Annotated in this window: 52 protein-coding genes and 2 tRNA genes (1 of these 54 running past the window's edge); 28 read left to right on the top strand and 26 right to left on the bottom strand. The window is 57.6% G+C overall.

Annotated elements, in window-relative coordinates:
* From clpS to BMY49_RS17980, 3 genes are all read right to left on the bottom strand, one after another.
* Positions 1–166, bottom strand: the 5' portion of a protein-coding gene (clpS, locus tag BMY49_RS05990) for an ATP-dependent Clp protease adapter ClpS (protein ID WP_089675197.1). Its footprint begins 143 nt before the window's first position; only the first 166 of its 309 coding nucleotides appear in the window; the start codon lies at positions 164–166; its stop codon lies beyond the left edge, outside the window.
* Between the two features lie 296 nt (positions 167–462).
* Positions 463–2697: an NADP-dependent isocitrate dehydrogenase gene (locus BMY49_RS05985; RefSeq protein WP_089675193.1), complete on the bottom strand. Its 2235-nt coding sequence runs from the start codon at positions 2695–2697 to the stop codon at positions 463–465.
* A gap of 153 nt (positions 2698–2850) precedes the next feature.
* Positions 2851–2973 (bottom strand): hypothetical protein, encoded by a 123-nt coding sequence (locus BMY49_RS17980; RefSeq protein ID WP_266100062.1) that lies wholly within the window; start codon positions 2971–2973, stop codon positions 2851–2853.
* 38 nt (positions 2974–3011) lie between these two features.
* Between BMY49_RS17980 and BMY49_RS05980 the strand changes: the two genes are divergently transcribed.
* The 9 genes from BMY49_RS05980 (at position 3012) to BMY49_RS05940 (ending at position 11865) form a co-directional block, all read left to right on the top strand.
* Positions 3012–3719, top strand: coding sequence for a pseudouridine synthase (locus BMY49_RS05980; protein WP_082051380.1), 708 nt, complete (start codon positions 3012–3014; stop codon positions 3717–3719).
* On the top strand, positions 3716–4180 hold the full coding sequence (locus BMY49_RS05975; RefSeq protein ID WP_044627801.1) for an NUDIX hydrolase: 465 nt from the start codon (positions 3716–3718) through the stop codon (positions 4178–4180). The genes BMY49_RS05980 and BMY49_RS05975 overlap by 4 nt, the downstream gene beginning before the upstream one ends.
* A 73-nt stretch (positions 4181–4253) precedes the next feature.
* Positions 4254–5411: a tRNA 2-thiouridine(34) synthase MnmA gene (gene mnmA / locus BMY49_RS05970; RefSeq protein ID WP_044627802.1), complete on the top strand. Its 1158-nt coding sequence runs from the start codon at positions 4254–4256 to the stop codon at positions 5409–5411.
* On the top strand, positions 5408–6046 hold the full coding sequence (hflD, locus tag BMY49_RS05965) for a high frequency lysogenization protein HflD (protein ID WP_044627803.1): 639 nt from the start codon (positions 5408–5410) through the stop codon (positions 6044–6046). Before mnmA ends, hflD begins: the two co-directional genes overlap by 4 nt.
* A gap of 55 nt (positions 6047–6101) precedes the next feature.
* Positions 6102–7487: an adenylosuccinate lyase gene (gene purB, locus BMY49_RS05960; RefSeq protein WP_044627804.1), complete on the top strand. Its 1386-nt coding sequence runs from the start codon at positions 6102–6104 to the stop codon at positions 7485–7487.
* Between the two features lie 50 nt (positions 7488–7537).
* Complete coding sequence (locus BMY49_RS05955; protein ID WP_062359291.1) at positions 7538–8719, top strand: cupin domain-containing protein; 1182 nt, start codon at positions 7538–7540, stop codon at positions 8717–8719.
* Between the two features lie 3 nt (positions 8720–8722).
* Positions 8723–9145: a GNAT family N-acetyltransferase gene (locus BMY49_RS05950; protein WP_054641191.1), complete on the top strand. Its 423-nt coding sequence runs from the start codon at positions 8723–8725 to the stop codon at positions 9143–9145.
* A gap of 381 nt (positions 9146–9526) precedes the next feature.
* Positions 9527–11125: an isocitrate lyase gene (locus tag BMY49_RS05945; RefSeq protein ID WP_044627807.1), complete on the top strand. Its 1599-nt coding sequence runs from the start codon at positions 9527–9529 to the stop codon at positions 11123–11125.
* Between the two features lie 272 nt (positions 11126–11397).
* Entirely contained in the window at positions 11398–11865 is a 468-nt protein-coding gene (locus BMY49_RS05940) for an outer membrane lipoprotein (RefSeq protein ID WP_054641192.1), read from the top strand.
* 137 nt (positions 11866–12002) lie between these two features.
* On the opposite strand, the gene BMY49_RS05935 is transcribed toward BMY49_RS05940, so the two are convergent.
* Entirely contained in the window at positions 12003–12281 is a 279-nt protein-coding gene (locus BMY49_RS05935) for a hypothetical protein (RefSeq protein ID WP_054641193.1), read from the bottom strand.
* A gap of 177 nt (positions 12282–12458) precedes the next feature.
* Here BMY49_RS05935 and BMY49_RS05930 point away from each other — a divergent pair, with 177 nt between their 5' ends.
* Positions 12459–12941, top strand: a complete 483-nt coding sequence (locus BMY49_RS05930) for an FKBP-type peptidyl-prolyl cis-trans isomerase (RefSeq protein ID WP_044627810.1) — start codon at positions 12459–12461, stop codon at positions 12939–12941.
* Between the two features lie 46 nt (positions 12942–12987).
* Here BMY49_RS05930 and nikR read toward each other — a convergent pair whose 3' ends face one another.
* Positions 12988–13410: a nickel-responsive transcriptional regulator NikR gene (nikR, locus tag BMY49_RS05925; RefSeq protein ID WP_044627811.1), complete on the bottom strand. Its 423-nt coding sequence runs from the start codon at positions 13408–13410 to the stop codon at positions 12988–12990.
* Positions 13411–13516: 106 nt separating this feature from the next.
* On the opposite strand from nikR, the gene BMY49_RS05920 reads away from it, so the two are divergent.
* From BMY49_RS05920 to BMY49_RS05900, 5 genes are read left to right on the top strand one after another with little or no spacing between them, the layout of a single operon-like run.
* Positions 13517–15100, top strand: a complete 1584-nt coding sequence (locus BMY49_RS05920) for an ABC transporter substrate-binding protein (RefSeq protein WP_058576918.1) — start codon at positions 13517–13519, stop codon at positions 15098–15100.
* Positions 15091–16077, top strand: coding sequence for an ABC transporter permease (locus BMY49_RS05915; protein ID WP_058576919.1), 987 nt, complete (start codon positions 15091–15093; stop codon positions 16075–16077). The genes BMY49_RS05920 and BMY49_RS05915 overlap by 10 nt, the downstream gene beginning before the upstream one ends.
* Positions 16070–16867, top strand: coding sequence for an ABC transporter permease (locus BMY49_RS05910; RefSeq protein ID WP_058576920.1), 798 nt, complete (start codon positions 16070–16072; stop codon positions 16865–16867). Before BMY49_RS05915 ends, BMY49_RS05910 begins: the two co-directional genes overlap by 8 nt.
* 29 nt (positions 16868–16896) lie before the next feature.
* Entirely contained in the window at positions 16897–17718 is an 822-nt protein-coding gene (locus BMY49_RS05905; protein WP_089675192.1) for an ATP-binding cassette domain-containing protein, read from the top strand.
* Positions 17711–18346 carry an ABC transporter ATP-binding protein gene (locus BMY49_RS05900; RefSeq protein ID WP_089675191.1) on the top strand — a complete coding sequence of 212 codons (636 nt, stop codon included), beginning with the start codon at positions 17711–17713 and terminating at the stop codon, positions 18344–18346. The genes BMY49_RS05905 and BMY49_RS05900 overlap by 8 nt, the downstream gene beginning before the upstream one ends.
* Here the strand turns inward: BMY49_RS05900 and BMY49_RS05895 are convergent.
* From BMY49_RS05895 to BMY49_RS05880, 4 genes are all read right to left on the bottom strand, one after another.
* Complete coding sequence (locus BMY49_RS05895) at positions 18311–19501, bottom strand: MFS transporter (RefSeq protein WP_074210887.1); 1191 nt, start codon at positions 19499–19501, stop codon at positions 18311–18313. The genes BMY49_RS05900 and BMY49_RS05895 overlap by 36 nt on opposite strands.
* 41 nt (positions 19502–19542) lie before the next feature.
* A complete protein-coding gene (locus BMY49_RS05890) occupies positions 19543–20073 on the bottom strand; it encodes a C40 family peptidase (RefSeq protein WP_058576953.1) in 531 nt (176 codons plus the stop codon).
* A gap of 210 nt (positions 20074–20283) precedes the next feature.
* Positions 20284–22749 carry a DUF1266 domain-containing protein gene (locus tag BMY49_RS05885; protein ID WP_089675190.1) on the bottom strand — a complete coding sequence of 822 codons (2466 nt, stop codon included), beginning with the start codon at positions 22747–22749 and terminating at the stop codon, positions 20284–20286.
* 181 nt (positions 22750–22930) lie between these two features.
* Positions 22931–23173 (bottom strand): GlsB/YeaQ/YmgE family stress response membrane protein, encoded by a 243-nt coding sequence (locus tag BMY49_RS05880; RefSeq protein WP_044627819.1) that lies wholly within the window; start codon positions 23171–23173, stop codon positions 22931–22933.
* A gap of 129 nt (positions 23174–23302) precedes the next feature.
* On the opposite strand from BMY49_RS05880, the gene BMY49_RS05875 reads away from it, so the two are divergent.
* From BMY49_RS05875 to BMY49_RS05860, 4 genes are read left to right on the top strand one after another with little or no spacing between them, the layout of a single operon-like run.
* Positions 23303–24172, top strand: coding sequence for a D-hexose-6-phosphate mutarotase (locus tag BMY49_RS05875; protein ID WP_089675189.1), 870 nt, complete (start codon positions 23303–23305; stop codon positions 24170–24172).
* A 60-nt stretch (positions 24173–24232) separates the two neighbouring features.
* Positions 24233–24424 carry a hypothetical protein gene (locus BMY49_RS05870; protein ID WP_044627821.1) on the top strand — a complete coding sequence of 64 codons (192 nt, stop codon included), beginning with the start codon at positions 24233–24235 and terminating at the stop codon, positions 24422–24424.
* A 49-nt stretch (positions 24425–24473) separates the two neighbouring features.
* Complete coding sequence (locus tag BMY49_RS05865; RefSeq protein ID WP_044627822.1) at positions 24474–25862, top strand: YcjX family GTP-binding protein; 1389 nt, start codon at positions 24474–24476, stop codon at positions 25860–25862.
* Positions 25859–26896: a YcjF family protein gene (locus BMY49_RS05860; RefSeq protein WP_044627823.1), complete on the top strand. Its 1038-nt coding sequence runs from the start codon at positions 25859–25861 to the stop codon at positions 26894–26896. Before BMY49_RS05865 ends, BMY49_RS05860 begins: the two co-directional genes overlap by 4 nt.
* A 240-nt stretch (positions 26897–27136) precedes the next feature.
* Here the strand turns inward: BMY49_RS05860 and BMY49_RS05855 are convergent, their stop codons facing one another.
* The gene (locus tag BMY49_RS05855; protein WP_054641199.1) at positions 27137–27934 is read right to left on the bottom strand and encodes a Cof-type HAD-IIB family hydrolase; all 798 of its coding nucleotides are present in this window, start codon (positions 27932–27934) and stop codon (positions 27137–27139) included.
* A 180-nt stretch (positions 27935–28114) separates the two neighbouring features.
* On the opposite strand from BMY49_RS05855, the gene BMY49_RS05850 reads away from it, so the two are divergent.
* The 3 genes from BMY49_RS05850 (at position 28115) to BMY49_RS05840 (ending at position 32302) form a co-directional block, all read left to right on the top strand.
* Positions 28115–30055, top strand: a complete 1941-nt coding sequence (locus BMY49_RS05850; RefSeq protein WP_089675196.1) for an exoribonuclease II — start codon at positions 28115–28117, stop codon at positions 30053–30055.
* 134 nt (positions 30056–30189) lie between these two features.
* Positions 30190–31308 (top strand): glycosyltransferase family 4 protein, encoded by a 1119-nt coding sequence (locus tag BMY49_RS05845; RefSeq protein WP_062373593.1) that lies wholly within the window; start codon positions 30190–30192, stop codon positions 31306–31308.
* On the top strand, positions 31286–32302 hold the full coding sequence (locus BMY49_RS05840; protein ID WP_089675188.1) for a lysylphosphatidylglycerol synthase transmembrane domain-containing protein: 1017 nt from the start codon (positions 31286–31288) through the stop codon (positions 32300–32302). Before BMY49_RS05845 ends, BMY49_RS05840 begins: the two co-directional genes overlap by 23 nt.
* 85 nt (positions 32303–32387) lie before the next feature.
* Here the strand turns inward: BMY49_RS05840 and sucD are convergent, their stop codons facing one another.
* The 9 genes from sucD to sdhC form a co-directional block, all read right to left on the bottom strand.
* Positions 32388–33260: a succinate--CoA ligase subunit alpha gene (sucD, locus tag BMY49_RS05835; RefSeq protein ID WP_044627828.1), complete on the bottom strand. Its 873-nt coding sequence runs from the start codon at positions 33258–33260 to the stop codon at positions 32388–32390.
* Positions 33260–34426, bottom strand: coding sequence for an ADP-forming succinate--CoA ligase subunit beta (gene sucC / locus BMY49_RS05830; RefSeq protein WP_016914526.1), 1167 nt, complete (start codon positions 34424–34426; stop codon positions 33260–33262). The genes sucD and sucC overlap by 1 nt, the downstream gene beginning before the upstream one ends.
* 165 nt (positions 34427–34591) lie before the next feature.
* Positions 34592–36031, bottom strand: coding sequence for a dihydrolipoyl dehydrogenase (lpdA, locus tag BMY49_RS05825; protein WP_089675187.1), 1440 nt, complete (start codon positions 36029–36031; stop codon positions 34592–34594).
* Positions 36032–36143: 112 nt separating this feature from the next.
* Complete coding sequence (gene odhB, locus BMY49_RS05820; protein WP_044627830.1) at positions 36144–37688, bottom strand: 2-oxoglutarate dehydrogenase complex dihydrolipoyllysine-residue succinyltransferase; 1545 nt, start codon at positions 37686–37688, stop codon at positions 36144–36146.
* 38 nt (positions 37689–37726) lie between these two features.
* On the bottom strand, positions 37727–40561 hold the full coding sequence (locus BMY49_RS05815) for a 2-oxoglutarate dehydrogenase E1 component (protein WP_062359350.1): 2835 nt from the start codon (positions 40559–40561) through the stop codon (positions 37727–37729).
* A gap of 332 nt (positions 40562–40893) precedes the next feature.
* Positions 40894–41604 (bottom strand): succinate dehydrogenase iron-sulfur subunit, encoded by a 711-nt coding sequence (locus BMY49_RS05810; protein ID WP_016914530.1) that lies wholly within the window; start codon positions 41602–41604, stop codon positions 40894–40896.
* A 27-nt stretch (positions 41605–41631) separates the two neighbouring features.
* Positions 41632–43407 (bottom strand): succinate dehydrogenase flavoprotein subunit, encoded by a 1776-nt coding sequence (sdhA, locus tag BMY49_RS05805; protein ID WP_089675186.1) that lies wholly within the window; start codon positions 43405–43407, stop codon positions 41632–41634.
* A gap of 3 nt (positions 43408–43410) precedes the next feature.
* Complete coding sequence (sdhD, locus tag BMY49_RS05800; RefSeq protein WP_062373586.1) at positions 43411–43758, bottom strand: succinate dehydrogenase, hydrophobic membrane anchor protein; 348 nt, start codon at positions 43756–43758, stop codon at positions 43411–43413.
* Positions 43752–44129 (bottom strand): succinate dehydrogenase, cytochrome b556 subunit, encoded by a 378-nt coding sequence (gene sdhC, locus BMY49_RS05795; protein ID WP_196781579.1) that lies wholly within the window; start codon positions 44127–44129, stop codon positions 43752–43754. The genes sdhD and sdhC overlap by 7 nt, the downstream gene beginning before the upstream one ends.
* A gap of 487 nt (positions 44130–44616) precedes the next feature.
* On the opposite strand from sdhC, the gene gltA reads away from it, so the two are divergent.
* The gene (gene gltA, locus BMY49_RS05790; protein ID WP_062359304.1) at positions 44617–45903 is read left to right on the top strand and encodes a citrate synthase; all 1287 of its coding nucleotides are present in this window, start codon (positions 44617–44619) and stop codon (positions 45901–45903) included.
* A 92-nt stretch (positions 45904–45995) separates the two neighbouring features.
* Positions 45996–46877 (top strand): NAD(P)-dependent oxidoreductase, encoded by an 882-nt coding sequence (locus BMY49_RS05785; protein ID WP_208596174.1) that lies wholly within the window; start codon positions 45996–45998, stop codon positions 46875–46877.
* A gap of 376 nt (positions 46878–47253) precedes the next feature.
* Here the strand turns inward: BMY49_RS05785 and BMY49_RS05780 are convergent.
* From BMY49_RS05780 to gltX, 3 genes are all read right to left on the bottom strand, one after another.
* Positions 47254–47329: transfer RNA gene (locus BMY49_RS05780), tRNA-Glu, on the bottom strand.
* Between the two features lie 50 nt (positions 47330–47379).
* Positions 47380–47455 (bottom strand) — tRNA-Ala (locus BMY49_RS05775).
* A 131-nt stretch (positions 47456–47586) separates the two neighbouring features.
* Positions 47587–49065 (bottom strand): glutamate--tRNA ligase, encoded by a 1479-nt coding sequence (gene gltX / locus BMY49_RS05770; protein ID WP_062359306.1) that lies wholly within the window; start codon positions 49063–49065, stop codon positions 47587–47589.
* A 287-nt stretch (positions 49066–49352) separates the two neighbouring features.
* On the opposite strand from gltX, the gene BMY49_RS05765 reads away from it, so the two are divergent.
* Positions 49353–49877 (top strand): helix-turn-helix domain-containing protein, encoded by a 525-nt coding sequence (locus BMY49_RS05765; protein WP_044627838.1) that lies wholly within the window; start codon positions 49353–49355, stop codon positions 49875–49877.
* Between the two features lie 19 nt (positions 49878–49896).
* Here the strand turns inward: BMY49_RS05765 and BMY49_RS05760 are convergent, their stop codons facing one another.
* Positions 49897–50475 carry a hypothetical protein gene (locus BMY49_RS05760; RefSeq protein WP_062359307.1) on the bottom strand — a complete coding sequence of 193 codons (579 nt, stop codon included), beginning with the start codon at positions 50473–50475 and terminating at the stop codon, positions 49897–49899.
* Between the two features lie 376 nt (positions 50476–50851).
* Between BMY49_RS05760 and dusA the strand changes: the two genes are divergently transcribed.
* On the top strand, positions 50852–51913 hold the full coding sequence (gene dusA / locus BMY49_RS05755; RefSeq protein ID WP_244154921.1) for a tRNA dihydrouridine(20/20a) synthase DusA: 1062 nt from the start codon (positions 50852–50854) through the stop codon (positions 51911–51913).
* Between the two features lie 67 nt (positions 51914–51980).
* On the opposite strand, the gene BMY49_RS05750 is transcribed toward dusA, so the two are convergent.
* Together BMY49_RS05750 and BMY49_RS05745 are read right to left on the bottom strand one after the other, a co-directional pair.
* Positions 51981–53435, bottom strand: a complete 1455-nt coding sequence (locus tag BMY49_RS05750) for a catalase (protein ID WP_054640939.1) — start codon at positions 53433–53435, stop codon at positions 51981–51983.
* A gap of 182 nt (positions 53436–53617) precedes the next feature.
* Positions 53618–54649, bottom strand: coding sequence for a succinylglutamate desuccinylase/aspartoacylase family protein (locus tag BMY49_RS05745; RefSeq protein WP_089675185.1), 1032 nt, complete (start codon positions 54647–54649; stop codon positions 53618–53620).
* 235 nt (positions 54650–54884) lie between these two features.
* Between BMY49_RS05745 and BMY49_RS05740 the strand changes: the two genes are divergently transcribed.
* Positions 54885–55496, top strand: a complete 612-nt coding sequence (locus BMY49_RS05740; protein ID WP_089675184.1) for a TetR family transcriptional regulator — start codon at positions 54885–54887, stop codon at positions 55494–55496.
* 71 nt (positions 55497–55567) lie between these two features.
* Positions 55568–56491 (top strand): alpha/beta fold hydrolase, encoded by a 924-nt coding sequence (locus BMY49_RS05735; RefSeq protein ID WP_062359310.1) that lies wholly within the window; start codon positions 55568–55570, stop codon positions 56489–56491.
* Between the two features lie 9 nt (positions 56492–56500).
* On the opposite strand, the gene BMY49_RS05730 is transcribed toward BMY49_RS05735, so the two are convergent.
* Positions 56501–57175 (bottom strand): hypothetical protein, encoded by a 675-nt coding sequence (locus BMY49_RS05730; RefSeq protein WP_062359311.1) that lies wholly within the window; start codon positions 57173–57175, stop codon positions 56501–56503.
* Positions 57176–57671: the final 496 nt, after the last annotated feature.

Below are 57671 nucleotides of genomic sequence, written 5' to 3'. Positions count from 1 at the left end.
CCTGCACGGCTTTTTCGCTATCCATATTAAAAAAGCTTTGCAGCACTTCAACGACAAACTCCATGGGGGTGTAGTCGTCGTTATGCAACACCACTTTATATAAAGGCGGCTGTGCCAGCGCGGGCTCGGCCGACTGCACCGCTAAGTCATCATCGTGTTCTGGCATGCCTGGACGCGTCATGCCTGCCTGCAGAGTCGCGATCACGTCCAGAGGGTATGTATTAGGCATAAGTCACGTGCATCATCTTCTTGCTGCTGACAGTCAGGGCCTTGGATCAATTCAAAGACGAGGCTTTTACAGTCCAGGCTTCTACAGACTGTACACCTATGTATAAGACGCCTGCCATCAACAAGGGTTCATGAAAGGTAAAAAATTATCACACAGGAGAGAATAAAAATCCCTCGCCCGCAAGGCGGGCGAGGGATCGATCAGCCGTTGAAGCGCGACGGCTCAGCGGATGATCAGCCTTTGGACACCATGGCCAGCGCGTCGTTGAGGGTCTTGCTCGGGCGCATGGCCTGGCTGGCCAGCTCACGGTTGGGGTGGAAGTATCCCTGGATATCCACCGGCTGCCCCTGCACGCTGTTCAGCTCATCAACGATGGTGCTCTCGTTGGCTTGCAGCGTCTCTGCCAGACGACCAAACAGGGATTTCAGTTCGGCGTCCTGGCCCTGAGCGGCCAGTGCTTCTGCCCAGTACATTGCTAGGTAGAAGTGGCTGCCACGGTTATCCAGCTCGCCGACTTTACGCGATGGCGACTTGTTGCTGTCGAGGAATTTGCCATTGGCTTCATCCAGCGCTTTTGCCAACAGCGTCGCGCGGGCGTTACCGAAGGTGCTGCCCAGGTGCTCAAGCGACGCCGCCAGGGCCAGGAACTCACCCAGCGAATCCCAACGCAGGTGGTTCTCTTCCAGGAACTGCTGAACGTGCTTAGGTGCAGAACCGCCAGCGCCGGTTTCAAACAGGCCACCACCGTTCATCAGCGGTACGATAGAGAGCATCTTGGCGCTGGTGCCCAGTTCCATGATCGGGAACAGGTCGGTGAGGTAATCGCGCAGCACGTTACCAGTGACGGAGATGGTGTCTTCGCCTTTACGGATACGCTCCAAAGAAACCTTCATTGCATCGACCGGCGCGAGAATTCGGATATCCAGGCCAGCGGTGTCGTGATCTTTCAGGTACGTCTCGACCTTCTTGATCAGTTGCGCGTCGTGGGCACGGTTAGCGTCGAGCCAGAACAGTGCCGGGGCACCACTGTCGCGGGCACGGGTAACGGCCAGCTTCACCCAGTCTTGAATCGGCGCGTCTTTGGTCTGGCACATACGCCAGATATCGCCTGCTTCTACCGTGTGGCTAAACACAGTTTGGCCTGAATCGTCGGTGACCACGACAGTCCCGTCGGCAGGCATTTGGAAGGTTTTATCGTGAGAGCCGTACTCTTCGGCTTTCTGCGCCATCAGGCCCACGTTAGGTACGCTGCCCATGGTGGTCGGATCGAACGCGCCGTGCTGCTTGCAGTCTTCGATCACCGCCTGGTAAATGGTGGCGTAGCAGCGGTCAGGGATAACAGCCTTCGCATCTTGCAGCTCGTCATTCGCGTTCCACATCTTGCCGGAATCACGAATCATCGCCGGCATAGAGGCATCGATGATCACGTCGCTGGGCACATGCAGGTTGGTGATGCCTTTATGGGAGTTCACCATCGCCATGGCCGGGCGAGTTTGATAAAGGGCCTCTACATCGCCTTTGATCGCCTCTTGCTGGTCGCTGGGCAGCTTCTCAATAGCGCTGTAAAGGTCGCCGATACCGCTGTTCGGGTTGAAGCCAGCACTCTTCAGCACGTCAGCGTGCTTCTCCAGCACCTCTTTATAGAACTCTTCTACCACGATACCGAACATGATTGGGTCGGAGACCTTCATCATGGTGGCTTTCAAGTGCAGCGAGAACAGCACGCCGCTCTCTTTGGCATCGCTGATTTGGCTGTCAATAAAGCTGCGCAGACGGCGGCTACTCATGCTGGCGGCGTCAATGACTTCGCCTGCTTGTACCGCAAGACCCTCTTTTAGCACCACGTTGGTGCCATCTTTTTGCTGCAGCTCAATCTTCAGCGTGCCGGCTTTTTCCATCACCGCCGACTGTTCGCTGCCGTAGAAGTCGCCTTCGCTCATATGAGCCACATGGGACTTAGAGTCAGCGCTCCACTCACCCATGCGGTGCGGGTATTTGCGAGCGTAGTTTTTGACCGATTTCGGCGCGCGGCGGTCGGAGTTACCTTCGCGCAGCACCGGGTTTACCGCACTGCCCTTGACTTTGTCGTAACGCGCTTTAACGGAGGCTTCTTCGTCGTTTTTCGGCTCTTCCGGGTAGTCAGGCAGCGGGTAACCTTGGCTTTGCAGCTCTTTGATGGTTGCTTTTAGCTGCGGGCCAGAGGCGCTGATATTAGGTAGTTTGATAATATTGGCTTCAGGCGTCTTCGCCAGCTGACCAAGCTCCGCCAAGTCATCGCTCACGCGCTGCTCGTCGCTCAGAATATCCGGGAATTGTGCCAATACGCGGGCAGCAAGAGAAATATCGCGGGTCTCTACTTCGACACCGGCAGAGTCGGTAAAGGCATCAATGATGGGTAACAAAGAGTAGGTAGCGAGCGCAGGAGCTTCATCGGTGAGCGTATAAATGATCTTCGGCGTTTTAGACATTTTTGCGTTAACCTCTTTTTTTCGGTCGCTGTGATTATAAAAAATCCTGAGCTACGCGGCTCATTCAACGATTAGCCATGCCGCGAAGCGGGTGGAGCATCCTGTATGCGCTGCCCCTTTGGTCAGTCGGTGGTACTACTGGTCACTCGGTGGTTATTGCGGTAACGATGACGACAGATGAAAACGGTGGTCATCACGATGCCAACGGTTCATCTCAAACAGCTGCGCCAGATTATACCAGCGCTGCACTTTAACCGCATGAGCGATTGTCGACAAATCCTCCACCTCTAGTTCTTGGGACAGCTTGTGAGACGATGAGCACCTTATATTTACTGCACAAACCCTACCGTATGCTCTCCCAGTTTACCGATAGCCAGGGCAGAGCCACCTTGGCAGAAGTGATTCGCACCCCAGGGGTGTACGCCGCTGGCCGCCTTGATTTTGATTCTGAAGGCCTGCTGCTACTGAGTGATGACGGGGGCCTTATTCACCGCATTGCCCACCCCAAACACAAGCAGCCAAAAACCTATTGGGTGCAGCTTGAAGGCCACATCACCGATGAGGCCATCCGTGCGCTCAAAGTAGGCATTACGTTAAAAGATGGCCCAACCCTACCCGCCAAAGCGCGCCGTATAGCGCCGCCTGCTATTGCTGAACGTGACCCGCCGATCGACCCTAAGCGCCACCCTCTTACCAGTTGGCTGGAACTCACTATTAGCGAAGGCCGCAACCGCCAGGTGCGCCGCATGACTGCCCACGTGGGTTTTCCCACGTTGCGCCTGATTCGTGCGGCCATTGGCCCCTGGCAACTGGGCGACCTGGCACCTGGAGAATGGCGTAAAGAAACCCTGCACGCACCGCGCCCCGACAATGCCAAGCAGCCTCGCGCTGTGCCAAAAAAGGCTAAGCCAAAAAACGCCAAGCCGAAAAGCGCCTTACCAAAAGGCTCAGATACCAATAAAGCGCGTGCCGCAAAAGCAGCTCCCAAACGAAGCGCCAAATCCAGAGGCCCTAAAAAATGAATACGCCTTCTCCTACTGTTCGGCCAACCATTCGCAGCACGGTGGCCTGCGTGATTCAGCAGGGCGAGCATTTTTTAATGGTGGAAGAAGATAAAGGTGGTGCCCACACGCTCTTTAATCAGCCAGCCGGGCATGTGGAACTTGGTGAAGGGCCGGTAGCCGCCATACAGCGCGAGGTGCAAGAGGAAACGGCGTGGCAGGTAACGCTCACCGGCTATTTAGGGCTGTACGTTTTTCACACCCCAGAGGGAGAAACGTTTCATAGCCACGGATTTACCGGCGTCCCTGAACAGCCGCTCACCACGGCGATTGACCCAGCCATTGTGGCTACCCATTGGTTAACACGCGATGAGATCGTCGCACTCGCGGCCGCGCAGCGGTTAAGAAGCCCGCTGGTGCTGAAACGCATTGACGATGCCCTGAACCACCGTCACTTCCCGCTTTCGGTGATCCAAGAGTGAAGCACTCGAAGCATCGAGCCCCCATCGTGTATAATCGCCGCCCAATTGCACACCACTTCAACTGAGGATGCCAATGACATCCACCGATGGCACAGCCACCCAGGACGCGTCAGACACCCACACCGCTGCCACCGGCAAAGTGATTGTCGGCATGTCCGGCGGCGTCGACTCCTCCGTTTCTGCTCTCCTTCTGCTCCAACAGGGGTACGAGGTCGAGGGCCTGTTTATGAAAAACTGGGATGAAGACGACGGCACCGAATACTGCACGGCGAAGGAGGATCTGGCCGATGCGGAAGCCGTGTGCGCCAAACTGGGCATCAAGCTGCACACGGCTAACTTCGCTGCCGAGTATTGGGACAACGTATTCGAGCACTTCTTGGCAGAGTACAAAGCAGGCCGTACGCCTAATCCTGACATCCTTTGTAACCGGGAGATCAAGTTCAAGGTCTTCTTGGAGTATGCCGAGATGCTGGGTGCCGATAAAATCGCCACCGGTCACTACGTGCGCCAAGGCATCCGCGACGGTCACCCGCGCCTGCTGAAAGGCCTGGATGGCAATAAAGACCAAAGCTACTTCCTGCACGCGGTGCCAGAAGCGGCGATTGCCCGCACGCTGTTCCCGGTCGGTGAGCTTGAAAAACCTGAAGTGCGCGCGCTGGCGGAGCAGCACGACCTCGTCACCGCGAAGAAAAAGGACTCCACTGGTATCTGCTTTATCGGTGAGCGTCGTTTCCGCGACTTCCTGCAGCAGTACCTGCCCGCCCAGCCGGGCACCATCGAGACCCCTGAAGGCGATGAAATTGGCCAGCACATGGGCTTGATGTACTACACCCTGGGGCAGCGTCAAGGGTTAGGTATTGGCGGTTTGGCCAACTACTCCGAAGACCCCTGGTACGTGGCGGCAAAAGATCTCGAGCGCAACGTGCTGATCGTGGTGCAAGGCAAGCATCATCCGCTGCTTTACACCAATGCACTCGCCACCGAGGCGATGGACTGGGTCGCCGGAAAGCCGCCGGTTCAGCAAGGCCGCTTTACCGCCAAAACCCGCTACCGCCAAAGCGACTGCCCCTGCGAAATTGTCGCCCAGGCTGATGGCAGCGTTGAAGTAATTTTTAACGACCCGCAGTGGGCGGTCACGCCCGGCCAGTCGCTGGTGCTTTACGATAACGACATCTGCTTAGGCGGCGGCGTTATTCGCGCCACCTGGAATGCCTCGGAGACCGCTGCATGAGCGCAACCCCTATTCACCGCGCGCCCGATACCCCCGCTGCCCGTCAAGCCCTCGCGCTAGCGGGGGTCTTTCAAGCAGCAAGCCTCGTCGATGAACTCGCCCGTACAGGACAAGTTGATACACGCGCGTGGGAAACGCTGATCAACGCGACGGTAGACACCAACCCGGAAAGTTTTGAAGCCATCTACGGCGGCCACCCCAACAACCTGCGCCGCGGGCTGGATACGCTGGAAGCACTCGTTGGCCGTAAGCAGGCCAACCCGGTGGTATTGCGCTACGGATTTTCGCTGCTGCTGCTAATGAATAAGCTGCGCACCGACCGCCAGATGATGGACGTGTTAGGCCAAAAGCTGACCCATGTTCAAGGGCAAGCAGACCACTTTGGAACGACTCACGAAAACGTCATTGCCAGCCTTGGTGAAACTTACCAAGAGACCATTTCGACGTTTAAAACGCGCATTGTGGTGCAGGGCGACCCCTCGCTACTGCAAACCCGCATGATGCCGGAACGAGTACGCGCTTGCTTAATGGCCGGTATTCGCTTTGCGCTGTTGTGGCATCAGCAGGGCGGCCGCCGCTGGAAGCTGGTGTTTCAACGCAAGGCGCTACGCCGAGCGCTGGATAACTTTAGCTAGCCGCCAAGATACCTTACTTTCGACCTCCGACTTTGACCACTCTGGAAACCAAGCCATGCAACTCTCTGCTCTGACCGCCCTTTCTCCCGTTGACGGCCGCTACGGCGCCAAAGCCGCCGCGCTACGTGAACACTTCAGCGAATTCGGCCTGATCCGTGCGCGCGTGATCGTGGAAGTGCGCTGGCTGCAGCGCCTTGCTGAGCACGGCCAGATTGTCGAAGTCCCGCCGCTTTCCGCAGAAGCCACCGCGTTTCTAGAGCAGCTTATTCGTGACTTCTCAGTCGATGACGCGGAGCGTATCAAAGAGATTGAGCGCACCACCAATCACGACGTTAAAGCGGTGGAGTACTTCCTAAAAGAGAAGATTGCAGGCCAAGCCGAGCTAAACGCCGTTACCGAATTTATCCACTTCGCCTGCACCAGTGAAGACATCAACAACCTCTCTTACGGCGTGATGCTGGCAGATGGCCTAAAAGCTATGCTGCCGACAATGCACGAAGTCGCCGATGAGATTGCCAAGCTGGCGATTGCCCATGCAGGCCAGCCGATGCTGTCACGCACCCATGGCCAAACGGCTAGCCCCACCACGCTAGGTAAAGAGATGGCTAACGTGGCGTATCGCCTCAAGCGCCAGCTCAAGCAGATCGAAAGCGTGGAGATTCTGGGCAAAATCAACGGTGCGGTCGGCAACTACAACGCCCACCTGACCACCTACCCAGATATCGACTGGGAAGCCAACGCGCGCACCTTTGTTGAAGGCTTGGGCTTAAGCTTTAACCCCTATACCACGCAAATCGAACCCCACGACTACATTGCCGAACTGTTCGATGCGATCTGCCGCTACAACACGATCCTGATCGACTTTGACCGCGACGTATGGGGCTATATTTCCCTGGGCTACTTCAAGCAGCGCACCGTAGAGGGCGAAATTGGCTCTTCCACCATGCCGCACAAGGTCAACCCGATTGACTTTGAAAACTCAGAAGGCAACCTGGGCCTCGCCAACGCGGTGATGAGCCACCTAGCACAGAAACTACCGATTTCTCGCTGGCAGCGCGACCTGACCGACTCCACCGTACTGCGTAACCTAGGCGTTGGCTTGGCCTATGGCCTGATTGGCTACCACGCTAGCCTTAAGGGCATCAGCAAGCTGGAAGCTAACCCGTCGCGCTTGGCAGAAGACCTGGATAACAGCTGGGAAGTACTGGCCGAGCCGATCCAAACCGTGATGCGTCGCTACGGCATTGAAAAGCCCTACGAGAAGCTCAAAGAACTTACTCGCGGCAAGCGTATTGACCAAGCGGGCTTTGCGGCCTTTATTGATACCCTTGAGCTGCCCGAGACGGTGAAAAATGAGCTGAAGGCGCTCTCGCCCGCCAGCTATATTGGTAATGCGAAGGCCCAGGCCGAAGCACTCAACCAGCGGCTTGCTGCACTCTAAACGACGCCCTGCGACACTAACGTAGCGCTCACTTGAACTAGGATAACGCCATGAGTCATCACGATAAGCCACTCACCCTGCTGGGCGATTTAACGCCCGCAGACTTCTTGGCCAACTACTGGCAACAGAAGCCACTGCTGATTCGTGGCGCTATCCCTGATTTCGTCAGCCCCATCGACCCCGACGAGCTGGCAGGTCTTGCCTGCGAACCGGGCGTCGAAGCGCGGCTGGTCGAAGAGAACGGCCCCGACGGCCCCTGGCAGGTCTCGCACGGGCCGTTCGACGACGCCACTTTCGAGCGGCTGTCGGAAGGTCACTGGAGCCTGCTAGTACAAGCGGTCGACCACTATGTGCCCTCTATCGCTGCGCTGATGGATGAGTTTGATTTCCTACCCCGCTGGCGGCTGGACGACATCATGGTGAGCTATGCACCGCCCGGCGGCAGTGTTGGCCCGCATATCGACCAGTATGATGTGTTTTTACTGCAGGCAAGCGGCCACCGTCGTTGGCAGCTTGGCGGCAAGCAGCCAGGTAATGCTCCCATCATTCAGGGCATTGACTTGCGCATTCTGCAGTCTTTCGAGATTGAAGCAGATTCCGACTGGACCCTGGCACCCGGCGACATGTTGTATTTGCCCCCCGGCTGGGCACACCACGGCGTCAGCCAAACCGACGACTGCATGACGATTTCGGTGGGTTTCCGGGCGCCCTCGGCCGACGAAGCCATCACCTCGTATGCCGATTATGTCGGCGAACAAATGTCGGACTCCCAGCGTTATAGCGATGCGGGCATGGCCCCTGCCGAGGAGGTAGGCGAGCTCGACGATGCCGCCGTCGAACGCATGCGCCAGTTTATTCTCTCCACCCTGGATAATCCTGAACAGGTTGCTCAGTGGTTTGGCCGCGTGATGACCCAGCCCAAATATATCGATCAAGTCGTTCCCCTCGAAGAGCCGATGAGCGAAGCCGACCTTGTTGCTCAACTACAAGACGGTGAGCCACTGTTCCATATGCCGGGTTCTCGCTTTGCATGGCGTAGCGATGCGTCAGGCACCACGCTATTTGTCGATGGCGACGGGCATAGCTGCTCAGAGACTCTGGCAAAACGCCTCGCTGACCCAACGCCGATGTACGAAGAGGTGCTGGAAATTGACGGCGCTAAAGCGCTGATTACACAGCTCATCAACAGCGGCAGCCTTGGTTTTATGGGCGAAGGAGACGACGAGGAGTAAGACGTGGAAGCGGTAACGGTAAAAAGTGGTAGTTGGGCATTACTGGGTGAGCCAGCCTCGCTGATTCGCCGAATCGTCTTTATCGACGAGCAGCAAGTTCCTCAAGAAGAGGAGTGGGATGGTCTCGATACGGAGTGCCTGCACTTTTTAGCCACTCTCAATGGCGAGCCGGTAGGCACCGCGCGACTGCTGCCCGATGGCCACATTGGCCGCGTTGCGGTACTTAGCAGCGCCCGAGGCACGGGCATTGGCTACCAGCTAATGGAGGCGGCCATTAAAGCCGCCCGCGAGGCCGGCCACCCTCATGCAGCGCTTAGCGCCCAGTTACATGCCCTCGCTTTCTATGAACGCCTGGGGTTTGTTGCCCACGGCGACGTGTTTATGGATGCAGGCATTCCCCATCGTGAGATGACGCTGTTTTTGTAGTGATTCAGTGCCAATGTCGCCAAGCGCCACCCCGTGTGGCGCTTTTTTTGTGTTCGTAGTCAAAGCCATGACGAAAAACGACTACACAAACAGGGCGTTTGGCGTAGTCGCTGTCGTCGGACTACAACGCCGCATGCCCCCAAGTGACAATTGTTGGATCTCCTTGCCTAGTCGATAGTTATTGCACTGCAGCGTTAAGGACTCTCCTCTTTGGAGACACCGACACTGTGAAACGCAAAGCGCCACACCGCGACGTTTTATTAAGAGACGATGGGTGTAGAGACAGCGTCGCGAATTTGAATAATGCTGGAATCTATCTCGCAGGTGCAGCATAAGAACAAGCTAACGTGCGAACGACGATAACTCTGGAGGAATCAGCTCATGACAGGACTGCTCGACGATATCAAAGCCATGGCCCACCTTCGCGAAGCCCAAGGCGGCAAGTGGTCAGCCATCAAACCTGAATATGCTGCCCGTATGCGCGCTCAAAACCGTTTCCATACCGGTTTGGACATCGCTCGCTACACGGCCAAGATCATGCGCGACGACATGGCCGCCTACGATGCCGACACCTCCCAGTACACTCAGTCGTTGGGCTGCTGGCACGGTTTCATCGGTCAGCAAAAGCTCATCTCGATCAAGAAACACTTCGGCACCACCAAACGCCGCTACCTCTACCTCTCTGGATGGATGGTGGCAGCCCTGCGCTCCGAGTTCGGCCCGCTTCCCGACCAATCCATGCACGAGAAAACCTCGGTCTCGCACCTGATCGAAGAGCTCTATACCTTCTTGAAGCAAGCGGATGCCTGGGAACTCAACCACCTGTTCCGCGCCCTGGACGACGCCAAGGCGGCAGGCGATAGCGCTAAAGAGCAAGAGCTGATCAGCAAGATCGACAACTACGAAACGCATATCGTGCCGATTATTGCCGATATCGACGCCGGTTTCGGTAACGCCGAAGCCACCTACCTACTGGCCAAAAAATTCATTCAAGCGGGCGCTTGCTGTATCCAGCTCGAAAACCAGGTCTCCGACGAGAAGCAGTGCGGCCACCAGGATGGCAAGGTCACCGTTCCCCACGAAGACTTCCTGGCGAAGATCAACGCCGTGCGCTATGCCTTCTTGGAGCTGGGCGTAGAAGATGGCGTGATTGTAGCCCGCACCGACTCTCTGGGCGCTGGCCTGACCCAGAAGATCGCCGTCACCAACGAGCCGGGCGACCTGGGCGACCAGTACAACAGCTTCTTGGATGGGGACGTCATCGAGAACGCGGCAGACATCAACAACGGTGACGTCGTCATCAAGCAAAACGGCAAGCTGGTCAAGCCCAAGCGTTTAGCCTCGGGTCTCTACCAGTTCAAGCCGGGCACGGGGGAAGATCGCGTGGTGCTGGACTGCATCACCAGCCTGCAAAACGGTGCCGACCTGCTGTGGATCGAGACCGAAAAGCCCCACGTTGGCCAAATTGCTAGCATGGTGAACCGTATCCGCGAGGTGGTGCCGGATGCCAAGCTGGTCTACAACAACTCGCCCTCCTTCAACTGGACGCTCAACTTCCGTCAGCAGGTCTTCGATGCCTGGGAGAAAGAGGGCAAGGATGTCTCGGCTTACCAGCGCGACAAGCTGATGAGCGTGGAGTATGACAACACCGAACTTGGTCAATTGGCCGACGAGTGGACGCGTAACTTCCAGCGCGATAGCTCTCGCGAAGCAGGTATCTTCCACCACCTGATTACACTGCCCACGTACCACACCGCAGCGCTCTCTACCGACAACCTGGCTAAGGGCTACTTTGGCGACGAAGGTATGCTGGCCTATGTGGAAGGTGTGCAGCGTCAAGAGATCCGCCAAGGTATCGCCACTGTTAAGCACCAGGACATGGCAGGTTCTAACATCGGTGACGATCATAAAGAGTTCTTCCATGGCGACGCAGCGCTGAAAGCGGGCGGCAAAGACAACACCATGAATCAGTTCGGTTAATCAACCTTACTCGCAATACCTCCAGGAGGCTTCGGCCTCCTGTTTTTTGCCTTCCGTTTAATACTTTGCAATTAACCCAAACGCGTGCAAAATTTTTGCACACTGCTTTCTTAATGCCTGTCTACACTTTACTTTATGACCTTTTTTCTGGATGGCTGGTCAAAGCTGTACGATTCCGTTATCTTTTAACGAACGCTGTTCTAAAATAAATTGTACGCAACGCCTTGCGACCGATTCACGGCCATAGATGCTGATACCCACTGGAGGTTTTAATGAAACGTTTACTACCTGTTGCCGCGTTAAGCATTTTGACACTGGCTGGCTGCGCCAATACCGCGCCCTACTCCGGCGATGTTTACCGTGGTAACCAAGCGCAAACGGGGCAGAGCGTCAGCTATGGCACCATCGTGGCCGTTCGCCCCGTGCAAATTCAGGCCGATAGCCGCACCGGCAATTTGCTGGGTGGTGGCGGCGGCGCCGTGATTGGTGGCCTGCTGGGTAGCCAAATTGGCGGCGGTTCTGGCCGTCAGCTTGCCACCGTTGCTGGTGCCTTGGGCGGTGCCGTTGCCGGTACGGCCGCAGAAGATCGCGCCAACCGGATCAACGCACTGGAAATGGAAATTCGTCGTGATGATGGGACGGATGTGGTCGTCGTGCAAAGCGCCGATCGTCAGTACCAAGCAGGCCAACGGGTTCGTTTGATTGGCAGCGGTGCCAACCTGAGCGTTGCGCCTTACTAGCACCAGAGGTGCCCACTATTCGCCCGACGCTATACGCGTCGCGGCTCGTCAAAACAACAGCCCGGCCGATTTGGCCGGGCTGTTGTTTATTCAGCTATTTGACGATTCGAACCCAGGAGTGGACTCGATGGCGCGACTTAGTGGGCTATTCTGCTTGCCCAGTTGGCAAGTTTCATCACTACCAATGCAATCACCGCGAGCAAAATCGCCACCAGCAGCACATCTACAGGGCGAATCAAAGTTGTAGCACCCAATACGGCCAACGCAACCACCCACAAATAGCGGTTGCCGCCATGGGTTTTCAGCACGCTTGGCAGCATTTTATCTAGCCCCTGGCTAACGCCGTTTTCCCAACGCTTATTAGCAAAATAAGCAATCAGTACAAAGGCGATAACCCAAATTAAGAAGATAGTCATAACAGGCTCCGGTGAGTGTTATTTCAAGAGAAAAATTAATTGCTGTAGGGTATCCCTGCACACCCCCCGGCGCAATAGCGCTAAAGGCGTGGAGGTGGAAAAAGCCCGCTTACCCCCTGACAAGCTGGCCCACACGCGTTACCATGTTGGGACATGCACTCACCGAAAGGTTATTCAATGCAAATTGCGCAAAACTCGGTTGTCGCGTTCCACTACACCCTGACCAACGATGCAGGTGAGGTGCTAGACAGTTCTGAAGGCCGCGAGCCGCTGACGTATCTCCACGGCGCTGGCAACATCATCCCAGGCCTGGAAAAAGAGCTTGAAGGTCGTGTTGCTGGGGACAAACTGAACGTTAAAGTTTCCCCTGAAGAGGGTTACGGCGAAGTTCAAGAGCAGCTGCTGCAAGAAGTACCGCGTGATGCCTTCCAAGGTGTTGAAAGCATTGAGCCAGGTATGCAGTTCCAAGCGCAAACCCAAGGCGGCCCGCTCATGGTTACCGTCAAGAAAGTTGAAGGCGACACCGTTGTGGTTGATGGCAACCACCCGCTGGCGGGTCAGCACCTCAACTTTGACGTTGAAATTGCGACCGTACGCGAAGCAAGCCAGGAAGAAGCCGAGCACGGCCACGTGCACGGCGAAGGCGGCGTAGAGCACTAAGCTCTTGCATGCCACAAAGGGCGGCCAATGGGCCGCCCTTTTTATTTTAATGGCCGCTATGTGATGCTGACTCTTCTGGAATCAACACAAGTTGGCCATAACGCACGCTACGCGATGATGTTACCTCATCGGCAAACTGCTTCAGTGCACTCCCCTGCCCCTTTAAGAGTGCGACTTCCAAGCAGCTATCGTGATTGATATGCACATGCAGCGTTGAGAGCGTTAAATCGTGATGGTCATGAGAGTGACGAGTCAGGCGCTTAGAGAGATCTCGCGCCGCGTGGTCATACACATACACCAGCGCTCCCATACACGGCGCATTGGGCGCAACCTCCTCTTTCACCTGCTTTAACCCGTTGCGGGTCAAGTCACGAATGGCCTCTGAGCGATTTTGATAGCCGCGCAGCGCCATCAGCGCATCGACCTCGCTTAACAGCTCCTCATCCAGCGTTACCGTTACCCGCTGCATACCCTCTCCTTCACTGGTCTGATGTTGTGCGTTGCCGCAACTTCCAGTGCTATTAGTATGATGTTATTGTAAAAACATCATACCAATAGCCTGAAAAAGGTGTCCCATGCGTCGCCCTATCATACTGGCTCTCGCAGCCACATGCGTAGCGCTAAGCGCGCCAGCGTTGGCCAAAGACCAGCTAGTGCTTGCCATTGGTGGTGAGCCGGAGCAAGGGTTTGATCCGCTGTTGGGCTGGGGTCAGTACGGCAGCCCTCTATTTCAGTCTACGCTGCTTACCCGTGGCCAGGACTTAACCCCACAACCAGGCCTAGCCACAGAATGGTCCCTTTCTGAAGATCGCCTGACCTGGACGCTGACTTTACGTACGGACGTACGCTTTTCTGACAATACTCCGCTTACCGCTGAGGATGTGGCCTTCACCTTTAATGCTGCTGCTGAGGCAGGTGGCCGTGCCGATCTCAGCGCACTGGAAAGCGCCCGTGCTATCGATGGTAATACGGTTGAGCTGACGCTCAAAACACCGCGCATCACTTTTATCGACCAGTTGATGACACTGGGTATCGTGCCCAACGCCGAGCGAGAAAACGGCTATGGCGACGAGTATGGCAGGCAGCCGCTGGGGTCAGGCCCTTACCGGTTAGTGGAGTGGCAAGAGGGTGAGCAGCTGATTGTTGAGCGGAACCCCTACTTTTACGGCCCCGCGCCGGTCTTCGAGCGTCTGGTGTTTCTGTTTACCGATGAAGCCGCCACTCTAAGTGCAGCTCACGCAGGCCAGGTGGATCTCGCTGCGGTGCCACCAGCGCTGGCAGAGAACATCCCTGAGCAGATGCAGCGGGTCATTATGAACAGTGTGGACAACCGCGGCATTCTGTTTCCCATGCAGCCTGATGAAGGCGAGCAAGCGGCCAACGGCGCGCCCATCGGGAATAACGTCACGGCTGATCTCGCTATTCGCCAAGCGGTGAATCTAGCCTTAGACCGAGAAACGTTGGTGGACGTAGCACTCAACGGCTTTGGACGCCCGGCCTTTGGGCCAGCGGACGGCCTTCCGTGGAGCCAAGAAGGCGAGAAAGTGGCAGCGCCGAATTTAGCCCGTGCGAATACGCTTCTAAAGGAGGCAGGCTGGGAGCGCCAAGAGGAGGACGGACTGCGCTATAAAGGCGACCAGCCCGCACGCTTTCGTCTCACGTACCCCTCCAGCGACGCCACGCGCCAACAGCTAGCCCAAGTGAGTGCCGAGATGGTGCGGCCGCTCGGCATTGAGATGCAGCCCACTGGCCGCCACTGGGACGAGATTCAGCGGGAAGCCCTCCATCAAGATGCCATTGTGTTTGGTTTTGGTAGCCATAGCCCGCAGGAAGTGTTCTACCTCTTTCATAGCGAGCATGCTGGGTTCGGTTTTTACAACAGTGGTTACTACGCCAACGAGGCGGTCGACCAACACCTGGATGCCGCCCAAGCGGCGGCTAACACCGAAGAAGCCAATCAGCATTGGCAAGCCGCCCAATGGGACGGCGATACCGGCTATGGGGTACAGGGAGACACCAGCTGGGCCTGGATGGTCAACCTTGCCCACGTGTATGCCACCAACCGCTGCCTCGACCTGGGCGAACTGGGCGTTGCCCCTCACGGCCACGGCTGGCCGGTCACCGCCAACTTGCTTGAGTGGCGCTGGACGTGCGATTAACGGCTTGGCTAGCGAGCCGCCTACTTCGGCTGTTGCTGGTACTGCTAAGTGTCGCAGCGGTCTCTTTTGGGCTAATGATGCTATCTCCCATCGACCCGGTGGATGCCTACCTTGGCCCGCAAATGGCCCAGGTCAGCCCTGAGCAGCGCACGCTGATTGCCGAACGCTGGGGGTTTAACGCCCCGGCCAGTGTGCAGTTTCACCACTGGCTGCAACAGTTGCTTAGCGGAGAGCTTGGCTGGAGCCATATCTACAACCAGCCGGTGAGCGACGTCATTAACCAGCGCTTCCAGCGCTCGTTTTTTCTGCTGTTGAGCGCTTGGCTGCTCTCGCTGATACTTGGCGTAGTACTCGGCATCGCCGCAGGAAGCAAAGAGGGCTCCCTGCTGGACCGCTTGATCAGCGGCTATGCTTATATCACTGCTTCGACGCCCACGTTTTGGCTCGCCATGCTGGCGTTGCTACTTTTCTCCGTCACCTTGGGCTGGACCCCCACCTGCTGCGCAGGGCCCACGGGCGTGCTGAGCCAAGAAGTAACGCTGCTCACGCAGCTGCACCATCTTCTTTTACCTACTCTCACCCTCGCCCTGTTAGGCGTTGCCACCATCACGCTACATACCCGGGCCAAGATGGCGGCGTTTATGCGCTCGGATACCGCGTTGCACGCCTTTGCCCAAGGCGCCAGCCGTTTCGATATCGCCTGGCGCCACGGTCTGCGCCACGCCAGCCTGCCAGCGGTCACTTTGGCGTTTGCCTCTCTCGGCGAGCTATTTGGCGGCTCCCTTCTGGTTGAGCAAGTCTTTGCTTACCCAGGACTTGGGCAGGCGACCGTCGCCGCTGGCTTGCGAAGCGATGTGCCGCTACTGCTCGCCATAGCGCTATTTACCGCGCTATTTGTGAGTGTTGGCAACCTCATCGCCGATGGCCTTTACCAGTGGGCCGACCCACGTATCGCACGGGACCGCACTAATGAATAGCCAGCCGCGCCTGGTCGCAGCAGGCTATGCAGGTGTGTTTGGCCTGCTGGTATTACTGTTGCTCAGCAGTTCTCTATGGCTGGGAGATAGCCCACTGCACATGCAGTTCGAGGCCCGCCTCATGCCTCCCAGCGCCGAGCACTGGCTGGGCACCGATGCCCTAGGGCGTGAGCTTTGGGCCCGCACGCTGGCGGGGCTTGCCTTGAGTTTTGGGGTAGGGCTGAGCGCGGCACTGTTGGGCACGCTGATTGCTTTAAGCTTGGCGAGTCTCGCCATGCTCTCGCCCATACTGGATGCGCTGGTGAGCTTACTGATTGATACGCTGCTGAGCGTGCCACACCTGATTTTACTATTGCTGATCGCCTTTGCCCTGGGCGGCGGCACCCAGGCTGTCATTATCGCTGTTGCGCTGACCCACTGGCCAAGCCTTGCCCGCTTGCTCAGAGCCGAACTACTCAGCTTGCGAAACTCCCCTTATGTGGCGATTTCGAAAGGGTTTGGCAAACGCCAAGGATTTATTGTTTGGTACCACTTGCTGCCCCATGTGCTGCCTCACTGCTTGGTCGGCGCACTGCTGCTGTTTCCCCACGCCATTTTGCATGAAGCGGCCCTGACCTTTTTAGGCGTTGGCTTAGACCCTACCCAGCCCGCCATCGGCGTATTACTGGCCGACGCCATGCGCTACCTTACCGGCGGCTACTGGTGGCTAGGGGTGTTTCCTGGGCTGGGTTTACTGCTGATGGTACTGGCGATTGAACGCTTCGCCTCGATGCTGCGCAAAGCGCTGTAAAGATCGCGATGTTTAACAAGGAGCTTGCCATGCTGACCATTGACCGGCTAACCCTGCAACTCCCCTACTACCCCCGCTGGTGGCGACGGGAGTGGACCACCTGTATCGAGTCGCTCTCGCTGCACCTTCCGCCGGGCGAAGTGCATGCTGTGGTGGGTGCGTCAGGCGCAGGTAAAAGCCTGCTGGCCTACGCCATTATGGGGCTACTGCCCCAAGCGGCGCGGGTCGCAGGAGAGCTGCGCTTCCAGGGGGAGGACTTAACACCAGCGCGCCAGCGGCAGCTGAGGGGGCATCAGTTGGCGCTCATTCCTCAATCGTTGAATGCTCTTGACCCGCTCGCCCGCAGCCAGCATCAGGTACGCTGGGCGGCCCAACGGGCAGGATTTGGTCGCTCAGCCGCCCATCAGCGCGCCGATGAGCTATTGAGCCGCTATCAGCTTAGCCACGCGTCTACCCACTACCCTCACGAGCTGTCAGGCGGCATGGCGCGGCGGGTGCTCATCGCTATGGCCCAGGTGAGCAACGCACGTCTGGTGATTGCCGATGAGCCCAGCGTAGGCCTTGACCCCAACCAGCGCGACCGTGTGCTGGCAGCACTAAAAGCTATCGCCCTAGAGGGCAAAGCGGTGATGCTGATTACCCACGATCTGCGCCATGCTCTTACCATTGCCGACAGGGTTTCCGTGATTCGCCAGGGCCAAGCGCTGGAAACCGCACCTGCCCAGGCTTTCCAAGGCCAGGGCGAGCAGCTTATGAGTTGCTATGCGCGAGACTTGTGGCAGGCGCTACCGGATAACGCGTTCAGCACACACCCCTTCCATCCGACGCATCAGGAGCCAGCGCTTGCTTGAAACCCACCAGCTATCGTTCCACTTTGCGGCAGGCACGCCGCTGTTGGCGGATATCTCCCTACGCCTTGCGCCCGGTGAGTGGTTAGGAATCAGCGGTGACTCTGGATCGGGGAAATCAACGCTTGGCAAGCTATTGTCAGGCCAGCTAACGCCTTCCCAAGGCAGTGTTCAGGTAGATGGTTCGCCGCTGCCCACACGCGGGCGGCGGCCAGTGCAGTGGCTGCCCCAGTCGCCGGAGCTCGCGGTGAACCCGCGCTGGCGGGTAGGAAAGATATTGAGGGAAGCGTGGACACCGCCAGATACGCTGATGGCGGCGTTTGGCATTGAAAATGAATGGCTAAAGCGCTTTCCCAGCGCACTCTCCGGCGGCGAGCTACAACGGGTGTGCGTGCTGCGCGCCCTCGCCCCCGGCGTCCGCTATGTGGTGGCCGATGAGATCTCCACCATGCTGGACCCCATCACTCAGCTGTCGCTGTGGCAGGCGCTTAAAGCGCACGCTGAACACCATCAGCTTGGCGTCATCGTGATTAGTCACGACACAGCACTACTCAACCGGCTGTGCCATCAACAGTGGCATCTGGCAGGTGGCAGCTTACGTATTAGCAGCACGGCGCTCAAAGCGCCATAAGCCAACACCAATGGCCAACGTCACGCAGAGCAGCAGCCACGAGCCTATCGCCACACCCTGCCACTGTGTCCAGCGCCAGAAAGGCTCCAGCCAAAAACCGCCAATGCTGGCACCGAGGTAGTAAAACACTAGGTAGAGCGCCGAGGCGCTGCCCCGTGCCCCTTGGGCATAGCGCCCCACCCAGCTAGACGCCAATGAGTGCGCCATAAAGAAGCCGAAGGCGTTAATGGTTAAGCCGAGGATGATGAGCGCCAGTGAGTCCGCCAGCGTGATGGCGGTGCCTAACATGAGAATCACAATGCCCGCACTTATGCAGCGGGCGGGGGAAAAGCGCCCCGCCAACTTGCCCGACACTGTCGAGCCAAAGGTGCCACCTAGGTAGGTGAGAAAGATCAGCCCCAGGCCACTGGCCGCCAGTTGATACGGCGCATCCGCCAGCCGAAAGGTGATATAGCTGTACTGATTAATAAAAATCAGAAAGTTAATGCCGCCAAGGAAGTAGGCAGCGAGCAGCACCGGCGAGCGTAAATGGCCGAGCAGGTCCCCCACCGCTTGGCGTAATTGAAAGCGCTGAGGCGTAAAGGCTTGGCTATTGGGCAGTAGCCGCCAAAAAATGATACAGCCCACCACGGTCATGGCACCCACCGCGAGAAACGCAGCACTAGGCCCACCGATGGCCGCCGCCCCGCCCCCAACAATACGCCCGCTAATACCGCCTAACGAATTGGCCCCAATATAAAGCCCCACGGCACTCAGCAAGGCGGTTTTATCGAACTCGTCCCCCATCCAGGCAATCGCTACGGCGGGCAAGCCGCCGAGCACGAAGCCTTGCAGCAAGCGCAGAAACAATAAACTCTCGAAGGTAGGCGCAAAAGCTAAAGCGAGCGACAAACCACCCGCCAGGAGCAGTGTGATACGCATAATCCCTTCGCGGCCAATGGCATCGGAGAGCGGCCCAAACACCAAAAGCGCCAAGGCCAAAGAGAGCGTAGATACCGACATCAGCAGGCTGACGCCTAAGGTGGAAACCCCGTAAGCCTCTTTCAGGCCCGGCAGCAGCGGTTGCGGCACATACAGGTTAATAAACACCAAAAACGACCCTAAACATAGGGCCGCCGTCGCGCGCCACCAGGCGCGCGTTTTTGCTTCAATCATTGATGGCCTTTCCAATGTTGACCGACGCGCACGGCCGACACTTACGGCGTATAACGACTGCTGAGCTGGGCCAGATTGGTCGGCTCTAGGGCACGACGCGACTGCCAGTAGTAGCGCTGCCAGTAGCTATTATCCAGGCTGGAAATAATCACACCTTTCGACGTGGACGCATGGAGAAAATAGCCATTGCCTACGTAAATGCCCACGTGGTTGTAGCGTCCGGGTGGGCGGAAGAAGACCAGATCGCCCGCCTGCAGCTCTTGGCGGTCGATCGGGCGTCCCTCATGCACTTGATCTTGGGTAGAACGGGGTAACTCAACGTCAAAGGTATCGCGGAAAACGTTTCTTACCAAGGCAGAGCAGTCGATCCCTCGATCCGTCGTCCCCCCAATCCGATAAGGCGTTCCTGCCCACCGCTGATGCTGCTCTAACAGCGCTTGGCGAACGACCGTTGGCGGGGGCGTCTGCAGGTTACGCAGGTGAGCACTGATAGGATCAACGGGCGACATTTGGGGAGTGACTCCCTCCATGCCGGGAAGCGACATCGAGAAATAATCCTCGGGGGCTTCCATGTCCTGGCGTGAGGCAGAGCCTGCACAGCCAGCTAACAAAGCAACGACGACACAAACACTTACAACACGGACAGCGGTCACAGCGGGGTGTGGCGACGCAACCATGCGATTAACCTCGTAACAAAATGGAAATTGAAAAAACCCAAGCATGAGAAAACTCATTTTTTACAACCCCTGGACTATAAGCTAGTTATCCTATGCTTGGCGAGTCTAATGTAAGATTCGTTGATCACCCGGCAACGTGTCGATATGCAGCGGCGCGAAATGACGTGGTTTATTACCCGGAAAATCCAGACTTGCCCAGGGGCCGGCCAGCACTGGCGCGCCGCATAACCAAGCCACCAGCGCTTGACGAAAACCGGCCAAGAAGCTCTCTCGTTCCGGGGTGTCGCCCATGAAAAACGAAAACCCTGCGTACATGCCCGCCGCATACTCCTGCCAACCCGAGTAATGATCCGCCGCCAACTGATAGGCGCGGTCGAGCACGTTCGCGAATGCTGACTTGTCGAGCCAACCTAGCTGACGTGCCGCAATGGCAAGATCCACGAGCTGGGCAATGTCCCAAGCGGCCATGTCCACGTCATTACAACCATCTTCATTGGTACTCACACGGCGCAGGCGCAACAAGTGGTGACGCTCCTCTTCACCGCAGTCGCCGGACTCCAATATGGCGATCTCAGCCGCCAACCGCTCCGGGTTCAGCGTGTAGGGCGCGTAGTTGATCTGGTACTCCTGCCGATCTCCCGCCTCCAACATGAAGGTTAAAAACTCTTGCATATCGTCGGCGCTGGTGAGGTGGTAGTGGCTCTCGACCCATTCGCGAATGTCGGCGCACTCGCGCGGACTTTCCAACTGCGGCTCGCTCCACACTGCACTGTTCAGCGGCCCCACCAGTGACATCGCCGTAAAGTGGCTCAGCGTCGGCCGCTCACCAGGCTCGCACCACGCATCTGGCCGCCAATCTAACCAGTGAAACAGGCTGCCGTGGTCTTCCAGATGCCAGGCAATTTCATTAATGAGCGAGTCGTGCTCTGGCTCCGGAAGGCAGCTCTCCCAGGCAAACCAGGCTTCTAGCAGGCGCTTGGGCGTGGCATAAAAACGGCATAGGCAGCTCCGTAGGGCGCTGGCGTGCTGCATCAGTGGTTCACGCTCGAATAGGCCGCTATCGAGGGCCATGTGCAGGTAGAAGGCAAACTTCTCGGCCATGTGAATTGTCGCGGCGTGGCGGCTCACGCCTTTTACCGCGTTGCGCTGTTTGAGCTCATCGGGGGTCGGCTGACCAAAGCGCGTCTGCGACGGTGGCAATACGCCATGGGCGGCATCCGCAGCCAGCTGGTTGAGATGGTGCGCCTGGGCGGGTAGCCAATAGCGCGCCAGCACTTGATGGCCTTCATCCGCATGCAGGCCAAGTGAATCCTGTAGGTAGACGGCGGCATCAGCGCGGCGCTGCTCGGCAATCGGGGCCGAGGGATTGAGCTGGCGCAGCATGACATCCGGCTCGCGTACGCCAGCCAAGGCGAGCAGCCAATGGTGCGGCGTGTTGCGCCACGCTTTGATACGCGTACGCGAGGCTTGGCGAGTCGGCTCGTCCAGTAACGCACCCAGCGAGTGCTTCCAGGGGCTATGGGCAGCGTGCATTAACAGCTTGTGGCGGGCGCTGGGTGTCATCCCCCGGCGATCAACGCCCTCGAACAGGCTTTGCCCGCGCATGTAGGCTTTCAGTACTGCGTGCCAGTCGTGGTAACGACGACCGACGAGGTCAGCCGCATGGGCCGCTAGGTCGTCCGCTTCCGCCTGGCTTAGCCAGCCGCAGCAAGCACCAGCCCAGGCGAGCTCTACTAACCGCAGCCAATCCCAGGCGGCCCACTCCAACGGCTCGCCCTGATTGACGAACGCAGTGAGCACGGGCGCGTAGGGAGCATCGTTCACCGCACCCCGCTGCCACTCTTGGCGCTGGGCGCGATCCATGGTCAGCAGCTCGCGGGCTTCAATATCCCAGCGCTGGCGCTCACCCTGGGCGCTTAGCCATAGCATCACTTCTAATAGTTGCTCGCGGTCATACACTTGCCAGATGTGCCCTAACCACTCGCTGGCATCGGGCCAGTCGGCGGCGCTAGCCGGGTAGCTCACCACTGGGCGAAACAGCGCGCCCAACCGCCAAGGCTGAGCTTCTGGCGCTTGCGGCCATAGCGAAGCCGGTGCAGGGCGTTGCGCTAGCTCAGTATCCAGGGTTTGCCATGTGACACCTTCACCTTCACTCTCTAGATCCGACAACGCTTGGCAGGCATCGATAAAACGGTCATCGGCACCGGTTTCCCAACCTTTGGCCCCTAGCGCACGACGTAGATCCGACAGCCACGCTCGCTGATCGCTGTAGTCAGAAGTGATGCGCCGTGTTAAGTGGTGTGCCCAGTTCGTCGCCTGAGCCTGGCTTAGCCAACCCGCCGCCCCGGCGAGTGCTGCCCACTCCAGCGCGCCCAACAGCTGATCGGCGCTGCCTGACGGTGCGCCGAGTGCAAAAAACAGCTGGTCTGCCAACGCGCCACGATCTGTAATACCCAGTTCTAGCAGGCGTTGCTCCGCCGCGACCGCATCCACCGCCAGTGGGTGCGGTGTAAAAGCCCAATCACACAGCACCAGCTGTTGAGCCCACCAGGCATTTAGTGCGTCGAACAAAAGACACCTCGAAGAAACAGAAAGCGATCAATAAAAGCCATAACCAACCAGAACAGACCAACGAGGCCGCCAAAAGCGGCATAGTGTAACGGAATCTGCTGCCAAGACCGATAGCAGCCGCACAAAACAGCGCTGCCCGGCACAAAGGCCGGGCAGCGATTACCGCAAAGAGCAGCGTGCGCTAAGCGCTTTTGACTTTACTAATGACCCATAGCAAGACCACCGCCCCCACGGTTGCCGTGACCAGCGAGCCGATAAAGCCACCCGCCTGTAAACCCAGCAAACTAAATAAGAAGCCCCCGACGAGCGCGCCAACCACACCCACGCCGATGTTGCCTAAAATACCAAAACCACCGCCACGCATGATGTTGCCAGCAATCCAGCCAGCTAAACCACCAATGATTAACCACGCAATAAAGCCCATACTACCTCCTTGGTTTCACTCAGCTTGGGGTTTTACCTTCAACCTATCCTTCCACCTATGCTTGTCCTACCATAGCACACGGCGCTACTGTTCTGCCCATTTGTTGCCTTTTCCCACAAGGATCCTCTTATGATTCCCGACTCCCTTAAACAGCTACTTAGCCATGTTGATGGTCATCAACGCGCCACCTGGGAAGGCCGTGACGTCGCACTCTTCAACATGGCCTGGGGGGAAATGGTCATTAGCCTGCAAGGCGCACAGGTGCTGCACTTTCAGCCAACAGGCGACACCGGCTGGCTGTGGGTGACGCCAACGCCGCAGGCGCTGCCGGGCGCGATTCGTGGCGGCATTCCGCTTTGCTGGCCCTGGTTTGCCGACGAGCGCTACGCTGACGAAAGCCCCGAGCGTAACGGCCCCTTCCATGGGCTTGCCCGCCACGCCATGTGGCGTCTGGACGCCGTTGACGACCACGCCGAAGGCATCGAGGTCCATCTCTCGCCGGAAGAGTGTCTGCATAGCCAGCTCACCGCCCGCGTGGTCATTCAAGCCAACGCCCAGCGGCTAAACGTTGAGATCATCAGCGAAAACATTGGCGATGCTCCGATCAAAACCAGCGGCGCACTGCATACCTACCTGGCCGTTAATGAGGTGCATCAATGCCGCTTAGAAGGCCTAGCAGGCGCGCGCTATTTGGATAAGCTGCGTGACTTTGCGGAATCTGAGCAACAGGGCACGCTGGCGATTCGTGGCCCGGTCGACCGTATTTATCACACCAATGAAGCGGTGCTGCTCAACGACGGCCAGCGCACGCTGCGCATCGGTAAGCAGTCCAGCGACTCCACGGTGGTCTGGCACCCGGATAGCGACCTGCCCAGCGACACACCCGCCGACGCCGCCAAACACTTTTTATGCGTTGAAGCCGCCAATACTCGCCTTGACCCCGTTTGGTTAGTACCAGGGGCACAGCACCTGCTAGGGACGACAATAAGCCGCGGTTAATGATCGGTTCATCAAGGCTTTGCTATGATCAAGCCATTGATACACCCCCAAGGAGCGACGATGGATCCACAACAATGGCTGGAAGCAGCCACGCTTGCCTTTAACCTGATCGGTATGGTGGTGTGCTTGGTTGGCTTAACGCTTGCACAAAAAATGCAGCGCCGCTGGCCCGGCTATAGCCTCGCGGTCGTCGGTTTTATCATTGCGACCCTGCCCATGCTCTCTCAACTTGTCTTTATGTGGCAGCGCTAACGTTCCACCACCTCGCCAAGATGCCCCACCCGATGAAGGAAGCGACAGGATGCGCCAGCCGTTAAGCCGCGAATTGAGCAATTTGTTAGAGCGAAGCCGAGACCGGCAGCTGCGGCTGGCGGTGACAGGCCTTTCGCAAGCGGGTAAAACGGCGTTTTTAACCTCGCTGGTGAACCAACTACGCCATGCAGGCGTAGAAGCACAGTTAGACCTGCTACCGGTTGCCCGTGAAGGTCGACTGCTAGGCGCGCAGCGTTTAAATCAGCCGGACTTAGGCGTGCCACGCTTCCCTTATGACCCCGGCATGGCATCGCTGAGAGATACACCGCCGCGCTGGCCCGAGCCCACTCGTGGCATTAGCGAGCTTCGCTTGCAGCTGCGCTACCGCCCTGCCCAACAGGGTTGGTTTACGCCGGATATCGCTCACCTGACGCTGGATCTGTTCGACTACCCCGGCGAATGGCTGCTGGATTTGCCGCTGCTGCAGCACGACTTCTACAGCTGGAGCCAGAGCCAAGCCCAGCACGAAGGCCCTCATCGCCGGGCACTGTTTAGCGAATGGCTGGCCGAGTCAGAGCAGCTAGACCCTACGGCAGAAGCCGATGAAGCACAGCTCGCCACGCTGGCCGATGCCTATGCACTCGGCCTGCGTCGTGCCAAGCAGGCGGGCTTCTCTGACCTGCAGCCAGGGCGTTTTTTGCTGCCCGGCGAGCTGGATGGCGCACCGGTGCTGCAGTTCTTCCCGCTGCCCGGATTAGATACTCCCAAAGAAACCCTCGACGCGCTGCCCGAGTCGAGCCTCTACGCCACCCTGGCGGCGCGTTTTCGCTACTACCAGCAGCAGGTGGTGCGCCCCTTCTACCGCGACCACTTTCGCCGCTTTGACCGCCAGATTGTATTGGTGGACGTGCTGGGCGCGCTTAACGCCGGGCCGGAGCGTTTCGAGGATCTTTCCCGCGCGCTGCAACAGCTGATGAAGAGCTTTGATTACGGCAAGCGCAGCCTGCTGACCCGCCTGTTCGCTCCTAAAATTGACCGCCTCGCCATTGCCGCCACCAAGGCGGACCACGTGACACCCGACCAACACACCCACGTGGTGCAACTGTTAGAAGCGCTGCTGGCGGAGCCATTGAAAGACTTACGCTTTGCCGATATCCCGGTGAAAGCGCTGTCGCTGGCGGCCATTCGCGCCACCGAGGCCCGCGAAGTGCTTCATGATGGCAAGCGAACGCCAGCGCTGAAAGGCACCACGTTAGAAGGTGAAGACGTGCTGGTGTACCCCGGCGATGTGCCCAGCCGCCTGCCCAAAGCCGATTTTTGGCAGCAGCAAGGATTTGATTTCCCCAGCTTCCGCCCGCTGCCCGCCGATAGCGAGGCACTGCCCCACATCCGTATGGACGCCGCGATTGACTGGCTGATTGGAGACAAACTGACATGAGCAACCCTCAGCCCCGCCGCGACTTCCAAACCGAAGCGCCGCCCGAACCTACCCAGGAAACCCTGCGCCAGCACGAACGCTTTGCAGCGACTGAGTCGCACCAGCCGCTGGCGACCCAAGCCGAACTCAAAGCGCTGCCGGAAGAGACCCTTGGCGCGCCTCGCAAGCGCCGCTGGGGGCTGATGTTCGCCTTGGCAGGCGGTGCCACACTCGGCACGGTAGAGCTTGCAACCGGCATTCCTGACGCGCTGTTCCAGTCCCAGTGGATGGCGATGGCGTGGCAGCTATTTGGGATTAGCCTGATTGGCTTGGGCGGCGTATCGCTCCTCAAGGAGCTGGGCCGTTTGCGGCGCTTAAAGCGGCACGATCAGCTACGGGCCAACCTAGCCGAGCTTCCCCAGCGCTCCAGCCAGCAGGCCCAGGCGATGGCCGTTCAGTTAAAACAGCAGCTTGCACTGAGCAACGACGACCCGCACTGGCTGGCCTTTCAGCGGGCGTGTCAGCCGCATCATAGCGGGGAAGAGATTCAAACCCTGCTGCGCTACCACCTACTCGCCCCCCGTGACCGGGAAGCCCAGCGGTTGATTACCCGGATGTCGGGGGAAACCGCCATCATGGTAGCGGTTTCCCCGCTAACCCTGGTGGATATGGCGCTGGTGGCGTGGCGCAGCCTGGCCATGGTGGATCGGCTGAGCCGTCTGTACGGGCTGGAGCTTGGCTACGCCAGCCGCCTGCGGCTATTTCGCCATGTATTGCACAACATGGCGTTTGCAGGCGCCAGCGAACTAGCCACCGATGCCAGCATGGACATGCTCTCGCTGGACTTGGCAGGCCGCCTTTCGGCGCGAGCAGGCCAGGGCTTGGCGACCGGGTTGCTGAGCGCCCGCCTGGGACTGCGTGCCCAGCGGCTGTGCCGCCCCGTAGTGTTCACGCCAGAGGAGCAGCCCAAATTAGCCGACCTCCGCCAAGACCTCTGGCGGCAGATCAAGCGGCTCGACAAAGAGCCCGCCCCCGCCGCGCGTCACCGCGATTAATACCGCTCAGCCGCACATCCTCTTCGCTGAAGTGCTCTGGCCGTAGACCCATAACCACTGGCTGTAACAGGTCGTTCCAGCCTTCGGCATCCGCCACTTCATTTAAGTCACCTAGCAGGCCAAGCTCGCCCCACTCCTGAAGGTTATTATCGTTTTAGGGGCTAGATGATGGTGGAGCGCTCCGCCTACCGCAAGCGGCTATCGACTAAGGTGGCAGAGCAATAATGACAGCAACAAATGCTAAAGCCCAAAGCGCTGCTTCAGGAATAACGCCACCGCTGCTTCGCCGTGGTGGCCGATCCGCCGGGCTTCTGGCACGCGATCGAACAGCGCCGGATGAGCGTTGGCCATCACCTGGGCCTCGCCTGCCAAGGTGAGCATTTCGGTGTCGTTGAGGTTATCACCAAAGGCCAGGCAGTCGGCGGCGGTGAGCCCAAGCGACTCCAGCAACGCCGCGAGCGCCACGCCTTTATTCACTCCGCCCGCCATGATCTCTAGCGAGTCCACCGTGGAGTAGGTAATGTGCAGCCCATCGCCATGCGCCGCTTGGGCCTGAGCTTCCAGCTCTGCCAGCGCATCCGGGTCGCCCAAATAGAGCACTTTACCTACTCCGTTGGCGTCCATCTGCTCCGGTGGCACAACCTCATAGCGAAAGCCCGTCGAGGCGTGCAGTGAAAGCAGGTGTGGCGCTTCGGCGTCCACATGCCAGCCCGCTTCGCGGTAAAGGTTGAGGCGCACCTGTGGCGGCCGGGGTAAATGAATCAGCGCGTGGGCGTGATCCGGGTTGAGGTGCGACGCGCTAACCAAGCCATCGTCTGGGTCGTGGGTGTAAGCCCCGTTGGTGCTAATCAGGTGAGCAGGCACGCCCAGCTCATCGCGGAAGACGCGCATATCGTGGTAGTGGCGACCCGAAGCCAGCGCCAGGTGGTGCCCCTGCCGAACCAACTCTTGGAGCACCTCAATGGTGCTGTCATGTAACCGGTGGTCGCTGCCTAACAGGGTACCGTCAAGGTCGGAAACGATCAGGCGAGGGGTCATCAAAGCGCTCCTTGTGCGTTAGCAGAGTAACGTTGCAGTTCGCTCAGCTTAACCGATTCAGCCAACCGTAAGTAAGTCATTGACTTGCCGTCGCCGTCACCACTTCCCCAGGGGCAACGATTGGCGCAGCCAGTGGGAATCCGTATAGTGGCAACCTACTCTCGCCAACTGATTGAACACATGCTTCAAAACAACTCCCTGCTTGCCCAGCTCAAGCAACAGATCCGTGAAACCACCCCGCGCGCTGAAGGGGTGATCAAAGCCACAGAAAAAGGCTTTGGTTTTCTTGAAACTGATAGCGGCGAATCCTATTTCGTGCCGCCCCCCGCCATGAAACAGGTGCTGCACGGCGACCGTGTGGAAGCCGTGATTCACGAGAACGGCGATAAAAAGTCGGTTGAGCCTGAAAAGCTTATTGAAGCCGGTTTAGACCGCTTCGTTGCTCGCGTGCAAAAGCGCGAAGGCCGTCTCGCGGTGGTGCCGGATCACCCCTCGATTCGCAACGTTCTAAAAGCACGCATCAAAAACAGCCTGGATGAAGACTCGATTGCCGACGGCGATTGGGTCGTGGCGCGTTTGGTGCGTCACCCGCTAAAAGAGAACGACCGCGGCTTCTTCACTCAGATTGATGAGCTAGTGGCCAAAGCCGATAACCCGGCCGTGCCGTGGCGCGTGACGCTTGCTCGCCACGCACTGGAGCAAGAGTGCCCGGATGCCGGCAGCGACTGGCCGCTGCACGATGAAGGCCTCACCCGTGAAGACCTCACCGAGCAGCCGTACTTCACGATCGACGGTGAAAAAACCCGCGATATGGATGACGCGCTGCACGTAGTGGCACGCCCGGAAGGCGGCTGGCAGCTGAGCGTGGCGATTGCCGACCCCACCGCTTATGTGGATGAGGGCCACGCTGCTGACCTGGAAGCCCGCGTCCGTGCATTTACCGTGTACCTGCCGGGCCAGAACGTGACCATGCTGCCCGAGCAGTTGGCGGATGATCTTTGCTCGCTGCGGGAAGGCCAAGAGCGCCCTGCCCTGGCCTGCACGCTGAACATTAACGCCGACGGCAGCCTGGGTGACTACCGCTTCTTCGCGGCCAACGTGAAGTCCCACGCTAAGCTAGTGTACGAGCGCGTCTCTGATTGGATTGAAGGCCAAGGCGACTGGGCACCGGCAGATAATATTGCCGAGCAGCTACACGCCCTGCGTGAGCTGACCGAAGCGCGTACCGCGTGGCGCAACGAGCACGCGCTGGTATTTAAAGATCGTCCTGATTACGTGTTTGATCTGGATGAAGCGGGCAACGTGCTGGGGATTCATACCGAAGACCGCCGCATTGCCAACCGTATGATCGAAGAGTCGATGATTGCTGCCAACGCCTGCTGCGCGGATTTCCTGGCTAGCCATATCGGCCACGGCATCTTCAACGTACACCGCGCTTTCGAGCCGGAAAAAGCCGAAGCGGCACAAGAGTTCCTGGCGACTCAAGACATCGAAGTGGCCCAGGAAGCACTTACCGAGCTTGCCCACTATAAAGAGCTGAAGCGTGCGCTTGAAAGCCGCGACGACGCTTGGCTGGATGCGCGCCTGCGCCGTTTCCAGGGCTTCACCAGCATGTCGGCCCAGCCTGGCCCGCACTTCGGCCTGGGGCTGCCCGCCTACGCCACCTGGACCTCGCCGATTCGTAAGTATGGCGATATGGTCAACCACCGCTTGATCAAGCGCGTGCTGAAGGGTGAGCAGGCTCCGGCAGAAGCCAGCCAGCAGCTCACCGAGCAGCTCACCGAGCGCCGCCGCTTGAACCGTATGGCCGAGCGCGACGTGAAAGATTGGCTTTACGTGCGCTACCTGACCCCGGCGGCGCAGAATCAGGACACCTTCGACGCCGAAATCATGGCAATCAACCGTGGCGGCATGCGGGTTCGCCTGATAGAAAACGGCGCGACGGCGTTCGTGCCTGCCCCCTTGATGCACAGTGACCGCGATAAAGTGGTCATCGATGACAAAGAGGGCCGCATTCAGATCGAAGGCGAAGAGCGCTTCAAGCTGGGCGATAGCCTGCGCGTATCACTCACGGAAGCCCGTGAAGAGACACGATCGCTGGTCGCCAAACCTGCTGACTAAACGCAGCCAACACGTGTTCGCGCCACGGCTTTGCCGTGGCGTTTTTATTTCTGCTCCACGGTGACGTTGTCGCAGAACTGACTTATTTCTACCCTAAGGTAATTCGATGACACTCATGTGGCTCGGAGGTTACCTTGCACATCGCCGATGTGACCATGTTCCACGCCCCGGCAAGTGGCGGCGTTCGCACCTATTTACAGGCCAAGCACCGCGTCCTCTCGCGCACACCCAACCTCCGTACCAGCCTGCTGGTGCCAGGGGCTGAGCGTGATAGTTTGGGCGACCACCACACGCTACCGGCGCTGCACCTGCCCCTTGGGCAGGGCTATCGATTCCCGCTGCGCCGCCGCCCTTGGCGTGACGCCTTGGTAGACCTCTCCCCCACGTTAATCGAAGCAGGCGACCCTTACGTTACCGCTTGGGCAGCGCTGGAGGCTGGCCAGCGCTTGGGCGTGCCGGTGGTGGGTTTCTACCACTCCGATTTACCCCACTTGATGGGCGACCGCTTTGGCCGCCATGTTCGCCAACGGCTAATTCGCTACGTGGTGGACCTGTACCAGCGCTTTGATAGCGTGCTAGCTCCCTGCCACGCGATGGCCAACCGACTCACCGAGTGGGGCGTGCCCAACGTGCGCGTGCAGTCGTTAGGGGTTGATTTAGAGCAGTTTCACCCTTCACGGCGCGACCCCGGCTTCCGTGCGGCCATGGGTATTCCCGCGGATAAAAAGCTGCTGATCTTTGTCGGCCGTTTCTCGCGAGAAAAGAATATCGACGTGCTACTCGCCACCATGCGGGCGCTTGGCAGCGACTACCACCTGCTGCTGATGGGGCCGGGCATGCCGACTCAAGTGCCTAGCAATGTCACTGTGGTCAACCGCTGCTGCGGTAGCCATGAAGTGGCCCGCGCGCTTGCCAGTAGCGATGCGCTACTGCATGCGGGCACCCGCGAAACCTTTGGGCTGGTGGCCCAGGAAGCGATGGCCAGCGGCCTACCGGTGATTGGCGCGCGGGCAGGCGCGCTGATCGAGAACGTACCGCTGGGCGCGGGCGTGCTCTGCCAGCCGCTTGACCCTGACGCGATGGCGGACGCCTGCTCCGCGCTGTTTAGCAACGATATTGCCGCCAGCGGACGCTACGCGCGCCATTTTGTTGAGCGCCAGTTCAGCTGGGACAGCGTCATTGGCTCGCTGCTCACGCACTATGTCGAACTCTGTGGACTCGAACAGCCTGATGCCCGTGCCGTCCGCCGCTAAACCTCAACGGCTGCTGCGCTTTCGTCCGCTACACGGCGTTCTACTGCTGGCTGCCTTGGTAGCGCCGCTGGTGCTCACATCGCTTGCAGGGGGCAGCAAAGCGTTTGAACATGTGGCGCAGTTTCCCATTGGCCTACTGGTTCTAATGATCGCCATGGCGGCGCTATGCTGGAATTTAAATGCTGCCCGTCTGCGCCTGATGCTGAACGGCCGCGCTGGCCAGCTTGGGCAGCGCGGCGCGCTGGGCATCGAGCTGGCGGCGAAGTGCGCGCTCTGCGCAACGCCAGGCGGTAGCGGCGGCCCGGCCACTCTGCTGTTATTACTTGCCCAGCGGGGATTTTCGCCCTCAAAAGGCACCGCCGTGTTTCTCATCGACCAGGGGTGCGACCTGCTGTTCTTTCTGCTGATGCTGAGCGGTTTGGTGGCGATGTCGGTTTTCGGGGATGCCCAGTGGCCACACCAGGGGCTGGTACAGCTCTCGTTACTGGGATTGGCGCTGTTAGCGGTGGGCGTCTCGCTGATGATGGGGTACTTACCCAAGCTGCTGCGTACTCAACGCCAGTGGCTAGCCTGGATTCGCCCTAGCCGCAGGCGCTGGCTGGTCCGGCGGCTGTTACGCTGTCGCCATGCGCTGCGTATGACGCTGGCGCTACCCAAAGCCACGCTGGCAGCGATGCTAGCACTCACAACCCTACACTGGCTGCTGCGCTACAGCTTGTTGTACCTAGCGGTGATTGGCATCGGGGGGCATGCCGACTGGCTCTGGACGTTTTTAACCCAGATGCTGGCCATGGCCGCCAGCCAATTCAGCTTTCTGCCTGGCGGCGCGGGGGCGGCTGAAGTGGGGGTGGGAAGCTTGCTGCTGCCCTTAATGGGCCGGGAGCAGGCCGCTGCCGCCGTGTTGGTTTGGCGGCTGATTAGCTACCACTTGTATCTTGCCGCTGGCGCGCCGCTGCTACTGCTCTACAGCGCGCGCATGCTGCGTCAGCGCTAGCCGCCTCACCGCTTTACTTAACCTCCTCAAATGCAAAAAGGGCACCCAAGGTGCCCTTTTCAGCGTCACGAAGAAAGTGCGCGGCTTACCAGCCGGTTACTTCTTTCAGCGCGTCGCCAATTTGCGCCAAAGAACGAACGGTTTTCACACCGGCGTCTTCAAGAGCCGCAAATTTCTCATCGGCAGTACCTTTACCGCCAGAGATGATGGCGCCCGCGTGGCCCATGCGCTTGCCAGGAGGTGCAGTGACACCGGCAATGTAGGAAACCACCGGCTTGGAAACGTTGGCTTTGATGTAAGCCGCGGCTTCTTCTTCGGCGGTGCCGCCGATTTCGCCGATCATCACGATCGCTTCGGTTTTCGGGTCCTTCTCGAACATCTCCAGGATGTCGATGAAGTTAGAACCCGGAATCGGGTCGCCGCCGATACCGACACAGGTAGACTGACCGAAACCGTGGTCAGTGGTCTGCTTAACGGCTTCGTAAGTCAGGGTACCAGAGCGGGAAACGATACCAACGCGGCCCGGCTGGTGGATGTGACCCGGCATGATACCGATTTTGCACTCACCGGGAGTGATCACGCCCGGGCAGTTCGGGCCGATCAGGCGTACGCCCAGCTCGTCGCATTTTACTTTTGCGTCGAGCATATCGAGGGTCGCGATGCCTTCGGTGATGCACACGATCAGCTTGATGCCAGCGTTCGCAGCTTCAAGGATCGAGTCTTTGCAGAACGGTGCCGGTACGTAGATCACGCTGGCTTCTGCGCCGGTTTTCTCGACCGCTTCTTTCACGGTGTTGAAAACAGGCAGGCCCAGGTGCGTCTGGCCGCCTTTGCCCGGCGTCACACCACCGACCATTTGCGTGCCATAGGCAATCGCCTGCTCGGAGTGGAACGTGCCCTGGCCACCGGTGAAACCTTGGCAGATGACCTTGGTGTTCTTATCGATCAGGATGCTCATTACTTGCCCTCCGCTGCTTTTACAACCTGCTGAGCCGCGTCGGTCAGACTGGTAGCAGCGATGATGTTCAGACCGCTAGACGCCAGTTTTTCAGCGCCCAATTCAGCGTTGTTACCTTCCAGGCGAACGACCACCGGGACGTTAACGCCCACTTGCTCAACGGCACCGATGATGCCTTCAGCAATCATGTCGCAACGAACGATGCCGCCGAAGATGTTCACCAGAACGGCTTTCACGTTGTCGTCAGACAGGATGATCTTGAACGCTTCTGCGACGCGCTCTTTGGTCGCGCCGCCGCCAACGTCCAGGAAGTTGGCCGGCTTGCCGCCGCTCAGGTTGACGATGTCCATGGTGCCCATGGCCAGGCCAGCGCCGTTGACCATGCAACCGATGTTACCGTCGAGGGCCACGTAGTTCAGTTCCCACTTCGCGGCGTCGGCTTCACGCTGATCTTCCTGGGAAGGATCGCGCATCGCCTGCAGGTCCGGGTGACGGTACAGGGCGTTGCTGTCGAGGCCCAGTTTGGCGTCCAGGCAGTGCAGGTTGCCTTCGTCAGTGATGACCAGCGGGTTGATCTCAAGAAGTGCCAAATCTTTGTCGTGGAACAGCTTGGAGAGACCCAGGAAGATCTTGGTGAACTGCTTCACCTGATCGCCTTCCAGACCCAGCGCGAACGCCAGCTCACGCGCCTGGTAAGGCTGTGCGCCGACCAGCGGATCGATTTCGGCCTTGAGGATCTTTTCCGGCGTCTCTTCGGCGACGGTTTCGATCTCAACACCGCCTTCGGTGGAGGCCATGAACACAACGCGACGAGTGGTACGGTCAACGACCGCGCCCAGGTAGAGCTCGTCGGCGATGTTGGTGCAGGTCTCTACCAGAATCTTGGCAACCGGCTGACCTTTTTCGTCAGTCTGGTAAGTGACCAGGTTCTTGCCCAACCACTGCTCGGCGAAGGTTTTGGCTTCTGCCGGGTCCTTGATCAGCTTGACGCCGCCCGCTTTACCGCGGCCGCCAGCGTGAACCTGGGCTTTGACGACCCACATGTCGCCGCCGATTTTTTTGCACGCTTCTACTGCTTCTTCGGGAGTGTCCACGGCAAAGCCTTTGGACACTGGCAGACCATAATCAGCAAACAGCTGTTTGCCTTGATACTCGTGAAGGTTCATCGATTCATGCCATTGGTTGCATGTGACTCGAACGATGACCAGTTGGCTCGACAGACTACCTGCAAAGCACTGATCATCCCCGTACTTTCAATTCCCTAACGGTTACCGTGTGGGGCTGAAAGTGTTGCGCCACCTGTCGGTGGCGCTTGGTTGTTGCTTAGCGAATTATTTACGCTTCTTACGGTTAGCCATATGGATCGCATGGCCTTCTACCGCAAGTGCTGCCTCATGTACGGCTTCCGACATGGTCGGGTGCGCGTAGCAAGTCAGTGCGAGGTCTTCAGCGCTGGAGCCAAATTCCATCGCGATCACACCCTGGGCGATCATTTCACCCGCGTGTTGACCGACGATGTGCATGCCGAGGATACGGTCGGTTTCCGCATCCGCAATGATTTTGGCGCTACCTTCGGTGGCGTTGTTCGCCATAGCACGACCGCTGGCCGCAAACGGGAAGCTACCGGTTTTGACTTCGACACCCTTGGCTTTGGCGTCCTGCTCGGTCATACCGACCCACGCCACTTCAGGGAAGGTGTAGATCACGTTCGGAATGGTATCGTAGTTCATCTCGGCCTTGTGGCCAGCGATGATGTCCGCCACCATGATGCCCTCTTCAGACGCTTTGTGCGCCAGCATCGGACCGCGTACACAGTCACCGATGGCGTAGACGCCCGGCACGTTGGTGCGGCACTGGTCGTCCACGAAGATGAAGCCACGCTCGTCCAGCTCGACGCCCACGCCATCGGCCACAACGCCTTTGGTGTAAGGACGACGGCCGACACATACGATCAGCTTGTCGAAGGTCATCTCTTGATCGCCGTTGGCATCGGTGTACTTGACGACGACTTCGTCACCGTTCGCTTCCGAACCGGTCACACGGGCACCCAATTTGATGTCCAGCCCCTGCTTCTTGAGCAGTTTCTGGGTCTCTTTGGCAATCGCGGTGTCGACCATCGGCAGGAAGGAGTCCATCGCTTCCAGCACGGTGACTTCAGAACCCAGACGGTTCCATACGCTGCCCAGTTCCAGGCCGATGACGCCCGCGCCAATGACACCAAGACGCTTCGGCGTTTCCTGGAATTCCAGTGCGCCGGTGGAATCGACGATTAGGCCTTCGGTCAGCGGCGTGGGCGGAATTTCCACCGGCACGGAGCCTGCCGCGATGACGATGTTGTCGGCGTCGTAAGTGGTGGTGTTGCCGTCGAGGTCGGTCACCTCAACCTGCTTGCCAGACACCACTTTACCGGTACCTTCGATGGCGGTCACGCCGTTGGCCTTGAACAGGCCAGAGATGCCGCCGGTCAAGTTCTTAACGATCTTGTCCTTGCGCGCCATCATCTTCTTGACGTCCATGGTCACATCGCCGGCTTCGATACCCATGTCGTCGAAATCGTGCTTGGCTTCGACGAACTTGTGCGAGGCTTCAAGCAGCGCTTTGGACGGGATACAGCCTACGTTCAAGCAGGTACCGCCGTGAACGACGTTACCTTCTTTACCGATCCATTTTTCAACACAGGCGGCTTTCAAACCCAGCTGCGCAGCGCGAATAGCCGCTACGTAGCCACCAGGGCCTGCACCAATAACGATCACGTCAAACTTGTCAGCCATGTTGGCTCCTTTAGCTTGGTGGCCTCCTCCCGGGTGGATGACAGCGGGTAGGAGGCTGTGTGCGATTAACTCAGCGTGCTCAGCACTAGCGAAGGCGGATCAGCGCGCTTCGTTATACGTCTAGCAGCAGACGGGCCGGGTCTTCCAGCAGCTCTTTAATCGTAACCAGGAATTGTACCGCGTCTTTGCCGTCGATCATGCGGTGGTCGTAAGAGAGTGCCAGATACATCATCGGGCGAATTTCGACCTTACCGTTCACCGCCATCGGGCGTTCCTGGATCTTGTGCATCCCCAGGATAGCGGTTTGCGGCGGGTTGATGATCGGGGTCGACATCAGCGAGCCAAAGATACCACCATTGGTGATGGTAAAGGTGCCGCCCTGCATTTCGTCGATGCCGAGCTTACCGTCACGCGCACGCTTGCCAAAGTCGACAATCGTCTTCTCGACGTCGGCAATTTTCATGTTGTCAGTGTCACGCAGAACCGGCACCACGAGACCACGATCCGTCGATACGGCAACACCGATGTCCTGGTAACCATGGTAAACGATATCGGTGCCATCGATGGAGGCGTTGACATCCGGGAAACGCTTGAGAGCTTCGGAGGCGGCTTTCACGAAGAAGCCCATGAAACCAAGCTTGGTGTCGTGGGCCTTCAGGAAGGTATCTTTGTACTGGGCACGCAGCGACATCACCGCACCCATGTCCACTTCGTTGTACGTGGTCAGCATGGCAGCGGTCTGCTGTGCCTGAACCAAACGCTTGGCGATGGTTTGACGCAGACGGCTCATCGGCACGCGCTTCTCGGCACGCTCACCCTCGACCGCTGGCGCAGCAGCGGCTTTGGCGGGTGCAGAGGACTTGGCCGCTTTCTTGGCCGAACCATCCTTGACGGCTTTCTGAACGTCTTCTTTCAGAATGCGACCGCCTTTGCCGGTACCTTCGATCTTGGAAACGTCCAGATCGTGCTCGGCAACCATCTTGCGAGCAGCCGGTGCCAACACTTTGCCACCCACCTTCTCATCGGCGCCTTCATCGTCAGCGTCGCTGGAAGCGCTGCTGGAAGAAGAAGCGCTGGCCTGGTCACTGCCACCGCCCTCTACGAAGGTTGCCAGAATCGCTTCGGACTCAACCTGGCTGCCTTCTTCTGCCTTGATTTCCGCCAGGGCACCATCGGCAGGCGCTACGACTTCCAGCACGACCTTGTCGGTTTCAATGTCGGCCAGCACTTCGTCACGCTTGACCGCTTCGCCTACTTTCTTGTGCCAGGTCGCCACGGTGCCTTCCTGAATGGACTCGGGGAAGCTAGGTGCCTTCACGTCGTGCTGCTTGCCTCCGGCTGGCTTGGCGGCTTCTTTGGACTCGGCCTTCTCGGCGCTGTCATCGCTGGCGGCACTCTCTTTCTTGCTGCCAGCACCGCTCGCTTCGCCGATCTTGCCCAATACCTGCTCGGACTCGACGGTATCGCCTTCTTCGGCCATCACGTCGGTCAGGGTTCCCGCTTCCGGTGCGACGACTTCAAGTACCACTTTATCGGTCTCGATTTCAACGATCAGCTCGTCGCGTTCGACGCTGTCACCCGGCTTTTTGTGCCACGCGGCCACGGTGCCTTCGGCAACGGATTCCGGAAAGGTTGGCGCTTTGATCTCAGTAGCCATGTCGTTTCCCTTATGTGTTCTCTAAACCCGGTGGGCGCTTATAGGTTAAAAGCGTCTTCCACCAGCTGGCGCTGCTGTTCAGTGTGGACGGACATGTAGCCCGCTGCCGGAGCAGCCGAGGCAGGACGCCCTGCGAATTTCAACTCACGTCCAAGGCCATCTTTCAACATATCGGCCACGGTACGCATGTGGTGCTGACTGGAGTACCAGGCGCCTTGGTTCAGCGGCTCTTCCTGACACCATACGATGTCTTCCACATTGGCATACGCCTGGAGCACTTCCAGAAGCTCTTCTTTCGGGAAGGGATAGAGCTGCTCTAGACGAATGATCGCCGTGTCGTCACGCTCGTTTTCAGCGCGCCAGTTAACCAGATCGTAGTAGACCTTGCCTGCGCACATAATGACGCGGGTGACGTTGTCGGCGTCGAGATTCGCTTGATCCGGCAGTACCATGTGGAACTTGCCGTAGGCGAGATCTTCCAAGCTCGACACTGCTTCTTTGTGGCGCAGCAGCGACTTAGGCGACATGACCACTAGCGGTTTACGCAGCGGACGAATCACTTGGCGGCGCAGCAGGTGGAAAATCTGCGCTGGCGTCGTCGGTACGCACACCTGCATGTTGTGCTCGGCGCACAGCTGCAAGAAGCGCTCTAGACGGGCAGAAGAGTGCTCGGGCCCTTGGCCTTCATAGCCATGAGGCAGCAGCATGGTCAAGCCGCACAGGCGACCCCACTTGGTCTCCCCGGAAGAGATGAACTGATCCACTACCACCTGAGCGCCGTTGACGAAGTCACCAAACTGCGCTTCCCAAATAACCAAGTCATTCGGGGCGGTGGTCGAGTAGCCGTATTCGAATGCCAGCACGGCTTCTTCTGATAGGAAGGAGTCGTGGATGGTAAAGCGCGGCTGACCGTCGGCCATATTCTGCAGCGGCACATAGGTCGACCCGTCTTTCTGGTTGTGCACGACCGCGTGACGGTGGGAGAACGTCCCACGCCCCACATCCTGCCCGGTGATGCGGATAGGATGACCTTGGTCGAGCAACGTGGCGTAGGCCAGCGTTTCGGCAAAGCCCCAGTTGAGCCCCATGCCACCCGCCTGCATTTTACGTCGGTCTTCGTAGATTTTGGCGACCTGACGCTGAACATCGACACCGTCGGGGATTTCACACATCTTCGCCGCCAGCTGTTGCAGGCGTTTCATGTCGAAGGTGGTGTCGGCATTGCCGGTCCACTCATGGCCCAGGTAGGGAGCCCAGTCGACGAACAGCGACTTGTTGGGTTCCTGAACCAGCGCGTTGGCCACGTGATTGCCTGCCACGAGATCATCGCGGTAGGTTTCCACCATGGCTTTGGCGTCGTCTTCGGACAGCACGCCCTGCTCGATCAGGCGCTGCGCATACAGCGTGCGTGAGGAGGGGTGATCCTTGATCTTGGCGTACATCAGCGGCTGGGTGCCCGATGGCTCGTCGGCCTCGTTATGGCCGCGACGGCGGTAGCACACCAGGTCGATGACGACGTCTTTCTTGAACTGCTGACGGTAATCCAGGGCCACTTGGGTGGCGTGAATGACCGCGTCCGGATCATCGCCGTTGACGTGGAAGATCGGCGCCTGAACCATCTTGGCAATGTCAGTACAGTATTCGGTGGAGCGTGCATCGGCCGGGTTGGAGGTCGTGAACCCCACCTGGTTGTTGATGACGATGTGTACCGTGCCACCGGTCTTGTAGGCGCGGGTCTGAGACATCTGGAATGTCTCCATGACCACACCCTGTCCCGCGAAGGCGGCATCGCCATGAACATTGATCGGCAGCACTTTGCTTCCGTCAGCGTCATTGCGGCGATCCTGGCGGGCACGTACCGAGCCTTCCACCACCGGCGCGACGATTTCGAGATGCGACGGGTTGAACGACATGGCCAGGTGGACTTCGCCACCAGGCGACATGACGTTGGAGCTGAAGCCCTGGTGGTATTTCACGTCACCAGAACCACGCTCGATGACTTTCTTGCCATCGAACTCGTCGATCAGATCCGCAGGGTTCTTGCCCAGGATGTTGACCAGCAGATTCAAGCGGCCACGGTGGGCCATGCCGATCACGACTTCCTTGGTGCCATAGCCACCGGCGCGCTGAATCAGTTCGTCCATCATCGGTACGAACGACTCGCCACCTTCCAGGCCGAAGCGCTTGGTACCCGGGTACTTGGAGGCCAGGTAATTTTCCAGGCCTTCCGCAGCCGTCAGGCGTTCCAGTACGTGCTTGCGCACGTCATCGCTGAACTTGGGCGCGCTGCGTACCGATTCGAAACGACGCTGCAGCCAGCGCTTCTCTTCGGTATCCACGATGTGCATGATTTCGCAGCCGATGGAGCGGCAGTAGGTCTGCTCCAGCGCATCGACGATCTCGCGCAACGGTGCTTTATCAACACCCAGGAAGAAAGAACCTGTCTGGAACTCGGTATCAAGATCAGCCTTGGATAGCTGATGGAATGACAGGTCGAGGTCGGGGACGGGGGTAGGGTTACGCAGACCAAGCGGGTCGATATTGGCCTTTTGATGGCCACGGAAGCGATACGCGTTAATCAGCTGCAGGACTTTAATCTGCTTTTTGTTTTCACCGCTGTCGGACGCGGCGACTACCCGGCCTGGGCGCCTTTCACGGCCAAGCTGGTAGAACTGATCACGAATGGGGCTTAGTGGAACATCGTGGGAGGCACTGCCTTCAGCACGCGGCAACTGATCGAAATAGCTGCGCCACTCGTCTGAGACAGAATCAGGATCGGCGAGGTACTGCTCGTAAAGCGCTTCCACGTAGTGGACATTGCCACCACTAACGTGAGAGGAACGCCACATCAACTCCATTATGCCTTGTTGCATCTCTCGGTCACCCTGCACTGATGGGGTGGTATCGGCATCGCTGCATGCGTGCAACGACATCGCTATTGCCCTGCCGGCGGGGCGGGACGTTTGCCGGCGGCGCCGACCTGAGGCCGGTAGCCCTTTTTCATACACGTATGATGACGCGTTTCATTACCAGTTCATGCTCAAAAGCCGGTACTCGTCGCACCGGCTTTTAAACTTGGCTGATCCATGGTGCGGCGCGTCGCCGCACCATGACAGCCCCTATGATAACAAGCGAAGCGCCACGATTTAAGTAGCTTTGTGATGCAACTTATGTGGTAGTCGCTTTTTTTCACAGGATTAATGAGTTACGTCGCATCTGCGAGCAACATTTCACGAATTTTACCAATTGCACGGGTCGGATTCAGACCTTTCGGGCATACCGCCACGCAGTTCATGATGCCACGGCAACGGAACACCGAGAACGGGTCTTCCAGGCTGGTCAGACGCTCACGCGTGGCGGTATCGCGACTGTCGGCCAGGAAGCGGTATGACTGCAGCAGACCCGCCGGGCCCACGAACTTGTCCGGGTTCCACCAGAACGACGGGCATGAAGTCGAGCAGCACGCACACAGAATACACTCGTACAGACCATCCAGTTTGTCGCGCTCTTCCGGCGACTGCAGACGCTCAATGGCTGGCGCTGGCGTATCGTTCTGCAGGTACGGCTGAATACGCTCGTACTGCTTATAGAACAGACCCATGTCAACCACCATATCACGGATGACCGGGAGGCCAGGCAGCGGGCGCAGCGTCAGTTTGTTGTTTTTCACAACATCGGACAGCGGCGTGATGCATGCCAAGCCGTTTTTGCCGTTCATGTTCATGCCATCGGAACCGCATACACCTTCACGGCAGCTACGGCGATAGGCTAAACCGCTATCTTGCTCTTTCATCAGGTGCAAAACATCCAGCACCATCAGATCACGGCCTTTGGTATCGACCTGAAACTCCTGCATATAAGGCGCGGAGTCGGTTTCCGGATTGTAGCGGTATACGGATACCTGAAGATTGGACATGGTGACTCCCTCTCGTCAGTGCGGAGATTAGTAGGTACGAACCTTAGGCTCGAACGTATCAACAGTTTTCGGCTTGAAGTTAACGTCGCGCTTCTTCAGCTCTTTAGTTGCTGGGAAGTAGAGCGAGTGTTTCAGCCAGTTGACATCATCACGGTCTGGGTAGTCGTAGCGCGAGTGGGCACCACGGCTCTCTTTACGCTCAAGGGCAGCAATCGCCGTTGCTTCTGCCACTTCCATCAGGTTGTCCAGCTCCAGCGCCTCAACACGAGCAGTGTTGAATACATTGGATTTGTCCGGCAGGTGCGCATTGGCAATACGGCCACGCAGTTCCGCTAGCTTTTTGACACCTTCCTGCATGTTTTTCTCTTCACGGAATACACCGAAAGAGTTCTGCATGATGTCTTGAAGCTCGGCTTTCAGCTCAGGAATGCTTTCGCCGCCCTCTTCAGACTCGTTCCAGCGCGTAATACGCTTCATGGCGAATTCGATGTCTGACTCGGAAGCGTCCAGATACTCGATACCTTCGTTCAGCGCGCCTTCGATGAACATGCCCGCAGCGCGACCGAAGACCACCAGATCCAGCAGCGAGTTACCGCCCAAGCGGTTAGCACCGTGTACCGATACACAGGCAGCTTCGCCACACGCGAACAGACCGTTGACGATCTTGTCGTTACCGCTCTCGTCCTGGGTGATCGCCTGACCATGAATATTGGTCGGGATACCGCCCATCATGTAGTGGCAGGTCGGGACGACCGGAATCGGGTCTTTCGCCGGGTCAACATGAGCGAAGGTCTTGGAGAGCTCTACGATACCCGGCAGACGCTTACCAAGCACTTCTTCGCCCAGGTGATCCAACTTCAGGAACACGTGGTCGCCCTTATCACCACAGCCGCGGCCTTCGAGAATTTCCATCACCATGGAGCGCGCAACGACGTCGCGGCCTGCCAGGTCTTTGGCGTTGGGCGCGTAGCGCTCCATGAAACGCTCGCCATCCTTGTTGACCAGGTAGCCACCTTCACCACGGCAACCTTCGGTGACCAGCGTGCCCGCACCGTAAATACCGGTCGGGTGGAACTGCCACATTTCCATGTCCTGCATCGGGAAGCCGGCGCGTAGCGCCATGCCGATACCGTCACCGGTGTTGATCAGGGCGTTAGTGGTCGACGCGTAGATGCGTCCGGCACCGCCGGTCGCCAGCACGGTGGCTTTCGACTTGACGTGCACCACTTCGCCGGTTTCGATACACATGGCGATACAGCCCACCACGTCACCGTTGGCGTTCTTGACCAGATCCACCGCGTACCACTCGTTCAGGAACGTGGTGTTGTTCTTCAGGTTGTTCTGGTAAAGGGTGTGCAGCAGCGCGTGACCGGTACGGTCGGCGGCGGCGCAGGTACGTGCGGCCTGACCACCTTCACCAAAGTTCTTGGACTGACCACCGAACGGACGCTGATAGATGCGGCCATTGTCGAAACGCGAGAACGGTAGGCCCATGTGCTCGAGTTCGAAGACGGCCTTGGGGCCTTCCGAACACATGTACTCGGCAGCGTCTTGGTCAGCGATATAGTCGCCGCCCTTGACGGTGTCATACATGTGCCAGCGCCAGTCGTCGTTCGGGTCGGCGGAGGCAATCGCACAGGTAATACCGCCTTGAGCAGAAACCGTGTGAGAGCGTGTCGGGAACACTTTGGACAGTACGGCTGTCTTCTTACCAGATTTTGCCAGTTCAAGCGCAGCACGCAGGCCAGAGCCACCACCACCGATGATAATGGCGTCGAATGTCAGGCTACGAAGGTTAGACATGTATCAAGCTCCCCACAGAATTTGAATGCCCCACACCAGGTACACGAAGATGGCCAGAATGATCAGCGTCTGGGCACCCACGCGCAGGCGAGTGGACTTGAGGTAATCGGTGGTGACGGTCCACAAACCGATCCAGGCGTGCGCAGCGATAGAGACAAACGCCAGCAGCGAGAAAATGCGCATCCACGTTTGCTCGAACAGCCCGCTCCAGGTGTAGTAGTCCAGGTTCGGATTAAACAGCAGGTAGGCAACAACGAAAACCGTGTAAAGGGCCAGGATGACCGCAGAAACGCGCTGCATCAGCCAGTCGGACAGCCCGCTACGGCCAAAACTTGTGATATTGGTTACCATACCCAAACTCCTGCCAGAATAATCAGAACTGCACTCACTACCACAGTAGCCTGTGCTTTTTTAACGCCACCTTCTAAGGTCACCCCAATATTGGCGTCCATCAGCAGGTGCTTGATGCCTGCCACAAAGTGGAATGCCAAGGCAGACAGCAGCCCCCACGCAACGAGCTTGGCAAAGAAGTTGTTGGCTAAGGCACTGCTGACAGCATCGAAGCCAGCCGGAGATGACAGGGATTTACCCAACGCCCAAAAAGCGAAAATCAGGCCAACGAACAGGATCACACCCGTGATACGGTGTGTAATCGACGTTAGCGCCGGTAGTGGGAAATGTATCGTCGTTAGATCTAGGTTTACGGGTCGTTTGCTATTCACGGCGTTATACACACTCTCTTGGCCCGCTCAGCGACAGGTCGGGCATAGCCCGAGCGGGCAGTGGTTGCTGGAAGGGGCTCGGCCGTTGCCAAGTCGGGCACGACCACCTACCTGCCGGTCGCGCGCCGTGGATTATAAGAACCTTAGCCCCTGCTGACAAACCGAACTCAGACTGAACTCGACCATGGTGCAAGAAAATAGCCAATGGTCTGAGTCGATTTTGCGATGCAGCATGGTTATAGTGACATTAGATGGACGGCTTGATAAGCCTGTTAACGTATCGTCAACCCTCTGTCACTTCGGTACTATAGATCCTAGTTAATCATATACAATTATTATCCAAAACCGCACATCCCGTACAAGCATGTCTAGCATTACGGCTAATTGACAAAATGTCGCACGCTTCTATAGTGGGCAAGCCTTTTCGCCGGCGCGGCATGCGAAACAACGACTTTACGTCCCAAACCGAACTCGAAAGGAGGCCATCATGGCTGACAGGAAAGCGACATTGACGGTAGACGGTCTCGACAAGACGATCGAACTACCCATGTATTCCGGCACACTTGGCCCCGACGTCATCGACGTGCGCGGCCTAGGTGCTGAAGGCCTGTTTACCTACGATCCCGGCTTCATGGCCACCTCTTCCTGCCAGTCCGCAATCACCTATATCGATGGCGGCAAGGGCGTACTGCTGCACCGCGGCTACCCCATTGAACAACTGGCGAAAGAGTCGAACTTTGTAGAAGTTTGTTACACCCTGCTGTTTGGCGAGCTTCCCAATGATGAGCAGTATGCTGATTTCGAATCTCGCATTCGCAATCACACCATGGTGCATGACCAGATCAACAACTTCTTCAAAGGGTTCCGCCGCGATGCGCACCCGATGTCGATTCTGTGTGGTGTGGTAGGCGGCCTTGCCGCTTTCTACCATGATCACATGGACATTACTCAGGAAGAAGATCGGGTGATCAGCGCTATTCGCCTCATTGCTAAAATGCCGACCCTGGCAGCAATGTCGCACAAGTACAACGTTGGCCAACCCTTCAACTACCCGCGCAACGACCTGAGCTATGCAGAGAACTTCCTCTACATGATGTTCAGCAACCCGTGCGAGGAGTACAAGATCAATCCGGTGTACGCCAAAGCCATGGACCGCATCTTTATGCTGCATGCGGACCACGAGCAAAACGCCTCTACCTCGACCGTTCGTCTGGCAGGCTCAACTGGCGCCAACCCGTTTGCCTGTATCAGCGCGGGCATTGCGGCCTTGTGGGGTCCGGCGCATGGCGGTGCCAATGAGGCCGTGCTGAACATGCTCGACGAGATCGGCGACGACTCAGAAGAGAACATTCAGCGCTTCGTCGACAAAGCGAAAGACAAGAACGACCCGTTCAAACTGATGGGCTTCGGTCATCGCGTCTACCGCAACTTCGACCCACGTGCCAAAGTGATGAAAGAGACCTGCGACGAAGTACTGGCCGAACTCGGTATGGCCGATGACCCGCAGCTCAAAATTGCCAAGCGCCTGGAGCAGATCGCCCTGGAAGATGAATACTTCATCGAGCGTAAACTGTACCCGAACGTTGACTTCTATTCAGGCATCATCCTGAAAGCCATGGGTATTCCGACCAATATGTTCACTGTGATCTTTGCAGTATCGCGCACCATTGGCTGGATCTCTCACTGGCACGAAATGCTCAGCGAAAGCTACAAAATCGGCCGCCCGCGCCAGCTGTATATCGGTCACGAAAAACGTGACTATCCTACCAAGTGATTGGCGGCTAACGCGCTAATGCACGCATAGGATGACAAAGGCCACCCACGGGTGGCCTTTTGTTTGCTTCCTACCAACAACAAAGGTGTTTTATGCGATCTATTACCACTGTTGCTTTTATTGGCCTAGGCGTAATGGGCTACCCTATGGCCGGCCACCTTGCCAAACAAGGCCTTACCACTCGCGTTTACAACCGTACTGCCAGCAAGGCAGAGGCATGGGCCAAGGCGTTTGGCAGCACGGCTCATTCAACACCCGCCGAAGCGGCTGAGGGCGCTGATTTAGTGTTGGTATGCGTGGGAAATGACAACGATGTTCGCCAAGTAACCACCGGGCCAGACGGCGCTCTCAGCACCATGATGAGCGGCAGCTACCTAGTAGACCACACCACCGCGTCGGCCGATCTGGCCTTGGAGCTGGACGCAGCTTGCCGAGAGAAAGGCGTTGCATTTATTGATGCACCGGTGTCTGGCGGCCAACAGGGGGCCGAGAACGGCGCGCTAACGATTATGTGCGGCGGCGAGCAAAACCACTTCGACACTGTGGCGCCCTTTCTCAACCACTACGCCCGCGCCGTCACACTGATGGGAACTGCCAGCAGCGGTCAGCTCACCAAGATGGTGAACCAAATCTGTATTGCCGGTTTAGTGCAAGGGCTAGCGGAAGGACTGCATTTTGCGGAACAGGCAGGACTAGACCAGCATCAAGTGATTGACGTCATCTCCAAAGGAGCGGCTGGCTCCTGGCAAATGGAGAACCGCCACAAAACAATGATCGCCAATGAGTATAACCACGGCTTCGCGGTGGACTGGATGCGCAAGGATTTGGGCATTTGCCTAGAGCAAGCACGTAGGCTAAATGCCACCCTCCCCGTTACCGCTCTAGTCGACCAGTTTTATGCGGATGTACAGCGCATGGAAGGTGGCCGCTGGGATACTTCATCGCTATTGAAACGGCTGCGCAAGCCTGAATAACGCTTGACTTTTTAGCACTGCCAGCCTGGACAGGGTTTTCCACACTATCTGTGGATAACCCTGTTCACAACCACTAGAAAACGCCCCACAATCGCCATGAACAGTGACCCAGCCTTAAATTGATCATTTTTTAACCTAACGTAAGACATTGATTTTAAACAAATTAAGCTAAATAGCTGATTTTTTGCGTCATATTTATGTGGTTGTGCACAACCCCTTTCACAAAGATGCAAAAGTGGACAAGTCAAGCACAATATTGACAAAAAACGCGTGAAATAGACGCAAGTTCTAAATGGCGGGAATGCAAAAAGAGCAAGTGAGGAAACTCATTGCTATTTGCTAATCAGAATATTTTGAGGAAGCAGACAAAACGAGGTGGCGTCCCATAAGGGGTTCGAACCCTTGTTACCGCCGTGAAAGGGCGGTGTCCTAGACCACTAGACGAATGGGACGTATCTGACCTGAAAAGCCTTCGACAGTGCACTATCAGCTTAACTGATATTGGTGGAGCCTAGCGGGATCGAACCGCTGACCTCAACACTGCCAGTGTTGCGCTCTCCCAGCTGAGCTAAGGCCCCACATGTCTTGAAGACGGAGCGTATACTACTGATTCGCCTGATCTTCGTCAAGCCTGTTTATCGAAGAAAACGCCGCGCTCTCACACTAAGATCGCGCGGCGCTCTTCTCAATCACCAGTGACGATGATTATTTACAGGTCGCGGTACTCTTTTTCAAACCGCTTCGCCTGCTTTTTGGACACGCCACCCAATACGGCAATCGCATGGCGAAGCCGTGCACGCGTCACGTCAGAGCCAAGAATAGCCATCGCATCCATCACCGAGGTGCTTGAGGTACTGCCTGTAATGGCAATAAACACTGGTGCCAGGAAGGCCTTCATTTTTAGCTCAAAGTGTTCTGCCAGACTTTTGACTTCCTCCAGCAACGCTTCTTTATGCCAAGCAGAGACGCCTTCAAAGCGCCATACCAGGAACTGCAGCAGTTTCACTAGCTCTTCGTTGTCCAGCTTCACGCTGTCAAAATCATCTTTAGTGATTGTGGGCAAGCCAGAGAAAAAGTGGCCCGCCAGCGGAACAACCTGGGAGAGCGTTTCTACCCGAGGGCGGACTTGCGGCAAAATCTGCTTCACGTAGGCATCATTGAACGCCCACTCACGCAGCGCTTGCAGCAGTGCGTCGTCGTCCAAGTCTTCACGGATATAGACACCGTTCAACCACGTCAATTTCTCTAGGTCGAACACGGGCCCGCCGAGTGAGACACGCTGAATATCAAATTCTGCCATCATCTCTGACAAGCTGAATTTTTCACGCTCATCAGGCATCGACCAACCCATACGGCCCAGGTAGTTGGTCACGGCCTGGGGTAAAAAGCCCATGCGGCGATAGTAATTGATCGACGTTGGGTTTTTACGCTTGGAGAGCTTGGACTTATCCGGGTTACGCAGCAGCGGCATATGGCAAAGCTGCGGCATTTCCCAACCAAAGTACTCATACAGCAGTTGATGCTTCGGCGCGGAATTGATCCACTCTTCACCACGCAGCACGTGGGTAATGCCCATTAAATGATCGTCCACCACGTTAGCTAAGTGGTACGTAGGCATACCGTCTGACTTCATCAGAATCTGAGCATCAACCTGCGCCCAATCCACTTCAATCGTACCGCGCAGCATATCGCTAACCACACACACGCCTTCGCTGGGCACGTTCATACGAATCACATAGGGCCAGCTTTCCTGCTCACGACGTGATTGCTCTTCTGCGTCCAGGGCTAAGTCAGTTGGCTTCAATGCCAAATGCAGGCCTGCCTCTTTGCGTGACTCGCGTAGCTCATCAAGCTCTTCGCTGGTGCGGTAACACTTAAAGGCATGCCCGGCGTCTAGCAACTGCTGGGCATACTTCGCATAAATATCGCCCCGCTCGCTTTGCCGATACGGCCCGTGGGGACCACCTACATCCGGGCCTTCATCCCACTCAAGCCCCAACCAACGCAATGAGTCGAGAATCATCTGTTCTGACTCAGGAGTGGAGCGTACTTGATCGGTGTCTTCAATACGCAAAATGAACTGACCGCCGTGCTGGCGAGCAAAGCAGAGATTAAACAGTGCAATATAGGCCGTGCCTACATGAGGGTCTCCAGTAGGAGAAGGCGCGATACGAGTACGTACGGTCATCAACAGTTCCCTTTAGCAGTTAAGCGTGGCGCCATTATACGCACCCTAAGAACAACCAACAGCATTGGAAAGGGAACGAGTTTGACTTAAAAGCGTCTGATCGAAAGCTCTCAGAACATAGATAGGAAGATGCGCGTTAAAGCACAATCGCTTAGTATGTTGTAGTACCTATGATTCGTGTTCATGCATGAGAATGAATCTCACTATCTTCAGCATGTTCAGAGCACCACCTATCAAGGTGGAAGTACATTCAACGAGCTGATTTAGCTCATCGACAGGAAAATGAAATGGAATCGCTAGGCTCACGTATCAAGCAACTGCGACTTCGGGCCAAGCTCAACAAAGCTGCCCTTGCACGTAAAGTTGGCGTGTCAGATGTCACCATTTCTTATTGGGAGTCCGGGGCGATCAAGCAGATCGGTCATGAACGCTTAGTAGCGCTCGCCGATGCCCTTGATTGCTCGCTGGCGACCCTTTTGGAAGGTGACAGTGCGCCTCAACTGTTGACCCTGACCCATACTGGTCCCCTCCCCTGGGAACAGGTTCAGGCAACGACCATTACCGTACCGCATCATCTGCCGTTGAAGATTGACTGGAAAGCACCTTGCGTGATGGCCACCCCTGGCAAAGAAACGGATTTTTCACCAGTAGCCTCTGGTGATTTGCTGTTGCTTGGCCCAACGCATGTGTTTCATAAAGCAGGCCACTATCTCATCCAGCGTGATGGCCGATTTGTCATTGAGCACTTCTCCAAAGCGCCCACTGACACCTCGATTCATGCGGTGTTGTTAGCACACTGGTGTCCTGCCTAAAGCATCTACCTCCCCATCCCTACTTGTCCTCAATAACGTCCACCTGGTCGCGGGTCCGTCTTGGTTCACTGCCTACCAAGAAACGGCGCGAGTAGGTGGCTACCTGCCCTAACCCATGGCGGGACTGGCTGATGAGCTCTCCCGCCAAGTATTCACCCTGGGTACCAATGCGCGCCTGCACGCTTTCTGGCTGAACGGCAGCCTCACCTAACTGCACGGTGACAAGATAATTGCCATCCGGTAAGCCACTGCCAGAGCCTAGTGGGCCAGCTTCAAATTTACCATTCACCACACGTGTACGCTCTTGCCAGCGTACGCGGCTAATTTCTCGCTCTACCACTACTTGTAGCTGGGCATCATTTGGCAGATTGGTTTCGCCTTCCACCATCAAACGCCGGTCTGGACGTAAAAAAGCAGCGGTTGAAATCATTACATTGAGCGGCTCAACCTGTTGTGCAGACGGCTCAGGTTCAGAAGCACGCTCTTCGGCCACTGAGTGTGGCTGGTGCTGTGCGACCTCTTCCTCAGGCCCACTACAGCCGGACAGCAGCAGGGTACCCACTAGCGCCACGCCAACATAACCTAGCGTTTTCCCCATAACGACTCCTCATCTTCTGTAATAGGCGTAATGCTGCCTCTCTCGGGCTCTCACCATACCGCTTTTGACCACAAAATACGCAAAGTGATGCAGGGGTTTATAAGAGCTGATGAGGGCTGCGCGATAATTGAGACAGACCCCTCACCCCTTCTTAGAGACGCCATGCCTCTCCAAGGGGTCCACAGTGTTAGGACCTCAACGGTCGTACAGAGATAGCTTAGCTTTGTACTGTTCATAGCTTCTTGCGTACAATCGCACGTCAACGATGCCCCTTCGAATACATAGCCATGGTGCACCACCGCTTTTCGCTACACGGCAAGAAACTTGCTATTGGTACATTAGTGGTACATAGAGCATGACTTATAGATAGCATCTTATGATGCAAGTGATTGATATGAAGAAACAAAGCCCAGCAGACATGGCACGCCGATTCTCCGTCGCCCCTATGATGGATTGGACGACCCGAGATTACCGCGCCTTCGCGCGCACGTTAACCAAGCGGGCGCTGCTATATACCGAGATGGTGACCACCGGTGCGGTGCTGCACGGCTCTCCCCGGGAGCGCTTTTTGGGCTATAGCGAGGTGGAGCATCCGATTGCTTTGCAGTTGGGGGGCAGCGATGCGGGTGAGCTGGCGGAGTGCGCAGCGATTGCGCAGGCGTGGGGCTATGATGAGGTCAACTTAAACGTTGGCTGCCCCAGCGACCGGGTGCAGAACAATATGATTGGCGCGTGCCTGATGGGCCATCCCGAAAAAGTGGCGGCGGCGGTGAAGGCCATGCAGGCGGCGGTGTCGATTCCGGTCACGGTGAAGTGCCGTATTGGTATTGATGACCAGGATGAAGACGCGGATTTAGCGCGGTTTATTGATATTGTGGCCTCAGCAGGCTGTGAAGTATTTACCGTGCACGCCCGAAAGGCGTGGCTTCAGGGGCTATCGCCGAAAGAGAATCGCGATATTCCGCCGCTGAATTACCCAAGAGTGCACCGGCTAAAGCAGAGCCATCCTGAGCTGCATATTGGTATCAACGGCGGGATTAAAACCCTGGCGGAGTGCCAAGCGCAACTTGAGCAGGTGGATAGCGTGATGGTGGGTCGTGAGGCGTACCAAAATCCGTGGTTATTGGCAGGCGTGGATGAGCAGCTCTTTGGCGAGCCGGGCCCGGTGCGTACACGCTTGGAAGCGGCCACGGCGTTTCGCCCATACATTCAGCAGCGGTTGGATGAAGGTGCCAAGCTGAACCATATCACTCGCCACTTGCTGGGGCTTTTTCAGGGCTGCCCTGGCGGGCGTCGGTTCCGTCGTCATCTCTCGGAGCACGCACATAAAGAGGGTGCAGGCTTACGCTTGTTTGATGACGCGCTCGGCTTGGTTCGTGAGCCTGAGTTCGAAGCGGAGCCTCTCGACGAGCAAACAAACCGCCAGCCCGTGACCTAACGACCAACAGGCTGGCGGTTTAACGAACGCCCAGCGATTTTATCGTTGGGCGTTTTCTTTTGGGAGGCTACTGCGCGCGAACGCCTTGCTCAATACGCTCGCCTACTTCTTGATCGATGTTGCGCCAATACTCAAACGCGCGCTCCAACACCGGCTCGGTGACGCCACCGGAAAGGTGCCCCACCACGTTGGAAACCAACCGGTCACGCTGGGCATCGTCCATCACCTCACGCACCAGGGTGTGCGCTTGGCTCCAGTCGTCGTCATCTTTGCGCAGCGTGTACGCGGTGCGTACGAATTGCCCATCCGTCGACCACACCGCATCTTCCGGGTAGCGCTGCCCATCTGCCTTGGGGCCGCCTTTGCTATTGGGCGTGTACACCGGGTCGGTAGAGTGACGAATGCGCATCGCGCCGCCCTGGGTATAGCTATGCACGGGGCTCTTGGGCGTATTAACCGGAATATGCTTGTAGTTCACCCCTAACCGCGCACGGTGGGCATCGGCGTAGGAAATAGAACGAGCCAAGAGCATTTTATCCGGCGACAGCCCGGTGCCGGGCACCATGTTGTTGGGTTCGAACGCGGCCTGCTCGATTTCGCTATGGAAATCGGTAGGGTTACGGTCGAGCGTCAGTTTACCCACTTCGATCAAGGGGTAATCTTTGTGTGACCACACCTTGGTCAGATCGAAGGGATTAACGCGGTAGGTCTTGGCATCCTCAAACGGCATGATCTGCATGTGCAGCGTCCAGGTGGGGTAATCCCCGCGCTTGATCGCCTCAAATAGGTCGCGGCGGTGGTAATCCGCATCGCTGCCGGCCATCTGGTCAGCCTGTTCCTGGGTCATGCACTTGATACCTTGATCGGTTTTAAAGTGATACTTCACCCAAAACCGCTCGCCTTCTGCGTTTACCCACATATAGGTATGGCTGGAGTAGCCGTTCATGTGCCGCCAGGTGGCGGGAACGCCGCGGTCGCCCATAAGCCAAGCCACTTGGTGAGCAGATTCAGGCACCAGCGTCCAAAAATCCCACTGCATGTCGTGGTCGCGCAAGCCATTATCGGCGCGACGCTTTTGGGAATGGATAAAGTGCTGGAACTTCATTGGGTCGCGAACAAAGAACACGGGGGTGTTGTTACCCACCATGTCGAAGTTACCTTCTTCGGTGTAGAACTTGATCGAGAAGCCGCGCGGATCGCGCCATGTATCCGGGCTACCGCTCTCCCCTGCTACAGTGGAAAAGCGAATGAGGACATCGGTCTTCGCGCCTGGCTGCAGAAATTTTGCTTTGGTGTATTGGCTAACGTCTTGAGTGATTTCAAAGTGACCAAAAGCGCCACTGCCTTTCGCATGGGGCTGCCGGTCGGGAATCATTTCCCGGTTAAACGCCGCCATTTGCTCCATCAGGTAGTGATCGTGCATCACGATCGGACCATCCGCGCCTACCGACAGCGAATGCTCATCGCTCGCTACCGGAATACCTGCTTCGTTGGTGGTGGGATGCTGGCTACCACTGCTCATTGCTCTTCCTCCTTGTCACACTCGACATGGTACGGTCTGTACCACTGGAAATCACCGCTACTGCTTTTTAACGTAAGCTAAAACGGCACCCATACAGGTATAGTCAACAAGCCAGCGTCGCGCCATCCATGGCGCTGGTTATAGGGCTATTGCTTTAATAGTTGATAGCTATAGAAGTAACGTCAATACAGCGCGTCTGGTGGAGGCGTCAGGCTGGACTGGAAGCTTTCGATGGCTGTCTCGGCTTCTTCGATCTCGTCGAAACGGGCAATGTGGTAAAGCGCCTCTCCTTCGTTGGCAAGCGGTAAGCGGCTCATGCCGATGACGATGCCGTCCGCCATGGCGCGCACTTCGTCTTCATCGTTGCCGAATGGATCTGCCACTTTGCCAAGCACCTCGCCTTTGGCCACTCGCGCCCCCAAGCGCACCTTGGGGCGCAAGATACCGTCGATGGGTGCGCGCGCCCAGCTTGAGCCATTGGCCAGCTCGGCGGGGGCAGGGGTACGGCGGCGCTGCTCGCCACTCAGCATGCCCAGTCGGCGCATGACCCTGAGGATGCCCTTGACGCCAGGCGCAATCGCCCACTCGTCGAAACGTAATGCCTCACCGGCTTCATAGGTCAGCACGGGAATGCCCAGGTTCTGGGCATAGTGGCGCAGGCTGCCTTCCCGCAGTTCGGCATTCAGAATGACCGGGGCTCCAAAGGCATCGGCCATGCGCTCGGTTTCGCTGCCAGGGGTCAACTGCGCACGAATTTGCGGCAGGTTGGTGCGATGAATCGCCCCCGTGTGCAGGTCGATGATATGCGTCGCATGATCGACGATCTCATCTCTGAACAGCGCGGCGATACGCCCCCCCAGCGAGCCCTTCTCGCTGCCTGGAAAGCAGCGGTTCAAGTCGCGGCGGTCGGGCAGATAGCGGGTCTGCTGCAAGAAACCGAAGACATTGACCACCGGCACGGCAATCAGTGTTCCGCGCAGGCTGTTGATGGACTTCGAGCGCAGTACGCGCCGCACGATTTCCACACCGTTGATTTCATCCCCATGGATACCGCCACAGACCAGCATGACCGGCCCCTCTTTGCGGCCATGCACCACCTCGACGGGAATATGCAGCGGTGTGTGGGTGTAGAGGCGTGCCACCGGCACATCGATCTGTAACCGTTGGCCGGGCAGTATGGTATGCCCAGCTAGAGTGAAAGGTGCTCGCGCCATTGCAATTCCTTAAACGTGCGTTGAAGCAGTGCTTCCCCGGTCACATCACATGGTGACCAAAGCGTTTTCAAACAGCGTTTTCAAATACGTTTTATACGCTTTTTAAGACTAAATGACGAGCTTCCTAACCTACATTATCAACTTAAACAGCTTATCCATACATTTTTGAATGTAAAAGAGGCGATACTTCAGATAAAATATAGCGATCACGTGTCGATATCGAGGTTACGGTTTCATGGTAAGAAAAACCAAAGCGGAGGCTGCGGCAACTCGCGAAGCGCTGTTGGATGCTGCTGAAGAGGTGTTTTTCGCAAAAGGCGTTGCGCGCACGTCATTGGAGCAAATTGCTCGCCATGCTGGCCTTACCCGAGGTGCCGTTTATTGGCACTTCAAAAACAAGGGTGACCTTTTCATGGCGCTGGTACAGCGGGTGCGCATGCCATTTCAGTCGTTGATGGAAGAGGTCAGTAACGCCGACCCCACGGTGTCACCACTCGATGCCATCCGTCTTGCCTGCCATGCGGGCCTGAACCGTTTGGAGCAGCCCTCTCACCAGCGCATCCTATCGATTCTGCTGCATCGCTGTGAGTTCTTTAGCGATATCAACCCCATCGAAATGCAGGATGAAATTGCCGAAGAATGCTTCGACGAGATGCTTCTGGTGTTTCAGCTCGCCCAACAGCAGCAGCTATTACGCGATGATATAACACCGGAGATTGCCACGAGGCTCATGCAGTCTACTCTTGGCGGCCTGTTTCACGACTGGCTACGTAATCCCGATGCGTTTTCCCTACGCGAGCGCGGCGGAGTGTTGATTGACGCTTTAATGGCCATGCTCCACCGCTGAGATGACTTTCCTTCTCTATTGCACTGCAACAAATCGCCTATACTGGAGCTATCTCATGAAAGGAGCCCAGTATGGATGCTTTGGAATTTATCCGCGTACGCGAGTTGGACGTGGCCGTACGCATTTGGAACCCAAAAGCAACGCGCACTCTGATCGCTTGGCACGGGCTTGCCCGCCACGGCGGTGATTTCGCCGCGCTGGCGAGAGAGCTGGGCAGCGAGTGGCGCATCATCGCCCCAGACACTCCGGGTCGCGGACTCTCCAGCTGGTCGCTGTTTCCCGCCCATGACTATCTCTACAGTCACTACATCACCATTGCCGTTGCGTTACTGGATCATTACGAACTCGACCAGGTGGACTGGCTGGGGACGTCCATGGGCGGCCTGCTGGGCATGTTGATCGCAGCAGACGCACAGCACCGCTCGCGCATTTCACGGCTGATACTCAACGACGTGGGGCCCGAGCTGAATAAAGAGGGGCTGATCGCCTTATCGAGCTACTTTGGCGTGACACATCGGTTCAACAACTTTGCCGACTTAAAAGCAGAACTTACCCAGCATTACGCCAGTTTTGGTATCACCTGCGAGGAGGAGTGGCGAGAGCTGGCCTTGAACAGCGCACGCCGCCTACCCGACGGAAGCTGGACCTACCACTTCGACCCGCGCATTGGCGAACAGTTTATCCACGACACCCCCAGAGACACCTGGGCCGACTGGGCCAACATTCGCTGCCCGCTGATGGTGATTCGCGGAGAGACATCGACCCTATTGGATGCCGAGACGCTACCCAAGATGGCCGAGGTCCAGCCTACCTTGACGACCTTGACCGTCACAGGATGCGGCCACGCTCCGATGCTCAACACGCCCGAACAGGTCACGCCCATACGCCACTTCCTCGACGCGCCTGCACGCACACATCGCGAACGTGCCGCCACCGCTGCGCCCACCCTATTGACCTGGCTGACGAGACAGTGGCAGCGCTGGTTTCATCGCTGAAGGCAGCCGTTAGGTGGAGTATCCGTTAAGATGCTGCTTGTGCTGCAAACGAAGCTTATTGATACGCACCCATGTATCCAGATAGTGCTGCTCTAGCACGCTGCGGTATGCCCCTTCCTTGGCTAGATACTTCACCAACACACGGCGCTCACCCGGCTGCGGGCAGTCCCCGGCTTTACAGTGCAATGTGACCGTACTGCTGGGTTCATTGAGCAGCGTAGCGCTGGCAGATTCGTCGTTTTGGCGCTCTGCCACCACGACGGTAGCGCCCAGCAGACAGCGACGTTTGAAGGGTTGATAACGGTGCAACGCACGCTGCAGCGCATGGCATAAAGCGGCAGCGATGGGGGAAGCTACCGCGAGCGCAGCCCACACGACCAACACCCCGACCGGCACCCTGAGCAATCCAAGCGGCATCCATCGCAGAGCGAGCAGCTCGACGGCTAGTGATAACGCACCGGCAATGAGCATCAAGAAGCTGAGCGCCAGCGTCGCGGGAACCCCGGCAAACCCAAGCGATACCAAGGTGCTGGCCATATGATCATCGCGCAAGCTGTCACGCTCGAAAAGCTCTAGAGGGGCTAGCCGAATGAGCACCAGCAGCCAATAGAGCGCGATCAGCGCCAACAGGAAGGTAAATACGATGGTAGGAAACTGCAGAGCAGCCGATATGAGAGTTTGCATGGCGTGTTCTCCTCCAGGCATATTGCCCAGTGTTGTTTTCGCCTGACCTAAGCTTTATTTATTAGCGTTTATTAGCACAAGCTGAAAACGGTGATCTCTACTAGCGTAGCTCATCTTATCGGCTGATGAAGTCCTTCATTTGACTCGTGTCAGGCCCCCAATCGAGTAGGAGGGGGAGTCGCCTCCCCCGTCCTCTCACACCACCGGGCAAACGGATCCGTACCACGGCGGTTCCTGTCCCCCATTATCGGGCTGAGCTTCGTTCCGCTGAATTCGCTCGCCTGTGTGCTCTGAGCGCTTCGACAGTCTTTGGGCTTCCGGCCCGCCATACAGTTATCGAGAGCCCTCCGGGGAGGCTTCTGCTCGTACACATCAGAGAGTGGTCAACTATCCACTCGTGACAGGTTCAGCCCTTCAGCTCTTGGTTAGAGAGCCTAATATGGCCTCTGCTGACTCCTGTTCGCCCATCCCGACACCTCACGGTGTCGGTAGCCAG

The sequence above is a fragment of the Vreelandella aquamarina genome, assembly GCF_900110265.1.
GTDB lineage: Bacteria > Pseudomonadota > Gammaproteobacteria > Pseudomonadales > Halomonadaceae > Vreelandella > Vreelandella aquamarina.
Note: the sequence above shows the minus strand (reverse complement) of the source record. Positions and strands in the feature narration are given on the sequence as shown.

Coding starts and splice junctions, on each gene's coding strand:
- BMY49_RS05985 (WP_089675193.1), bottom strand. CDS start 2,697: ATGTCTAAAACGCCGAAGATCATTTATACGCTCACCGATGAAGCTCCT.
- BMY49_RS05980 (WP_082051380.1), top strand. CDS start 3,012: ATGAGCACCTTATATTTACTGCACAAACCCTACCGTATGCTCTCCCAG.
- BMY49_RS05975 (WP_044627801.1), top strand. CDS start 3,716: ATGAATACGCCTTCTCCTACTGTTCGGCCAACCATTCGCAGCACGGTG.
- mnmA (WP_044627802.1), top strand. CDS start 4,254: ATGACATCCACCGATGGCACAGCCACCCAGGACGCGTCAGACACCCAC.
- hflD (WP_044627803.1), top strand. CDS start 5,408: ATGAGCGCAACCCCTATTCACCGCGCGCCCGATACCCCCGCTGCCCGT.
- purB (WP_044627804.1), top strand. CDS start 6,102: ATGCAACTCTCTGCTCTGACCGCCCTTTCTCCCGTTGACGGCCGCTAC.
- BMY49_RS05955 (WP_062359291.1), top strand. CDS start 7,538: ATGAGTCATCACGATAAGCCACTCACCCTGCTGGGCGATTTAACGCCC.
- BMY49_RS05945 (WP_044627807.1), top strand. CDS start 9,527: ATGACAGGACTGCTCGACGATATCAAAGCCATGGCCCACCTTCGCGAA.
- BMY49_RS05940 (WP_054641192.1), top strand. CDS start 11,398: ATGAAACGTTTACTACCTGTTGCCGCGTTAAGCATTTTGACACTGGCT.
- BMY49_RS05935 (WP_054641193.1), bottom strand. CDS start 12,281: ATGACTATCTTCTTAATTTGGGTTATCGCCTTTGTACTGATTGCTTAT.
- BMY49_RS05930 (WP_044627810.1), top strand. CDS start 12,459: ATGCAAATTGCGCAAAACTCGGTTGTCGCGTTCCACTACACCCTGACC.
- nikR (WP_044627811.1), bottom strand. CDS start 13,410: ATGCAGCGGGTAACGGTAACGCTGGATGAGGAGCTGTTAAGCGAGGTC.
- BMY49_RS05920 (WP_058576918.1), top strand. CDS start 13,517: ATGCGTCGCCCTATCATACTGGCTCTCGCAGCCACATGCGTAGCGCTA.
- BMY49_RS05910 (WP_058576920.1), top strand. CDS start 16,070: ATGAATAGCCAGCCGCGCCTGGTCGCAGCAGGCTATGCAGGTGTGTTT.
- BMY49_RS05905 (WP_089675192.1), top strand. CDS start 16,897: ATGCTGACCATTGACCGGCTAACCCTGCAACTCCCCTACTACCCCCGC.
- BMY49_RS05895 (WP_074210887.1), bottom strand. CDS start 19,501: ATGATTGAAGCAAAAACGCGCGCCTGGTGGCGCGCGACGGCGGCCCTA.
- BMY49_RS05890 (WP_058576953.1), bottom strand. CDS start 20,073: ATGGAAGCCCCCGAGGATTATTTCTCGATGTCGCTTCCCGGCATGGAG.
- BMY49_RS05880 (WP_044627819.1), bottom strand. CDS start 23,173: ATGGGCTTTATTGCGTGGTTAATCATTGGTGGTTTAGCTGGCTGGATT.
- BMY49_RS05875 (WP_089675189.1), top strand. CDS start 23,303: ATGATTCCCGACTCCCTTAAACAGCTACTTAGCCATGTTGATGGTCAT.
- BMY49_RS05870 (WP_044627821.1), top strand. CDS start 24,233: ATGGATCCACAACAATGGCTGGAAGCAGCCACGCTTGCCTTTAACCTG.
- BMY49_RS05865 (WP_044627822.1), top strand. CDS start 24,474: ATGCGCCAGCCGTTAAGCCGCGAATTGAGCAATTTGTTAGAGCGAAGC.
- BMY49_RS05860 (WP_044627823.1), top strand. CDS start 25,859: ATGAGCAACCCTCAGCCCCGCCGCGACTTCCAAACCGAAGCGCCGCCC.
- BMY49_RS05855 (WP_054641199.1), bottom strand. CDS start 27,934: ATGACCCCTCGCCTGATCGTTTCCGACCTTGACGGTACCCTGTTAGGC.
- BMY49_RS05850 (WP_089675196.1), top strand. CDS start 28,115: ATGCTTCAAAACAACTCCCTGCTTGCCCAGCTCAAGCAACAGATCCGT.
- BMY49_RS05840 (WP_089675188.1), top strand. CDS start 31,286: ATGCCCGTGCCGTCCGCCGCTAAACCTCAACGGCTGCTGCGCTTTCGT.
- sucD (WP_044627828.1), bottom strand. CDS start 33,260: ATGAGCATCCTGATCGATAAGAACACCAAGGTCATCTGCCAAGGTTTC.
- sucC (WP_016914526.1), bottom strand. CDS start 34,426: ATGAACCTTCACGAGTATCAAGGCAAACAGCTGTTTGCTGATTATGGT.
- lpdA (WP_089675187.1), bottom strand. CDS start 36,031: ATGGCTGACAAGTTTGACGTGATCGTTATTGGTGCAGGCCCTGGTGGC.
- odhB (WP_044627830.1), bottom strand. CDS start 37,688: ATGGCTACTGAGATCAAAGCGCCAACCTTTCCGGAATCCGTTGCCGAA.
- BMY49_RS05815 (WP_062359350.1), bottom strand. CDS start 40,561: ATGCAACAAGGCATAATGGAGTTGATGTGGCGTTCCTCTCACGTTAGT.
- BMY49_RS05810 (WP_016914530.1), bottom strand. CDS start 41,604: ATGTCCAATCTTCAGGTATCCGTATACCGCTACAATCCGGAAACCGAC.
- sdhA (WP_089675186.1), bottom strand. CDS start 43,407: ATGTCTAACCTTCGTAGCCTGACATTCGACGCCATTATCATCGGTGGT.
- sdhD (WP_062373586.1), bottom strand. CDS start 43,758: ATGGTAACCAATATCACAAGTTTTGGCCGTAGCGGGCTGTCCGACTGG.
- gltA (WP_062359304.1), top strand. CDS start 44,617: ATGGCTGACAGGAAAGCGACATTGACGGTAGACGGTCTCGACAAGACG.
- BMY49_RS05785 (WP_208596174.1), top strand. CDS start 45,996: ATGCGATCTATTACCACTGTTGCTTTTATTGGCCTAGGCGTAATGGGC.
- gltX (WP_062359306.1), bottom strand. CDS start 49,065: ATGACCGTACGTACTCGTATCGCGCCTTCTCCTACTGGAGACCCTCAT.
- BMY49_RS05765 (WP_044627838.1), top strand. CDS start 49,353: ATGGAATCGCTAGGCTCACGTATCAAGCAACTGCGACTTCGGGCCAAG.
- BMY49_RS05760 (WP_062359307.1), bottom strand. CDS start 50,475: ATGGGGAAAACGCTAGGTTATGTTGGCGTGGCGCTAGTGGGTACCCTG.
- dusA (WP_244154921.1), top strand. CDS start 50,852: ATGATGCAAGTGATTGATATGAAGAAACAAAGCCCAGCAGACATGGCA.
- BMY49_RS05750 (WP_054640939.1), bottom strand. CDS start 53,435: ATGAGCAGTGGTAGCCAGCATCCCACCACCAACGAAGCAGGTATTCCG.
- BMY49_RS05745 (WP_089675185.1), bottom strand. CDS start 54,649: ATGGCGCGAGCACCTTTCACTCTAGCTGGGCATACCATACTGCCCGGC.
- BMY49_RS05740 (WP_089675184.1), top strand. CDS start 54,885: ATGGTAAGAAAAACCAAAGCGGAGGCTGCGGCAACTCGCGAAGCGCTG.
- BMY49_RS05735 (WP_062359310.1), top strand. CDS start 55,568: ATGGATGCTTTGGAATTTATCCGCGTACGCGAGTTGGACGTGGCCGTA.
- BMY49_RS05730 (WP_062359311.1), bottom strand. CDS start 57,175: ATGCAAACTCTCATATCGGCTGCTCTGCAGTTTCCTACCATCGTATTT.